This is a genomic window from Marmoricola endophyticus (assembly GCF_014644415.1).
Taxonomy (GTDB): Bacteria; Actinomycetota; Actinomycetes; order Propionibacteriales; family Nocardioidaceae; genus Marmoricola; species Marmoricola endophyticus.
The window spans coordinates 2,617,217-2,674,522 of the sequence record NZ_BMKQ01000001.1 but is presented as its reverse complement, the minus strand read 5'-3'; the positions used below and the strand labels follow the sequence as shown (position 1 = coordinate 2,674,522).

The window sequence follows — 57,306 nt, the reverse complement described above, 5'->3', positions numbered from 1 at the left end:
CCCGCCCACCTCGCGCGCGGAGCCGCCCGACCTCGTCGTCGGGGACGGCGTCGGCGGGCAGGAGGAGGGTCGCCGAGGGCCGCTCCCAGCGCAGCTCGAGCACGGGGTGCGTCGAGGTCACCTCGGCCAGCCGGTCCAGCGGCCAGCTCGTCACGCTGAAGGCGGTGGCGACCACGAGGTGGTCCGCCTCGCGACCGATCCGGTACGACGTACCCGGCCCGGCCCCCGCCCGCGTGGGGAGCGCGCGGCGGACGCGACGGCGTACGAGCGTCTCGAGCACGGCGAGCAGGACGAGCAGGCCGGCGAGCCAGTAGAAGCCCTGCCGGCCGTCGCGCAGCAGCCGCAGCCCGACCCAGGCCAGACCCACGACGACCAGCGCCCAGAACGCGGGGCTGCGGTGCAGCCGGGAGACCACCATCCGTCGCCGCGCGGCGGTGCCGGCGACACCCAGCTCACCCGCCCACGGCAGCGCCAGCGAGCGGGCGAGCAGGCCGCCCCCGACCGGACGCTCGCGCGCACGCTCGAGCCGCTCGACGTCGGCGTCGGTGATCAGCGAGCGCGGGAAGGTCAGCAGCTCCTCCTCGCGCGTGCGCAGCTGGACGGTGGCGCTCGAGGTCTTCACCGAGCGGACGAAGCCGGGGTGCAGCAGCCGCTCGGTCCCGTCCCGCTCGGTGCGGACGACGTCGTCGGCGACGCCGATCCCGACCACGCTGCCGACCGGGAGCAGCAGACCGAGCTCGCCTCGGACGCCGGACCGGACGGTGCGGGGACCCAGCCAGAACACCAGCAGCGCGACGAGGACGACCGGCCCCAGCGAGAGCAGGTCGCGGGAGACGACGACGGCCACGGCCGCGAGCAGCACCACCGAGATCAGCAGCACCCGCCGCAGCCCGACCATCCGGCCGCGCGCGACGGCGGCCGAGATCGCCTCGAGCTCGGCCTCGTCGATGCGCGTGGTCCGCAGCGGCGGCAGGTCGGCGGCGATCCCCTCGGGGTCGGGGTACGCCCCGGACTCGGGGACGCCGTCGCGGTCGTCGGTCATCGCGGCCTCACGCCACGGCGTGGTGCAGCGCCACGATCCCGCCCGACAGGTTGCGCCAGCGGACGTCGCTCCACCCGGCCGCGTCGATGCGGGTCGCGAGGCCGGGCTGGTCGGGCCAGGCCCGGATCGACTCGGCCAGGTAGACGTAGGCGTCCGGGCTCGAGGACACCGCACGGGCGACCGGGGGCAGCGCGCGCATGAGGTACTCGGTGTAGACCGTCCGGAACGGTCCCCACACGGGTGCCGAGAACTCGCAGACCACCAGCCGGCCGCCGGGCCGCGTCACCCGGTGCATCTCCGCCAGCCCGGCGTCGGGGTCGACGAAGTTGCGCAGGCCGAAGGAGATCGTCACGGCATCGAACGTGTCGTCGGGAAACGGCAGCCGGGTGCCGTCCACGGCGGCGTACGGCAGGTGCGGGCGCACCCGCTTGCCCTCGGTCAGCATCCCGATCGAGAAGTCGCCCGGGACGACCGTGGCACCGGCGTCGGCGAACGGCTGGCTGGAGGTGCCCGTACCGGCGGCGAGGTCGAGCACCCGGTCCCCGGGTCGCGGCGCCACCGCCTCGACCACCAGACGTCGCCAACGCCGGTCCTGGCCGAGCGACAGCACGTCGTTGGTCAGGTCGTAGCGCCGCGCCACGTCGTCGAACATCGCCTGCACCTCGGCAGGCTTCTTCTCCAGGTCGGCGCGAGTCACCCGGAGAGCCTAGGCGGGTCGTACGACGGCTCGCCGGGCACTCCAGCCGGCGGCACGACGGCGAGTCACACTGGCCACAGGAGACTCTTTTGGCACCATGGCGCCGTGGCCAGACCCTCCGGTTCCCGCACCCTCCGCGGGCTGACGCTCCTCCTCGTCGTGCTGCTCGGGACGGCGGCCCTCGCCGTCGGCGTGCAGCAGGCGTCGGCGGGGCTGGTGTCCTCAGGTACGCGCGACACCGAGTCGCCGGCCGCCGAGGCGACGACGCCGAGCACGACCAGCGCGGCACCGAGCCCGGCCGCCGCACCGACGCCGAAGCCGTCGAAGGCCCCGACGACCCCCGAGACGCCGGCCGCCCCGAAGACCTCGGCACCGACGTCGGCCGACCCGACGCCGACGGCCACCCCCGCACCGGAGAAGGCGGCACCGCCGGCTCCGCTGCGCCGCGTGCTGGGGCCGGGCGACAAGGGCGACGAGGTCCGTGACGTCCAGGCCCGGCTGAAGTCGCTGCAGTGGTTCTCCGGCGACGTCACCGGCAGCTACGGCGACACCACGGCCGCGGCGGTGCGCGGCTTCCAGGACAAGCGCGGGTTCACCGTCGACGGAGTCGTCGACACCCGCACGCTGCGCCGGATCGAGCAGATGAGCCACACGCCGACGTACGGCGAGATGCACAACGTCGTCGGCTTCTCAGGCTCCACCGACCGGCCGCTGGACAAGCGCTGCACCACCGGCCGGGCGCTGTGCATCGACAAGACCGGCCGCACCGTCCGCTGGGTCGTCGACGGGAAGGTCCGCTCGGTGATGGACGTCCGCTTCGGCGCGTCGTACTCCCCCACCCGCGAGGGCCTGTTCTCCGTGCAGTCGAAGTCGCGCGACCACGTGTCGCGGCTCTACGGGTCCGCGATGCCGTTCGCGATGTTCTTCTCCGGCGGCCAGGCGGTGCACTACTCCTCCGACTTCGCCGCTCGCGGCTACGCCGGCGCCTCGCACGGCTGCGTCAACGTCCGCGACCGGGCCGGCATCGAGAAGCTCTTCGACCAGGTACGCGTCGGTGACAAGGTGATCGTGTACCGCTCGTGAGACTCAGTGGGAGCGCTCCCGTCACCTGGCCCGACCGCGCCGCGGTCGAGCGCTGGTGGACGCAGCAGCTGGCCGACCTGGACGCGCTCGAGGTCGGCGGCGACGGTGTGGTCCACATCCCCGATGCGTGGGGCCTGGGCGCCGAGGTGCGTCTCGTGTCCGGCACCCACCTGTCGCCCGGTGCGTCGTACGTCCTCCAGGGGCCGGCGCTCGCCGACACCCCACGGGTCACCGCCGACGTCGAGGGGTCGACCGGGTTCCGCACCGCACGCCTGGCGATGGCCGACGACTCCGGGCAGACGATGCAGGCGACCGTGGACGGGCTCGACCGGTCCGTCTCGGTGTCCGCCACCAGCACCCACCCCTTCCTGAGGGGCACCCTGGAGGTCCGCCCGGAGCCCGCCGCGCCGCTCGACCTCGACCTGCGGCTGCGCTGGCTCGGCGTACGTCTGCACGCAGAGGCCGTCGACGGCGTCCTCAGCCTGCAGCTCCGGCTGACCGCCCGCGGCCTGTGGTGGCCCCTGGTCGCACCGGCGATCGCGGTTCTCGGCCGGACCGACGGCGGCTCGATCCAGAACCTCGTCGAGGCGTGGGCCGGCGAGCTGACCGCCGTCGCCGAGGGCCGTGAACCGACCGTCTCGGACGGAAAGACCACGACCGCTCCCCGCGCCTCCCGCCCCCTCACCCGCGACGACCTCCGGCTCCGCTGGCTGCGCTCGCCGAGAACCCTCTGGAAGCACCTGCGCTCGGCACCGTGACCGAGGCCACGGCCGTCGCGCCGTCCGCGGAGTCGCGTGCGCACCCTGCCGGCCCGTAGGCTGAGAGCACAGCTCGTCACCGTTTCTCACCGCGAGCTGTCCGCACGTCGTAGCGAGCCTGCTCCGTGCGCGGCCCTCCGGTGACTTCCGGGTCGGGGTCCTGCGTGAGACCGACGAACGGATCCTCTCTTGTCCTCGCCCGACTTCGCCTCCCTCGGCGTGCCCTCCTCCCTGGTCGACGTGCTCTCGCAGCACGCGATCACCACCCCCACCCCCATCCAGGCAGCGACGCTGCCGGACTCCCTCGCCGGGCGCGACGTGCTCGGCCGCGGGCGGACCGGGTCGGGGAAGACGTACGCCTTCCTCCTCCCGCTCGTCGCCCGGCTGACCGCCTCGGCGAGGAAGACCCGCCCCGGCGCGCCCCGCGCCCTGGTCCTCGCGCCGACCCGTGAGCTGGTCGGGCAGATCGAGGCCAGCCTCGCCCCGCTCGCCGCGGCGGCCGGGCTGACCTCGCGGACCGTCTTCGGCGGCGTCGGTCAGCAGCCGCAGGTCAACGCGCTGCGCCGCGGCGTCGACGTCGTCCTCGCCTGTCCCGGCCGGCTCGAGGACCTGATCGGGCAGGGGCACTGCGACCTCGGCTCGATCGAGGTCACCGTGCTCGACGAGGCGGACCACATGGCCGACCTCGGGTTCCTGCCGGCGGTGAAGCGGCTGCTGGACAAGACGCCGCGGGACGGCCAGAAGATGCTGTTCTCGGCCACGCTGGACAAGCAGGTCGACGTCGTGGTCAAGCGGTACCTCGACCAGCCGCGGATCCACCAGGCCGACTCCGCGCAGTCCCCGGTCTCCACGATGAGCCACCACGTGCTCCAGGTCGACCGCGAGCAGCGGCTCCCGGTGCTGGTCGACCTGACCAGCGCGCCGGGCCGCACCGTGGTGTTCACCCGGACCAAGCACGGCGCGAAGGCGCTGGCCCGCCAGCTCAACTCCCGCGGCGTGCCGTCGGTCGACCTGCACGGCAACCTCAGCCAGGGCGCTCGTACCCGCAACCTCGACGCCTTCCACTCCGGGCGCGCCACGACGCTGGTCGCCACAGACATCGCCGCCCGCGGCATCCACGTCGACGACGTGGCCCTCGTGGTGCACGCGGACCCGCCGGTCGAGCACAAGGCGTACCTGCACCGCTCGGGACGGACGGCACGCGCCGGCAGCGAGGGCACCGTGGTCACGATGGCCACCGGCGAGCAGATGAAGGACGTCCGCTCGCTGACCAAGGCGGCCGGGATCAGCCCGACCACCACCCGGGTCCGCGACGACAACCACCCGCTGCTGGCCGAGCTCGCCCCGGGCGCGCGCGAGCTGGTGCCCGGCGGGCTGGCCGACGAGAAGCCGGCGGCGCCGCAGGGCCAGCGCGGTGGATCCGCCGGCGGCTCGGGCAACGGCGGTGGCGGCGGCCGCAAGCGCGGTCGCGGCAACCGGTCGCGCGGTGGTTCCGGCGGGTCCGGTCGTGGATCCGCGCAGGGCGGTGGCTCGCCGGGTTCCTCGCGCCCCGACGGCTCCGGCGGCGGACGTCCCCGGCGCAAGGGCAACGGCGGCGGCTCGAACGGCGGCGGCGGCAACGGCGCTGCCGGAGGAGGCAAGGGCCGACGCAGCGGCGGCGGCCGTCGTGGCGGCGGTTCGCAGACGGTGTACTCCACCAGCTCCGGTGGCCACTCCGCCGCCGGCTTCAGCTCGGGCCGACGCTGAGTCACCGCGTTGTGTGCTGGAGCGGTCGTCAGAGCGACCACTCCAGCACACGACTCGACCCGCTGCCTCTTGCCGAGGCCGTACCCGTCGGGGTGCGGGCGTACTCTCGCTCCTCGTGACTCCTGCGCCGCCCCGACTGGTCTCGCGCACCGTCGAGATCCCCGACCCGGGGGCGCTGCTCGACCGGCTGCCGGACACGGACTCGTTCGTGTGGCTGCGCGACGGCGAGGGCCTGGTCGGGTGGGGCCGGGCGGCGCAGTGCGACGCGGCCGGTGAGGACCGCTTCCTCGACGCCTCGGACTGGTGGCGCGGTGTCGTCGCCGCTGCCGACGTGGCCGACGAGGTCCGGGTGCCCGGCAGCGGGCTCGTCTGCTTCGGCGGGTTCGGGTTCTCCGGCGACCCGGGCGACTCGGTGCTCGCCGTGCCCCGCGTGGTCGTGGGCCGCCGCCACGGTGTCGCCTGGTTGACGACGACCGCACCCGAGGGCGAGTCCGCCGCGCTCCCCGACCTCGTGACCGCGTACGACCTGCCCGCGGCGCCGGTCGGCCTGACCACCGCACAGGGAGCGCTCTCCGACGAGGAGTGGACCGCCGCCGTCGCCGACGCGGTGGCCCGGATCGGCGCCGGCGACCTCGAGAAGGTCGTCCTCGCCCGTGACGTCGTCGCCACCGCGGCGGCGCCGGTCGACGTCCGCTGGCCGCTGCGGAGACTCGCACGGGACTACCGGCGCTGCTGGACCTTCCACGTCGACGGCTGGTTCGGTGCCACGCCCGAGATGCTGGTGCGTCGCGAGCGCGGGCTGGTCACCTCGCGCGTGCTGGCCGGCACCATCCGTCGTACGGGCGACGACGAGCACGACCTCGCGCTCGCCGCCACGCTGGCGCGGTCCTCGAAGGACCTCGAGGAGCACGAGTACGCCGTCCGCTCGGTGGCCGACGCCCTGGCGCCGTACTGCGACTCGATGAACCTGCCTGACGCGCCGTTCGTCCTCCACCTGCCCAACGTGATGCACCTGGCGACCGACGTCGCGGCCGTCGTGCACGACACCGGGGCAGGGGCCAACGCCCTGGAGCTGGCTGCGGCCCTCCACCCCTCGGCCGCGGTGGGCGGCACCCCGACCAAGGCGGCGGTGCGGCTGATCAGCGAGGTCGAGGGCATGGACCGGGGCCGGTACGCCGCGCCCGTCGGCTGGATGGACGGGTCCGGCGACGGTGAGTACGGCATCGCGCTGCGCTCGGCCCACCTCGACGGCGCCACCGTCCGGCTGTTCGCCGGCTGCGGCATCGTCGCCGACTCCGACCCGTCCGCCGAGCTGGCCGAGTCCGAGGCGAAGCTCGTCCCGGTGCGCGACGCGCTCCGAGGCGAGTAGCGCGCACACTGGGTGGCATGAGCAGCATCTCGCCGTTCGTGACCTTCCAGCCGGGCAGGGGCCAGAGCGCCGAAGCGGCCATGGACTTCTACCTCGCGCTGCTCCCGGGCAGCCGGGTGATCTCCGATCAGCGGTACGGCGCCGACGACCCGGGACCGGAGGGGTCCGTGCAGGTCGCCGAGCTCGAGCTGGCCGGGCAGCGGGTCCGGTTCAGTGACAGCTTCGTCGACCACGCGTGGGACCTCACCCCGGCGGTCTCGCTGTGGCTCGAGCTCGACAGCGGGGAGGAGCAGCGCCGCGTGCTCGACGCGCTCGCCGAGGGCGGCACGGTGCACATGCCGCTGGACGACTACGGGTTCGGCCCGTTCGGCTGGGTCGACGACCGGTACGGGCTGTCCTGGCAGGTCGCCGTCGTGGGCTGACCCGCCCGGCTCAGAGCTCGGCGCCGTCGGGCAGGCGGACGTAGTCGCCGATCCCCTCCAGGTACGCCGCCACGCGGTCATCGGTGAGCGCGAGCCCCACCTCGGAGAGGATCCGGTCGTGGACCGCGAGCGTGCGCGGCGCGCCGACCGCCTTGGCGTGCTCCATCACCTCCGCCAGCTTGGTCCACGGTGCGCTGACCGGCAGGCAGAACAGGTCGACGTCCTCACCGGGCAGCTCGAAGGAGTCGCCGGGGTGGAAGAGCGTGGTGCCGCCGGCGGAGACGACGTACCCGCTGTTGCTCGGCACCGGGATCGACTCGTGGATCACGGCGTGCCGCTCGCCGACCGCCCGGGCGGGGAGGCCGACGTCGAAGCTCTCGCCGGGCGCGACCACCGTCGTACGCTCCGCCACCGCCGGGGCGCCGACGCGGATCTGCGCGGCCACCCCCTCGACGGTGAACACCGGCGCGTCGGTGGCGGCGAGGTGGCCCAGGTCGAGGTGGTCGCCGTGCTCGTGGGTGATCAGGACGGCCGTGGCACCGTCGACCGCCTCGCGCTCGGTGAAGCCACCCGGGTCGATGACGATCACGTGGCCGTCGTGCTCGAGGCGGATGCAGGCGTGACCGAGCTTGGTGACTCTCATGCCTGCGACGATAGGCCGCCAGCGGCGCGCCCGCTCAGCCGGTGACCTGGTCGACGAAGCAGAACCGCCAGTCCTCGCCAGGCTCGGCCGAGCGCATCACCGGGTGCCCTGTGGAGTGGTAATGGCGGGTCGCGTGCCGGCCCGGGGAGGAGTCGCAGCACGCGACGTGGCCACAGGTGCAGCACATCCTCAGGTGCACCCAGGCGAGCCCTTCGTCGAGGCACTCGGCGCACTCTCCGGGGGTGTCGGGCGCGACGTGGCCGGTGTCGTCACGCAGGTGCTCGCAGCCGCCCTCGCCGACCACGCTGATCTCGGCGGCACGCACCCGGTCGCGCTCCCGCTCGCCGTACTCGAGCATCGACTCCTCGACGTCGAGCATGGACAGCACCGAGGTGACCACCTCGTGGGGCACCGTGCCGGAGCTGCGGACCTCGAGCACCTTCTCGCGCTCGGCGTCGATCATCTCCTGCCGCACCCGGGCGTAGATCTCGGTCGGGGTGTCCTCGTCCTTCGCACCGACGGACTCCCAGGCCGCGAAGTTCCGCCGCTCGAGCCGCTCCTTGATCTGAGCCTTGACGCCGTACTGGTCGCCACTCTCGTGCAGGTCCTTCAGGGACGACATCCCCGCCTGCGACGCCTGCTGGAGCAGGTTGGCCTTGGCCAGCGCGTCGGCGGCCGCCGACGGTCCCTCGACCTTCAGCCAGCGGGCGAGCGGTGGCAGGGTCAGACCCTGGAGCAACAAGGTGCCGGCCGTGACGAAGAACGCGATCAGCTGCAGGAGGTCTCGCGACGGCGTGTCCGGGGGGATGACGAACGCTGCCGCGAGGGTGACCACACCCCGCATACCGGCCCAGCCGAGGAGCGTCGTCGCCCCGTAGGTCAGTCGCTTGCCCTCGGGATCGGGTGAGCGCTGCAGCGCGAGCCGGGCGATGAACACCCAGGCCATCCGGACGACCACGACGGTGACCAGCGCCGCGACGCACACGATCCCGATTCGCCCCAGCCCGAGGTCGCCGTTGAGGGCTCCGTCGACGATGCGGTAGGCCTGCAGCCCGATCAGCAGGAACACCGCGCTCTCCAGCAGGAAGGAGATGCTCTGCCAGTTGGTGCGCTCCTGGATCCGTGAGCGCGCGGTCTGCAGCACCGGTGCACGGTGACCCAGCAGCAGGCCGGCGACGACGACGGCCACGACGCCCGAGCCGTGCAGCTCCTCGGAGATCAGGTACGACGCGAACGGCACCACGAACGACAGACCCGAGTCGAGCACCGGGTCGGTGATGTGGCGGCGCACCCTGCCGACCAGGGCGTAGATCGCGAGCCCGACGACGACGCCGACACCGGCGGCGACCGCGAAGTCCAGCCCGATCCCCAGCAGGGAGACGCTCGCGGTCGCGGCACCGATGGCGGTGTTCAGCGCGACCAGCGCGGTGGCGTCGTTGAACAGCGACTCGCCCTCGAGCATCGTCGTCACCCGGCGCGGCAGCCCGATCCGCCGGCCGATCGACGTCGCCGCCACGGCGTCCGGCGGGCCGACGACGGCCCCGATCGCGAAGGCCGCCCACCACGGCAGCGCCGGCACCAGCCAGTGCACGACCACGGCGACGACGCCCGTGGTGATCCCGACCAGCACCACTGCCAGCAGCAGGATCGGGATCCGGTTCGCGTTGAAGTCGATCAGCGAGGTCTGCTGGGAGGCGGAGTAGAGCAGCGGCGGCAGCAGGCCCAGCAGCACGACCTCGGAGGTCAGCTCGACGTCGGGGATGAAGGGGACGTAGGAGGCGGCGATCCCGACCACGATGAGCACCAGGGGTGAGGACAGCCCCAACCGTCGGCAGCCACCGGCGACCACCAGCACGGTGACCGCCAGCGCAACGATGCCGATCGCGATGTCCACGCCACGATTGTCCCAGCCCACGGGAGGCGAGCGCGACGAGTCTCGCCTACTGCTCGTCGACCAGCCCGAGCGCGCGCATCTGCGACTCCAGCGGCCCCGCGACGAGCACCTCGACGGCGCCCTCCTCGGCGGGGCGGGTGACCTGCTGGACGGCGCCGTCGCACCAGAACCACACGTCCGGGCTGACGGCGCCCGGCGCGGCGTGCTCGCGCCGCGCCACCTGCAGCAGCGTGGGGATGGCGGCGAACATCCCCTCCCCAGCGACGGGGTGGACCGCGACGACGTGCCGGTTCGGGACGACGAAGAGCACGCCGTTGGCCGGGGCCTCGACCAGGAAGTCCTCGCGGAGCAGGTGCTCCATCGTGAACACCCGGCTGGCGTTGAAGAAGCCGCCGGTGCTCAGCTTCACCTCCGAGGCCAGGTCGTCACCCACGGAGATCACGTGCTCGCCGCGCAGGCGGGAGAGGTTCGTCAGCGCCGCGGCCCGGACCCCGTCCCATCCCCCGAGCCGCTCGATGTCACGGGCGCCGGTGAGGGTCTCGACGTACTCCGGGTGGTCGATGCAGGCCAGCCCCATCAGCCCGTCACCGAGCGTGACGGCGGCGCCCGGCGCGGGCCGGGCGTCACCGGCGGCCCACAGCCGCAGGTGGAGCCGGTCGGCCACGCTGGCCAGCTCGCGCTGCTTGGGGACGGCGTGGGCGGTCACGATCCCCTGCACGTGCTGGTCGAGCAGGCCCCGCCACGCGCGCCGGTCACCGGCGGCGGCGAGGAGAGCGACGTTGGTCAGGCCGTAGCTGTGCCCGTCGCTGCCCCGCAGCTGCCCGTCGGCGTACGTGCACTCGAGCCCGTGCTCGGCGAACACCTCGCGCGCCAGCCGCGCGAACCGGTGGGCCACCACGGGGTCGGGGAACATCGGCAGGGCCGGGTCGGCCGGTACGTCACCGGCGCCGCGCGCCCGTCGACGGCGGCGCCTGCCGGCCCACGGTCGACGGGAGAGGAACCCCATTCCTCGACCGTATCCCCACCGAGGTGACGGTCAACCCCGCCCCGAGCCCGAGCCGCCGTCGGAGGGAGAGGCGCCGGTGAAGTCGAGGACCCCCGCGCGGCGGACGACGCGCAGCGGCCCCGGGAGGTCGACGCCCACCTGCCCGTGCCAGTCGGTCACCAGCCGGTCCAGCGCCAGCACGTGCACCCGGAAGAGGTCGGCCGTGGGCGAGCCGGCGGTGACCGCCGCGAGCCGCAGGACGCGGCGGCGTACGGCAGGGTGCAGCGACGCCAGCGCGTCCACGGCCAGGCCGCCCGGTACGGCCGCGCGGCCCAGCGCGTCGTCGGCGACGGCGTCGAGGTACGACGCGTCCTCGCGCAGCTGGTCGGCGGTACGCGCCAGAGCGGCGCCGACCCCCGGGCCGAGCTCGTCCTCGAGCAGCGGCAGCACGGTGCGGCGTACGCGGACCCGCGTGAAGCGGTCGTCGGTGTTGTGCGGGTCCTCCCACCACTCGAGACCCTCGGCGAGGCACGCCGTCTCGGTGTCGGCGCGGGTGACGTCGAGGAGCGGCCGTCGGAAGACCTCGAACGCGCGACGCATCCCCGACAGCGCCCGGCCGCCGGACCCCCGAGTCAAGCCCATCAGGACGGTCTCGGCCTGGTCGTCGCGGGTGTGCCCGAGGAGGACCGCCGAGGCCCCGAAGCGGGTCGCCAGCTCGCGGAGGACGTCGTACCTCGCCTCGCGGGCGGCCGCCTCCGGCCCCAGCCCGGCGGCGCTCACCGTGACGGCCACGACCACGGCCTCGTCGGCGCCGAGCGCGCGCAGCTGGTCGGCCGTCCGGTCGGCCTGGGCGGCGGAGCCCTCCTGCAGCTGGTGGTCGACGCAGACGCCGACGACCCGGCACGACGAGCCACGCCCCTCTACGACGGTCGCGGCCGCCAGCGCGAGGGAGTCGGCGCCTCCCGAGCAGGCGACGAGCACGGTAGCGCCCTCGGGGAGGTCGGCGAGGTCGGTACGGACCGCGAGCCGGACCGCCGCGACCGAGGGGTGCGGCCCGGTCATCCGTGCACGCGGGCCAGCCACGTCTCGGGGGCGTGGATCTCGGCCTTGGAGGGCAGCGTGGCGGGTTCGGTCCAGATCGCGTTGAAGCCGTCCATGCCGACCTTGTCGACGACCGAGCGGACGAAGACGGCGCCGTCGCGGTACTGCGCCATCTTCTGGTCCATCCCCATCAGCCGGCGCACGAGCCGGTCGAGGACGCCCACGCCCTTGCGGCGCTGGGTGAACTTCCGGCGGATCGCTCCCACGCTCGGGATGACCTCGGGGCCGACGCCGTCCATCACGACGTCGGCGTGGCCCTCCAGCAGGCTCATCACGCCAGTCACCCGGTCGATGACCTCGCGCTGCTCGGGGCTGGCGAAGATCTCGGCCAGGCTCATGTCCTTCGTCCCGCCGCCGATGATCTCGCGCGCCCGCCGGACCACCTGCCCGACCATCTCGGCCGGGTCGGTGCCGATGCCGTCGGCGAGCGCGCGCACCTGGTCGTAGAGGTGGTCGCGCAGCCACGGCACCGCGGTGAACTGCACCCGGTGGGTCTCCTCGTGCAGGCAGACCCAGAGCCGGAAGTCGGTGGCGTCGACGTCGAGGTCGCGCTCGACCTGGACGACGTTGGGTGCGACGAGGAGCAGCCGCCCCACGACGCTGCCGGGGTCGTCGACCGCCCCCGCACCGTGGAACGGGTCGAACTGGCCCAGCACCCTGCCGGACAGGAAGCCGAGCATCGCCCCGACCTCGGTGCCGGAGACGCGGGACCCCACGGCCCGCGCGACCCGGCCGGGGTCGCCGCGCTTCTCTGTGAGCCGGTCGACCAGCGGCGTGACCAGCTGGGCGAACCCCTCCAGGTTGGCCTCGATCCAGCCGGCGCGGTCCACGACGCGTACGGGTGCCGTGCCGGCCTCGGTGACCAGGCCGGTGTACGCGCGCACCAGCGGACTGGCGGTGGCCGCTCCCTGCCGCAGCTCCGCGACGGCCTCGGCGGCCTCGCTCGAGGAGACCTCGGGTCCCGGACCGGCCAGACGCGTGCCCACCCGCGCGGCCAGCTCCCAGTCGACCATCGACGGCTTGTCACTCATGGCACGACCCTACGGACCCGCACCGACCGCCCCGGTCCGCCGTGGGCATGTCCGCCTGGTACCTCACCGGGTCTCGACGTCGCTCGTCGCTGGCGCTCCTCACGGCTCGACCACCTACAGCTCGAGGTGGTCGAGCCCGAACCGAGCCCTGCGAGGGAGGACGTCGAGACCACCGCCAGCCGAACGGCGACCTCAGCCAGAGGCCGACGGGGAAGGCGAGGCCGAGGGCGTGGCAGACGTACCGCACCGGCAGGCACCGATCGCGGCGGCGACCTGGTCGATCCGCTGCCGGGCGAAGAGCTGGTCGGCCTCGGGGACCCGGTCGGCGATGGCGACGAAGGCCAGCACGTCGCCGGAGAGGTCGGTCGCGATGCCGGCCAGCCCGTGGACGCCGGTCAGCGTGCCGGTCTTGGCGTGCACCCGCCCGCGTCCCGCGGCCGGGCCGGTGTCGAAGCGGTCGGTCAGCGAGCCCGTGAACCCGGCCACCGGCAGCCCGGTCACCACCTCGCGCAGCGTCGGGTGGTCGTCCGAGGCGGCCGTACGGAGCACCCCGACCATCGTCTCCGGCGAGATCAGGTTGCCGCGCGACAGGCCGGAGCCGTCGAGGAGCCTCAGCCCGGCGGTCGGCACACCCAGCCTGCCGAGCACCTGGATCACGGCCTTCGCGCCGCCGCTGAAGGAGCCGCCCGTCCCCTCCGCCAGCCCCACCTGGTGGGAGACCACCTCGGCGGCGTTGTTGTCGCTGACCAGCAGCAGTCGCGACACGATCTGGCCCAGCGGCGGGGACTCGACGCGGGCCACCTCGGTCGCCCCCTGGCTCGCCGGCTGGCGTCGTACGTCCCCGGACACCGTGATGCCCGCGGCACCCAGGGCCTGACGGAACACCGTGGCGGCACGTGCGCTCGGGTCGTCGACGTACCCGCCGGCAGGGCTGCGCCCCTCGTCGACCCACAGCGCCGAGATCGGGGGGACGACGCCCTCCGGGACGTACGAGGACTCCCACGACGGGTCGACCCGCGGCCCGGTGAAGAGGCTGTCGTCGTAGCCGAGCGTGACGCGGGTGGTCCCGCCCTGCTTCAGCGCGGCGGCCGTACGGCGCGCCAGCGTCCCGACGTCCGCGTAGTGGGGGTACGTCCCCGCCTCGGGCGTGCCGGAGGCGAGGAACGGGTCGCCTCCGCCGACCAGCGTCAGCCGCGCAGGGGTGCCGGACGCCGCGGGCTCCTGCTCGACCCGGGTCGCGAACCGCTTGCCCGGACCGATCGCCTGCAGCGCGGCCGTCGAGGTGAGGAGCTTGGTGGTCGAGGCGGGCGTGAACGGCTGGTCACCGCGCTGGTAGACCACGCGCCCCGACGACAGGTCCGCCACTCGTACCGTCACCCGCCCCAGGCGCCGGTCGCCGAGCAGCGGGTCCAGCGCCTGCTTCAGGCGGGCGGCGGACGCGTCCCCGTCGTCCTGCCCCGCCGCGACGGCACGCGCCGGGGCGGTGCGCGGCAGGTCGAGGCCCGCGGGCGGGCGTACGGCCGCCGGCTCGGTCAGGGGGTCCGGGCTGCTGATCCCCAGCTTGTCGCCGAGCCGGAAGTGCCACGCCAGCCCGGCACCGACGACGAGCAGCAGGACCAGCGCCTCCGGCAGCAGCCACCACCGGCTGCGCCGCGTGGGCGTACGAGCCGCTCGCGCCTGGTGCTTGGCCTCGCGGCGCTCCGCGCGACGGGCCCGCCGCTTGCCCTTGGCCGGGAACGGCCGGTCGGTCGCGTCGTCGGGCGCCTGCGGCGCCTGGGACCCCTGGGACCCCGCGGGCTCGTCCGAGCGAGCGTGGTCTGCACCACTGTCGGCCACGAGATACCCCCTCCACTGGACGCGCCCGTGCCATTGTGCGCGAGACTGACCAGCGCGCGGCCACCGGCACCGTCCGGCCCGGCGCGCGCGGAACGTGATCGTCGCAGGCCCCGAGCGGGGCCTGGAGGAGAGGTGGAGACAGCCGTGGAGCTGGAGTTCGACGTCCTGGTGGAGATCCCCAAGGGGCAGCGCAACAAGTACGAGGTCGACCACCACAGCGGTCGGCTGCGTCTGGACCGGACGCTGTTCACCTCCACGCAGTACCCCGCCGACTACGGCTACATCGAGGACACCCTCGGCCAGGACGGCGACCCGCTGGACGCGCTCGTCCTGCTGCCCGAGCCGACCTTCCCCGGCTGCCTGATCCGCGCCCGCGCGATCGGGATGTTCCGGATGACCGACGAGAAGGGCGGTGACGACAAGGTCCTCTGCGTGCCGGTCAGCGACCCGCGCCAGGAGCACCTGCGCGACATCAGCCACGTCTCGAAGTTCGACCGGCTCGAGATCCAGCACTTCTTCGAGGTCTACAAGGACCTGGAGCCCGGCAAGTCCGTCGAGGGTGCGGAGTGGGTGGGTCGACCGCAGGCCGAGGCCGAGGTCCGCGCCTCGTTCGAGCGCGACGGTCACCAGCCGCCCCCGCCGCTCGACGACTGATCGCCTCCCGATCGGGTACGCCGTCGTCATGAGGACCCTCGACATCGACGGCGTCGGCCCGGTCAGCAGGATCGGCCTCGGCACCTGGCAGTTCGGCTCCCGAGAGTGGGGCTACGGCGACGACTACGCCGACCGGACGGCGCGTGACATCGTCGCGCGCGCGCTCGAGCTGGGCGTGACGCTCTTCGACACCGCCGAGGCGTACGGCTTCGGCAAGAGCGAGCGGATCCTCGGTGCGGCCCTCGGCGAGCGGCGCGACGAGGTGGCGCTGGCCTCCAAGATCATGCCGGTGGCGCCGTTCCCCAAGGTCGTCGTCAACCGTGCCCGAGCGAGCGCCAAGCGGCTCGGAGTCAGGCGGATCCCGCTCTACCAGGTGCACCAGCCCAACCCGGTCGTCCCGGACTCGGTGATCATGCCGGGGATGAAGACCCTGCTCGACGACGGCACCATCGGCGCGGCGGGCGTCTCCAACTACTCCCTCGAACGCTGGCAGAAGGCCGACTCGGCGCTGGGGCGCCCCGTGGTCTCCAACCAGGTCAGCTTCTCGCTGGCGAACGCCGGGCCGCTGGAGGACATGGTCCCGTTCGCGCAGGCCGAGAACCGGCTGGTGATCGCGTACAGCCCGCTGGCCCAGGGCCTGCTGGGCGGGAAGTACGGCCCCGAGAACCGTCCTCGCGACGTACGCCGGACCAACCCGCTGTTCGGCACGGCGAACCTCGCCCGCGCCCAGCCGCTGCTCGACGTCCTCCGCGACGTCGCCGGCACGATCGGCACGACGCCGTCGCAGGTGGCCCTCGCCTGGCTGGTGAACCTCCCCCAGGTCGTCGCGATCCCCGGCGCGTCGAGCATCGAGCAGCTGGAGTCCAACGTGGCCGCCGCCGAGCTGGACCTCGACGAGTCGGCGATGACGGCGCTGAGCGACGCCGCCCGCGACTTCACCCCGGTCGGCGCCGGCCGTACCGTCCTCGACGCGGTCAAGGAGCGGCTCGGCCGGTAGCCCGCCCACCGGGCAGTTCGAGCACGCTTCAGGACGCCGACCGGGTGCACGAAGTGCCCGCTCGGCGGCCGAGAGCGTGCGTGAGGTGCCCGGTCAGCCGTCGTGCTCGGGCATCCCCGACAGCGGTACGAGCATCTCGGCCTGCAGCAGCTCCTCGGGGATGCCGAACGCGTTCACGAGGTCCAGCGCGATCGGGCGGATCCGACGGCACAGCCGGCCGATCTCGCGGGTGACCGCCTTGGAGCGCTCGGCGGTCAACCGGCCGTGCTCCATGAACCAGCCCTTGTCGTCCTCGATCACCGAGAGCGCGTACAGGTCGCACAGCAACGTCATCGCCACACGGTGGGCGCTGTCCCCGGGCAGCTCCTCGAGCTTCGCCACGAAGGTCTCCAGCACCTCACGCTCCACGCTGGCCCGCGCGCAGGCGATGACGTGGTCCTGCACGCGGCTGAACACCACGACCGGTGGCATCTTGCGGTCCATGCCGCGCTTGAGGCGTCGGGCGGCGCCGGAGATCAGGTGCTCCTCACGCCAGCGCAGCATGGCCAGGTGGTACGACGGGTCGCGCAGCCCCGACTCGTCGTCGGCGGGGTCGTCGGAGCCCGGCAGCCAGTCCTTCACCCGCTCGAGCAGCGTGTGGGCCGACGTCCGCTCGACGACCGTCTCGACCGCCAGCTCGCTGACGAACCGCACCATCCCGAGCTGGTCGAGCTCCTCGAAGTTGGACTGGTAGTCGGTCAGCAGCCCCTTGGCCACCAGCTGCAGCAGGACGTGGTTGTCGCCCTCGAAGGTGGTGAAGACGTCGGTGTCGGCCTTGAGGGCGGCGAACCGGTTCGCCGCGAGGTAGCCGTTGCCACCGCACGCCTCGCGGCACTCCTGGATCACGTCGGTCGCCAGCCAGGTGCCCATCGCCTTGGTGCCCGCCGCCCGCGACTCGAGCGCGCGGCGCCGGTGCTCGGCCGCCTCGTCCCCGACCGGTGCCTGGGTCGAGAACACCTCGTGCAGCTCGGCGACCAGCGTCTCCTGGGCGAAGTGCATGGCGTACGTCCGCGCCAGCCGCGGGAACAGCCGCCGCTGGTGCATGCCGTAGTCGAGCAGCAGCTCCTCCTCGTCGGCCGACGGGTCACCGAACTGGCGTCGCATCAGCGAGTAGCGCACGGCCAGCACCAGCGCCACCTTGGCGGCGTTGATCCCGGCCCCGCCGACGGACACCCGGCCCTGGACCAGGGTGCCGAGCATGGTGAAGAAGCGGCGGGAGCGGTTCTCGATGTCGGAGGAGTACTCGCCGCCGTCACTGACGTCGGCGTAGCGGTTGAGCAGGTTCGCCCGCGGCACCCGCACGCCGTCGAACCAGATCCGTCCGTTGTCGACACCGCTCAGCCCCATCTTGGCGCCGTCGTCCTCGATCCGCACTCCGGGGAGGACCTTGCCCGCCTCGTCACGGATCGGGACCACGAACGCGTGCACGCCCTCGGACTCGCCCTTGATCACCAGCTGCGCGAAGACGACGGCGGCGTGGGCGTGGCAGGCGGCGTTGCCGATGTAGTCCTTGCGGGCGAGGTCGTACGGCGTGGACAGCACGAACTCCCCCGCCTCCGGGTCGTACGTCGCGGTCGTCCCCAGCTGCTGGACGTCCGACCCGTGCCCGGACTCGGTCATCGCGAAGCAGCCGAGCAGCTTCCCCGAGACCAGGTCGGGGAGGTACGCCTCGTGGTGCGCACGGCTGCCCAGGTGCAGGATCGCGCCGCCGAAGAGCCCGAACTGCACACCCACCTTCACCAGCACCGAGAGGTCCCCGAGCGCGAGGGTCTCGAACCCGGCGATCGAGGCGCCGATGTCGCCACCACCGCCGTACTCCTCCGGGAAGCCGACGCCGAGCATCCCGGTGGCGGCGAACTCTTGGACCACCTCGAGCACGCGCTCGCGGAAGTCGTCCGGGTCCATCTCGATCTGGTCGCGCAGCACCTCCGGGTGCTCGGCGAGGTGCTTGCGGGTCAGCTGCCGGATGTCGGCGTAGTGCCCGTCGAGGAAGGCGGTCAGCTCGGGGACGTCGATGCGAGGCGCGCTCGCCGGGTCGGCCATGGCTCCATCGTGCCGCACGCAGTCGTACGACGCCCCCACCCGCAGGTGACCTGCGAGTGGGGGCGTCCGCCCTGAGGGGGTGCTGCGGCTCAGCTCACCCGGCCGAAGTAGTTCGGCGGGATCCAGTAGTCGATCGAGTCGATCTCGACGTCCCGACCGGTGCGCGGTGCGTGCAGGATCTCGTTGTCGCCGATGTAGATGGCGACGTGGTGGATGCCGCCGGGGCTGCTGCCCCAGAACACCAGGTCCCCGGGCTCGAGCTCGCTGCGGGAGATGTGCTCGATGGCGGCGTACTGCGCTGCGGAGTTGCGCGGGATCGACTTCCCGCCCGCGGCCCACGCCTTCATCGTCAGCCCGCTGCAGTCCCAGGACGACGGCCCGGTGGCCGCCCACCGGTACGGGTCACCGATCTGGGCCTTGGCGAACGCGATCATCGCGTTCACGCTGCGCCCCGACGACGGCTTCGGAGCCGGCTTGGGCTTCGGAGTCGGCTTCGGAGTCGGCTTCGGAGTCGGCTTCGGAGTCGGCGTCGGGGTCGGCGTCGGAGTGGGTGTCGGCGTCGGGGACGTCTCGCCCTGTCCCGCGTCGTCACCACTGCTGGTGCCCTCGTCGGACCCGTCGCCGTCGGACCCGTCGCTGCGACCGGCTTCCCCACCGGTCGAGCCCTGAGTCTTCTCGCGATCGGCCTTCTCCTGGGCCGCCTTCTCCTGGGCCGCCTTCTCTGCCGCCGCCTTCTCCTGAGCGGCCTGCTCGTCGGCCTGACGCTGCAGCTCGGCCTCGTGAGCCGCCTGCGCCTTGGCCTCGAGCGCCGCCTGCCGCTGCTCGGCGAGCTGCCGGGAGACCCCCTGGGCCTGGGCCAGCTCGTCCATCAGCTGCGACTGCCGCGCGGCGATGGCGTCGTTGCGCGCCTGGGCCTTCGCCACGACCTGCTGCGCCGCGTCGCGGGTGCTGCGGGCCATCTCGGTGAGCTGCTCGGCCTCCCGCTTGGCGTCCGCCGCCGTGACCCGCGCCTTCGCCGCGGCCTGCCGGGTCGCGACGTACTGGTCGTAGGTGTGGTCCATGCTGGCGCCCGCGCCGGAGACCGCGCCGTAGCGGTCCATCAGCTTCTCGGCACCGTCGCCGGAGGTCAGCGCCTGCATCCGGTCCAGCGTGGCGCTGCTGCGGTAGCTCTGCGTGAGCATCCGAGCCATGTCGTCGCGCTGGTCGGTGGCCTTCTTCGTCGCCGACCGCTCCGCGGCGCGGGCCGCGGCGAGGTCGGACTTGGCCTGGCCGAGCTTCCAGCTCGCCGCGTTGTAGCGCTCCGCCGCGATCTCGGCCGCGACGCCCGTACGGTTCAGGTCGTCGTTGGCCTGAGCGAGGTCCGCCTGGATGGCCGCCACGTCGCGCTGCTTCCCCACAACGCGCTGCTGGGCCTGGGAGACGTCCTGCTGGGACGGCGGTGGATCGTTCGAGTCGGCCAACGCCGGCGGGGCTGCGGGGAGCAGCACCGCCAGAGCGGCCGCGGCGGCGAGGGCCGCCCTAGATGGTCGTTTCACCGAGGAACTCCTGTCTCGTGGCACATCAAGCGCCACAATGCGAACATCTTTCACAGAAATGTTCAACAGCAACGGCGTGTCGCCTTGACGTACCACAACGATGTAATTCACGCACATCGCAAAAAAGACATTTCCACCGAACTCGGATGAGGTCGGTGGGACAGCGGCAACGGGCCGCCGGCGAGGCTCAGGCCTCGGCGCGCTCCTCGACCGGTACGGCACTCGTGGTCGTCGTGGGATGGGAGCTGCGCCCCCGTCTGTCGAACTTCTGCCCCGTGGCCAGGGCACCGAGGTAGACCGAGACGATCGCGATCGCGGCGCCGGCGATGTCGTCGGCGATGTAGTGCCAGCCGAAGTACGTCGTCGAGAGCACGACGAGCACGAAGTAGACCCAGAGCACGGTCTTGATCAGCCGGCTGCGGACGGTGTACTGCGCCACCAAGGCGACGGTCAGCGTGATCCCGACGTGCAGCGAGGCGAAGCCGGCGACCGACTGCACGCCCTCGAACAGCGGGTTGAAGCGCGACGCGGCCCGGCCGTCGAACAACGAGTTCGCGAGGTCCCTGGTGCCCGTGTCCGGCAGGTCGTTGTAGAGGAACGGGAAGGCGAAGTTCGGCCCGAGAGTGGGGACGAGGTAGTAGCTCAGCGTGCCCAGCGTCCACGCCAGGCAGTCCGCGGTGACGAACCAGTAGCCGAAGCTGACGTTGCGCGACCAGACCACCCAGGCGATGACGACGACCGGCACCATCGGCAAGAACGCGAGGTAGACCCAGGACAGGACGTACGCCGAGGGCCCGGTGCCCAGCACGTCGTGCAGGATCACCGACGGGTCGTGGCCGAACAGCAGCCACTGGTCCAGCGAGTGCAGCGTGTTGTCGTACGTGACCGGCTTGCCGTTCTCGCTGCGGATGAACGGCAGCATGTTCTTGAGGTTCCGGTAGCAGACGTAGACCGCGTAGAAGCTGACCAGCCCGATGGCGACCAGCTTGATCCGGTCCCAGGTCCAGTGCTCGCGGACGATCAGCTGTGCCTGACGCTTGAACTCCACGGGTCTGAACCGCGAGCGCCACAGCGTCCGGGGGATCACGTCCACCAGGAACGCGCCCCCGACCAGGAGCGGCAGCCGCAGCCAGCTCGGCCCGAGGAAGCCGTCCGGGTCGCGCAGCGGGATGCCCAGCGAGATCGAGCAGATCACCGCCAGCGCGACCATCACGACGGCGTTGAAGACCAGGAGTCCCCACGCGCGCCGCTTCACCCGAGGGATTGTAGGCAGTCGCGGTTGAGAGGGCACTGAGAGCCCTCGAACGTGCCGGCCACACCGAAGGAGGGGCGTGAGCGTACGCAGTCGGGGTATCGCCCGTCTCCCACCCTGCTCCCGACGAAGGGCACTTCATGGACCTGAACATCTCCGGACGTACAGCACTGGTCACCGGCGGCGACTCCGGCATCGGCTGGCACACCGCCCGGCTGCTCCTCGACGAGGGGGTCACCGTCGTGCTCAGCGACGTCGACCAGGACAGCCTCGACTCGGCGGCGGCCGACCTCGGTGCGCCGAAGGGGAAGCTCTTCGCCTTCGCCGCCGATCTCGACGACCTCGAGGCGATCCAGAAGCTGCAGCAGAGAGTCGCCGAGGAGGTCGGCGACATCGACGTCCTGGTGCAGTCCGCCGGTGTCACCGGAGCGCAGGGACTGTTCCACGAGATCGACGACGCCGGCTGGGTGGACACCCTCACCACCGACCTGCTCGCACCGGTCCGCCTCACCCGGGCCTTCCTCCCCGCACTACGCCGCGGGGGGTGGGGACGGATCGTCTACCTGACGTCGGAGGACGCCCTCCAGCCGTACGACGACGAGCTGCCCTACTGCGCGGCCAAGGCCGGGGTGCTCGCCTTCGCCAAGGGCCTCTCGCGCACCTATGCGGCCGAGGGGCTGCTCGTCAACTGCGTCTCCCCTGCCTTCATCCACACGCCGATGACCGACGCGATGATGGACAAGCGCTCGGACGAGCTCGGCACGAGCTTCGACGAGGCGGTGGAGAGCTTCCTCGACGAGGAGCGGCCCTACATGGAGCTCAAGCGCCGTGGCGAGCCGGAGGAGGCCGCCGCAGTCGTCGCCTTCTTGTGCTCGGACCTCGCGAGCTTCGTCAACGGCTCGAACTACCGGGTCGACTCGGGGTCCGTGGCGACCATCTGATGCTGAACCACGTCGACCACGGGGGCGCCGGGCCCGACCTGGTCCTGCTGCACGCCTTCCCGCTGAGCTCGCGGATGTGGCGGCGACTGGTCCCGCTGGCGACCGACCGCTGGCGGGTCGTCACCGTGGACCTGCCGGGGCTGGGCGCAAGCCCCGTCCCGGCCTCGGTGCCGTCCATGACCGCGGTCGCCGACGGGGTCCGGGACGTGCTGGACCACCTGGGGATCGAGACCGCCACGGTTTTCGGCGTCTCGACCGGCGGGTACGCCGCGCTCGCGCTGGCCGGTCTCTTCCCCAAGCGGGTGGCCGCGCTGGCACTCGGCAGCACGACCACCCGCGTCATCGCGCCCGACGACCCCGACGAGCGCCGTCGTACGGCCGTGGAGGTGGAGCGCAGCGGGTCGACCGACGCCGTGGCGGGCAGCGCCGACGAGGGGCTCGGCGCCACGGCCCACCGCGATCAACCCGGTCTGCGCGACGAGCTGATCTCCGTCCTCGCGCGTGCCGATCCGGCAGGCGTGGCCTGGATGGCCCGCGCTATCGCCGCTCGCGAGGACACCGCATCGACGCTGCGCGCCTTCACCGGTCGGGTGCTGCTGGTCTTCGGCGCCGAGGACGAGGCCACGCCCCCGGAGCGGGGCGAGGAGATGCTGCGGCTGCGCGCAGACGAGGACACGACGTACATAGTGCTGCCGGCGGTCGGTCACCTCACCGCGCTCGAGGCGCCCGGTGCCGTCGCCGAGTGCCTCGAGCGGCTGAGGGTCTAGATCAGGCCGTCGAACGACGTGGGACGCGAGTGCCGCGCCAAGACCTCGCGCGCGGCGTCGGTGGAGTCCCAGACGCCCCACAGCAGCACGCCGACGACCTCTTCGTCGTCGACGTAGTACACGACCGCGTTGCCCTCGCCCTTGTCCACGACCACCGTCTCCAGCGACGCGTCGAGCGTGCCGACTGCCTCGTAGCCGTAGTCGAAGAGGTCGGAGTAGAACATCGGCGTGTGGTCGTACGTCTCGTCCGACCCGGCCAGGATCCGGCCCACGACGGCGCCCATCTGGTCGGCGTTGTCCACGTGCTCGACGCGGCGCCGGCCGAGGATCCGGTCCGGGTACTGCGCGACGTCGCCGGCGGCGAGGACGGCGGGGTCGGAGGTGTGCAGGCGCTCGTCGACCACGACGCCGCCACCCTCGGCGACCTCGAGACCGCCCGCGCGCGCGAGAGCGTCGGAGGCCTCGATGCCCAGTCCGACCACCGCGACGTCGGCCTCGACCGAGGAGCCGTCGTCGAGCCGCAGCGTGACCGAGCCGTCACCGCTCTCCCCGCCCTCGACCTTGACGCCGGCCCGCAAGGTCACGCCGGCGTCGGTAAAGGCCTTCTCCAGGTCGGCGGTGATGCTGTCCGGCAGCATGTGGTCCAGCAGCCGCTCGCCAGGGTGGTAGACGGTCACAGTGGCGCCGTTCTGGACCAGCGCAGCCGCGACCTCGCTGCCGATGTAGCCGCCGCCCACGACAGCGACGTCGGGGCCGCCGGCGGCCAGCTCGCGCAGCCGGTCGTAGTCGGTCAGGGTGCGGTAGTACAGCACCCTGTCGCTGGCTTCCAGCCCGTCGAGGCGGCGGGGGTGCCCGCCGGTGGCCAGCAACAGCTGCCCATAGCCGAACTCGTCACCGCCAACCGTGCCGACCACTTTGGCCTCGCGGTCCAGCGAGGTGGCCCGGGTCTCGAGGTGCAGCGTCGCCCCGGTCTCGTCCGCGGTCGCCAGGGCCGCGGACTCCTTGTCGAAGTCCGGGTCGGTCCACAGCTTCTTCGACAGGGCCGGCCGCGGGAACGGTGCGGTCGGCTCCTCGCCGACGATCCCGATGGTGCCGCTCTCGTCACGCTCGCGGATCCCCTTGGCGGCCGCGTCGGCCACCATCCCGCCGCCGATGATCAGGTAGTCGTAGTCGTACCGCATGGGTACGTCGTACCCGCTCGCGGTCACCTCACGCGGGGGTCACCCGAGCCGGGTCTCGACAAGCTCGACCTCCGGTGGTCGAGCTCGGCCTGTCCTGAGCTTGTCGAAGGGTCGAGACCCATCGACCCACGCTCAGTGCTTGGTGATCGTGGTGATCAGCGCGGTCTGCTCGACGAAGACGCTGCCGTCGTCGTGGGAGAGGAAGTCGCTCATCTGCTGCTGCACCTCGCCCCAGCGCTCGTCGCCGAGGCGGTCGCGGGCGGCGACGCCGACGGGGTGGTCGGCGAAGAAGTCCGCAGCAGCGGTGTCCGACTCGGCGACCCGGCCGATGCGGTACGGCATCGTCTCGGTGCGCACGTCGACGGGCAGGTCGGCGAAGAGTCGGCGCACGCGGTCCTCGCCGAACCAGCCGGGGTCCTCGTCCATCGCGTCGGCCATCGGGTTGTCGGCGAGCACCTCGCGCATCACGTCCATCACCTCGGGCGGGAAGAGCGGCTTCTCGCCCCAGTCCCAGCCCCCGATGACGGCCCGCCCGCCGGGCTTGAGCACGCGCAACAGCTCAGCCGCGCTGCGCGGCGCGTCGGGGACGAGCACCAGCGCGGAGACCGACACCGCGACGTCGACATCCTCGTCGAGCAGCGGCATCGCCTGGGCGTCGGCGTGCAACCAGGTCGGCGCCACGCCGCGCTCGGCGGCGCGGTCGCGGGCGACGCCGAGGAGGCGCGAGGCCAGGTCCAGCCCGGTCGTCCGCGCTCCGGCCTCGGCGCACAGCAGGGCGAGGTTGCCGGTGCCCGTCCCCACGTCGAGGGCGTGCTCGCCGGGGCGGGGCGCCGCGCGACGCACCACCTCCTCGCCGTACGGCAGCAGGTCCTCGCCGGTCGGTTCGTACCGTCCGGTGTCCCACAGCCAGGTCTGGTCAGTCGCGCTGTCCCGAGTGGTCGTCATGCCTCCCAGGCGTACTCCGGGCGGGCATCGACGACCAGGAACGGTCTGCTTTCTCACACGGGGGCGAAGACCGCGACCCCGTCCTCCTCGCCGCGCGCCAGCTGGCCTCGCAGCACCAGCAGCTCCAGGTGCGAGAGCGTCTCGAAGGCCGCCAGCACCTGGTCGAACGGCGTCAGGTCGACCGCTCGCCTCCGGCGCCTGGTCCACGGGAGCTCCTGCGCGACCTCCCAGCCGGTACGAGCCCCGCCTCGCGCCGCGGCCAGCGTGTCGGCCAGGCGCTCGTCGTGGAAGGCCAGGAGCTCGTCGACCCGGGCGTACGAGGAGTCCGTCACCGGCCCGTGGGCCGGGAGCAGACGCAGGTCAGGGAGCTCGCGCACCCTGCGCAGCGAGTCGAGGAAGTCTCGCAGCGGCTGCTGCACCCAGGCCGGCTCGAACCCGATCGAGGGCGTGATCTGCGGCAGGACGTGGTCGCCGGCGAAGAGCAGCCCGCCGCCGGTGTCGGCGAAGACGACGTGGCCCTGCGTGTGCCCCGGGGTGGGGACGACGTCGAGCTCGCGGCCGCCCAGGTCGACCCGGCTCGACGCTTCCAGCCAGGCGTCCGGGTAGTCGTAGTACTCCACCGGGGGGCGCTCCCCGCGCGTGTCGGTCCACGGCAAGTCCAGCTCGTGCGCGCCGGCGCGGCGCAGACGTCGTACGTCGTTGTCGCCCACCGACTCGGCGGCGTTGAGCAGGTCCAGCGACGGCTTCTCGCCGATCCCGAGCGAGACGTGGGCGCCGACCTCCTGGCGCAGCGCGACCGCCTGCGTGTAGTGGTCGCGGTGCACGTGGGTGACGAGGAAGCGGCGGATGTCGCTCAGCGCGTGGCCGGCCTGGCGCAGCGAGTCGACCAGCTGCTCGCGCGCCTCGGGGATCGCCCAGCCGCCGTCGATCAGGACGAGACCCTCCTCGGTCTCGAGGACGTAGACGTTGACGGCCCGCAGCCCGTCCATCGGCAGCGGGAGCGGGATCCTCCAGACACCGTCGCTGACGGGGTAGGCGCCCGGTTCGGTCCAGCTGAGGTCGGCCACGAGCGGACCGTACCGCCCGGCGCGCCCCCGGCCGTGCGGGCTACGGGTCGCCGAGCACCCGCCGGATCTCCGGCAGCGCCGCGTCCAGGTCCGCCCGGCTGCGGACCACCAGCACCGCGGCCCGCTGCTCAGCGGGGCGGACCGCGATGGCGTCGACGACGTCGTCGAGCGCCCGCTCGAGAACCGGCGACGGGTCGTCCAGGTCGTGCCGCAGCCAGCGACGGAGCACGTGGTTGTGGGTGGTGACGATCGCCGCGGCTGCCACCTCCGCGCGCAGCTGTCGGGCGTCGGCGTCCGGCGCGGCGCCGACCAGGTCGGCGCCCGGTCCGTTGAGGAAGTCGCCGAAGAGTCGCTGGTAGCGGTGCAGCCCGGCGATCTCGCGCTGTCGCAGCGCGGGGATCGTGCGGGTCAGCCGGTAGCGCGTCCGCGCCACCTCCCCGTCGGCCAGGTAGTGCGACAGCACCAGCATCGCCGCCTCGACCACCGCGGCCCGGGAGCCGCCCGGCCCGGCGGCACGCAGGCGGGCCGCCACGTCCTCGAGCACCAGCTCGTGGTCGGGGAAGACCGCGGCCTCCTTGGAGTCGAAGGTGCGGAAGAACGTCGTACGCCCGACACCGGCCCGCGCGGCGATCGCCTCGACGGTGGTGGCGTCGTACCCCTGCTCCGCGAACAGCTCCAGCGCGGCGGTCCGCAGGCGCTGCTCGACGCTGGCATCGGTGGAGGGCACGAGGTGGATCCTGTCAGTGGAACTGAGTACCATCAGAAACGTACTCAGTACCACCAACGGGAAAGAGCGGCATCATGGGCTCCGGCAAGCACTTCGACCTCTTCCGCACCAGCGAGGACCACGAGGAGCTGCGCTCCGCCGTCCGCCAGCTCGCCGAGGACAAGATCGCGCCGTACGCCGCCGAGGTCGACGCCGAGGCGCGCTACCCCCAGGAGGCCGACGACGCGCTGACCGCGTCCGACTTCCACGCGCCCCACGTCCCCGAGGAGTACGACGGCGTCGGCGCGGACGCGCTGGCCACCTGCATCGTGATCGAGGAGGTCGCCCGGGTCTGCGCGACCTCGTCGCTCATCCCCGCGGTGAACAAGCTGGGCTCGATGCCGCTGATCCTCGGCGGGTCCGAGGAGCTCAAGGCGACGTACCTCACCCCGCTGGCCCGGGGCAAGGGCGGATTCTCCTACGGCCTGTCCGAGCGCGAGGCGGGCTCGGACACCGCCTCGATGAAGACCCGCGCGAAGCAGGACGGCGACGAGTGGGTCCTCAACGGCCAGAAGGCGTGGATCACCAACGCGGGCGTCTCGGAGTTCTACACCGTCCTCGCGGTCACCGACCCCGACGCCAAGCGCGGCCACCACGTCAGCGCGTTCATCGTCGAGAAGTCCGACGCGGGCTTCAGCTTCGGTGAGAAGGAGCGCAAGCTCGGCATCAAGGGCTCCCCCACCCGCGAGCTCATCTTCAACGACGTCCGGATCCCCGCCGACCGGATGATCGGCGAGCCCGGCACCGGCCTGCCGCTGGCGCTGCGCACCCTGGACCACACCCGCGTGACCATCGGCGCCCAGGCCGTCGGCATCGCCCAGGGCGCACTGGACCAGGCGACGTCGTACGTGCTGGAGCGCCAGCAGTTCGGGAGGGCCGTCTCCGACTTCCAGGGCGTCCAGTTCATGCTCGCCGACATGGCGATGAAGGTGGAGGCCGCACGCGGCCTGGTGTACGCCGCCGCCGCCAAGTCCGAGCGCGACGACGCCGACCTCGGCTTCCACGGTGCCGCCGCGAAGTGCTTCGCCTCCGACGTCGCCATGGAGGTCACCACCGACGCCGTCCAGCTGCTCGGCGGCGCCGGCTACACCCAGGACTTCCCGCTGGAGCGGATGATGCGCGACGCCAAGATCACCCAGATCTACGAGGGCACCAACCAGATCCAGCGCATGGTGATGGCGCGCAAGCTGCTGACCGCCGCCCGCTGACCCGCGAGGCGTCGCGTACTCGCGCCGCCTCGCGAGAGCGAGCTGGTGAGGCGTCGCGTACACGCGACGCCTCACCGTGAGTTCGTGGCGCTAGCGTGAAGGCATGCTGACCGGGCGGCTCGACCTGCGGCCGCCGACCTCGTACGACGACGAGCTCGCCGAGCTGCACGGGATCTACTCCGACCCGGCGACATGGACGCACTACCCGAGCGCGCGCTTCGCCGACCCTGAGAGGACCCGCAAGCTGCTCGACGCCTGGCGTCGGGACTGGTCCGAGCAAGGGCTGGGGCCGTGGCTGGTCCGGCTGCGCGGCTCCGAGCGAGTGATCGGCAACGCCGGGGTGTCCCTGCGCCACAACGCCTTCTGGAACCTCGGCTACCGGTTCGCACCGGAGCTCCACGGTCGGGGCTACGCCACGGAGGCGTGCCTCCCGGCACTGGGAGAGGCAGCGCGGGTACGCCCGGACCTCCCGGTCGTCGCCTACCTCCTCGAGCACAACCACGCCTCCGCCCGGCTGGCCGAGCGCCTCGGTCTGGACCTCGTCCACCGCGGGCCGGACGCGGGCAACCCCGACGCCGACGCCGTCCGTCTCGTCTACGCCGACCGTGATCTCGACGCGCAGACCCTGGCCGCGACCATGCGCTGAGGCTCAGCCGCCCGTCGCCTTGAACAGCACCGGACGCGGCGCCGGCCAGTTGGCCGAGGAGTCCCACCACGGCAGCGTCTGGTCGCGCTCGCCGGTCGTCACCCAGACGCGCACGGCCTGCTCGGCCCAGGCCAGCGTGGTCAGGCGGTACCGGTGGACGGTCATCGACTGCCTGCCGTAGACCACCGACGTCCGCGTGCCGGTCCGGGCGGCCTTGTCCTCGACCGGGTCCGGCTGGGTGGGGTCGCACACGGTCCCCCAGACCACCCGGTTGCGGGTGTGCTGGACCACCAGGTCGGTCCGCGCGTCCCCGCCGACGTCGAGCCGTCCTCGTCCGCGGAAGACGGAGACGTACGTCCGCTCGCGCCCGTCGAGGGCGCGTACGGCGTCGAGCACGGTCTCGAGGTCGGGGTCGGCCATCTCGTAGTCGTAGTCGGCGTCGTCCCAGGTCGCCATGAAGCCGGCGTCGCTCGAGCCCGGGTCACGACCGGAGGGCGGAGCCCCCTCGGCCGAGGCCAGCCGCTGCAGACGCCGGCGACGCTGAACCAGGCCGCTGAGCACGATCAACCCCGAGAAGACGCAGATGATCCAGAAGAACACCGCGGTGGCGCCGAGCAGATGCACCGAGGAGTCGATGGCGAGAGCGACGACCAGTGCCGCGACGCACACGACGATGCGGACCAGCCAGTGCAGTGCCCACGTCAGCGGCGGCAGCACCAGGCCGACTCCCAGGGCGAGGAGCACCGTGCGCACGGGGACCGAGTCGGCCAGCGCCAGCACCAGCCCGCCGACGACCACGACCGCCACCAGGGCGGGGTCGAACACCGGGTGGAACGGGCGACCGACGCGACCCGCTGATCGCGGGTAGCGGGTCACGCCGGGCGGCAGGCTCGTCACGGCGACCAACGATATCGCCGCGTCGTGGCAGCCGTGGTGCTCACGGGACGTGCTTGGCTGCCTCGTCCGTGACCATCTGGACGACGGCCCCGGACCCCGTCGCGCCGTGGTGGATGTCGAACACGTCGCCGCCCGCGCTCGGGTCGTGGAACTCCGCGGGGAAGCGGTTCTCCAACCCCGCACCCACGCGGTTGGCGACCGTGGTGCTCCCGCCGGCCAGAGCGGCCTGCTGGGCGTCGACGTGGCCGGTGGAGACGTACTGGTCGGCCACGCTGCCCGTCGAACCGGCGGTGAAGTCGACCGCCGCTGCGGTGCCCTGGCGGATGGCCGTGGCGCCGGCGCCCTCCGCGGTATCGCCCAGCAGGTGGGTCGCGACCGCGCTGCCCGCGCCGTCGCCGGCTGCGCCGAGGCTTCCGGCGATGCCGCCACCGGCGACGGAGCCCCAGAACCCGCGGTCGCCGAACTCGCCGCCACCGGCCATGTAGTGCGCCCCGCCGCCGGCCGCACCGAGCGTGCCCTGGGTGACCATCTGCGTGGCCGTGGTCCTCGCCACCGACCACCCCGCCTCGCGCGCGCCGAGGGTGACCAAGGATCCCGCGCCTCCGGTGAGGGCCCCGACAGTTCCCGAGACGAGCACCTGCCCGTAGTTGACCGTGCCCGTGGTCGCCTTCTGGATCAAGGTGTCGGCCCCCGCCGAGACCATCGCGAGCCCGAGCGGGCCACCGAAGCCTGTCGCCATGGCGATGCCGCCGCCGACGACGAGCAGCCCACCGATGACCCAGGCACCCCATCCGTTGGTGGCCCACCCGCTGAGCCCGTTGCTGGCGTTGTACTCCTCGAGCTCCGCGTCGGTCACCGGGTGCAGGCCGAGCGGGTCCAGCGCGTGCAGCGGGTCGTTGCCGGCGAAGGCGTACGGGTTGCCCGCCCAGCCCGCGCCCGCCGTGGGCGCCAGCGGGTCGGGGGAGAGGAAGCTGCGGGTCGAGGGCTCGTAGAGCCGCGCGCCCATCCACTCCGCGCCGCCGAGCAGCAGCTCGCCGGTCGCGGCGATCGCCGCGCCGAGCGCGGGTGCCTGGGTGAGGAGCGACCACGGGTCGGCCCCGGTGGTGCGGGCGTCGCGCCACCCGTGCGCCTGCCAGCCGCCGGCCGCTCCCGTACCGAGGTGCCCGGTGAACCCGGGCGCGCCGAGCACCTGCTCACCGGCGAGCGCCAGCAGCGGGGCCCACCGGCTCGCGGAGTCGGCGTACGCCTCTCCCGAGAGACCGTCGGCGGCGCTCACGCGCGCGAGCTCCCCCGAGGTGTCGACGACGACGTCGACCTGGCTGCGCACGCCGGACGGGTCGGTCATGCCCACCGCGGCCAGCCAGCCGTCGGCGCGCCAGGAGTAGTCGGTGGACGACCCGTCGGCCCGCTGCTCGCGGACCCGACGACCGTTGGCGTCGTAGGTGTACGACGCGACCTCCTCGCCACGGACGCGGGTGGAGAGCAGCTGCCCGGCCAGGTCGTGGACCAGCTCGCGCGAGGCCTGCCCCTGCGCACCGGTCACGGTCTCGCTCACGAGCCGGCCGGCGGCGTCGTAGCGCCAGCGGACGACCTCCTCGCCCTCGTCGGTGCGGGTCGAGGCGGCGACCAGCTGGCAGGCCTCGTCGAAGGAGTACGTCGTCGCGGCGTCGGCCGTGCTGACCGACACGATGCGGCCCTGGTCGTCGCGCTCGACAGTGGTCCGACGCCCGTCGCTCTCGCAGCCGCTGGGGAACCCGTCGGTCCAGGTCCACCGCTGGACCTGGTCGCCGGCGCTCGCCGTGACCACGCGGCCCGCGGCATCGCGCTCGACCGAGACGGCGCCCAGCAGCGGGTGCGCGACGCGCAGCACCCGGCCGGCGGCGTCGTTGACGTACTCGACCCGGGCGCCGCCCGGCATCGTCATCGCGACCCGGTTGCCGTCGGCGTCGTACTCCCACGCAGGCCCGCGGTCGTCGCGCGTGCGGGAGACCAGGCGGCCCGCCGCGTCGTAGGTGAGCACGTGGGTCGAGGTCGTGCCACCTGGTCCGGAGCGGTCGGTCACGCGGATCTCGCGGCGGGCACCGTCGCGCTCGATGCGCGAGCGCTCCACCCCGTCGACCCACGTCGACTCCAGCTCGCCGCGCTCGTCGTAGCGCCACTCCATCCGCGCGCCGGACGGGTCGCTCTGCGCGGTCTGGCGACCGGCGGCGTCGTACTCCGCGGTGGTGCGCCGCCCGAGCGGGTCGGTCTCGGCGACCAGGTTGCCGACGCGGTCGTACTCGCGCCGCGTCAACCCGCCGACGGCCGAGGTGATCTGCGTGCGCCGGCCCACCTCGTCGAAGCTGTACGTCGTCTCGGCGCCGTTGCCGTCCACAGCCGCCACGAGCTGTCCCGCAGCGTCCCAGCGGAACCGGCGCCGCCCCGACCGCGGGTCGCGCGACTCGACCAGGCGGCCGGCGGCGTCGTAGGCGTACGTCGTGGTACCGACCCCGGGCACCCGGCGGGCGACCACGCGGCCGCAGGTGTCGTAGCGGATCTCCGTGGCCTCCCCCGTCGGCCCCACCTCGCGCACGACCCGGCCGTCGAGGTCGTAGGTGCGCCGGTAGCGCGCTCCCGTCTCGTCCGTCACGGCCTCCAGCCGGCCGGCGGCGTCGTAGGCGTAGGACACCTCCGCGCCCGAGGGCCGGACCACGGTGGTGAGCCGGCCGGAGCGGTCGCGGACCAGCCTGGTCACGCCGCCGAGCGGGTCGACGGTCTCGACCGGGCGGCCGCACAGGTCGTAACGCACCAGTTGGGTCGAGCCGTCGCGACCGGTCTGCGAGACCAGCCGCCCGAGGGTGTCGACGTCGAAGCGGACGCCGGGCACGTCGCCCTCGGCCCAGGGGTTCGAGGCTCCCGGCGCGGGACGGGTCAGCTCACGTCGAGCCCCGGTCGGGTCCTCGACGGCGACCACGCGGCCGACCACGTCGTACTCGGCGTGGGTCGTCGCGCCCGCCGGGTCGGCGACGTCGGTCAGGCGCCCCAGCGCGTCGTGCTCGAACGTCCACCGCGAGCCGTCGGGCAGGGTGACCGAACGCAGCCGGCCCAGGTCGTCGAAGCCCCGACGCACCGCACGACCCAGCGGGTCGACGGTCACCGCGCTCTCCCCCGCCTCGTCGTGCTCCACCTCGGTGCGCCCACCCAGCGGGTCGACGACCGCGTGCAGGCGGCCGGCCGCGGTGTGCTCGAGGGTCCACACCGAGCCGTCGGGGTCGGTACGCCGGACGGCCAGGCCGCTGGCGTCGTCGTACTCGAAGCTCACCCTGGCGCCGGTCGGGCTGACGGTCGCGACGATGTTGCCCGCGCCGTCCCGCTCCAGCCGCGCCGTCGCGCCCGTGCCGTCGGTCGTCGCGACCAGCTCGCCGTGCTCGTCGTACTCGAGCTGGAGGCTGACGCCCTCCGGGTCGACCATGCGGGACAGCAGGCCGCCCGACCACTCCAGCCGGGTCACCCCACCCTCCGGGTCGGTGATCGTCGACGGGTCGCGGTCCTCGCCTGCGTACGCCAGCGTGCTGACCGCGACCGGAGCACTGTCCGCCACGTCCGTGGCGCCACCGGTGACCTCGACGCGGACCAGGCGGTCGACCTCGTCGTAGGCGTAGGCGATGTCGGCCCCGTCGGGCACCACCTCGCGGGTCATCCGGCCCCGGTCGTCGAAGTCGCGGATGGTGACCCGGCCGTCGCGCTCGGTCACCATGACGACGTTGCCGTGCCTGTCGTACGCCGTGGACTGCCGCTCGTCGTGGGCGTCGATGACTCCGACCTGGCGGCCCTTCGCGTCCGCGATCCAGGTGTTGGCCCGGGTGCCGTCCTCGTCGGAGACGACCGTGATCCGGTCCGGCAGGTAGGCGAACCGCGTCACCCGCCCGTGCGGCGAGCGCTGCGAGACGACGCGCCCGTGCTCGTCGTAGACGTTCTCCACCTCGACCACACCGTCGGCGTCGCTGACGCTCGCGATCCGGCGCACGTCGTCGTCGTTCCACGCGTAGCGGCGGGTGCCCAGCGGGCCGGTGGCCGAGACGAGGAAACCGTCGGCGTCGTAGCCGTAGGCGATGCTGCGGCCGTCCGAGGCGTGCACCGCCACGATCCGCGCACCGTCTGCGACCCCGTCCCGGGACCACTCCAGGCTGATCGACCGCCCGCGCTCGTGGGAGAGCCCGACCAGCCGGTCCCCGTCCCAGCGCAAGGCCACCCGCGTGCCCTCGCCCCGGTCCACGAAGACCAGCCGGCCACCGGTGGTGTGGGCCCAGCGGCTTCCGGCGTTGTCGGTGACCACCAGGTGCTCGTCCACGCGGGACAGCCACAGCGACTCTCCCTCGGCCCGGTCCCACCCCTCCCCGAGCCGCGGGAAGGTCAGCTGTCGGCCGTCGGGCAAGGTGAAGTACGCCGCGTCGTCGGCGAACGACAACCCGGTCTCGCACCAGCTCGACCAGCCACGACCGAACGGCCCGTCGTGGTCGTGCACCGAATTGTAGGACCGCCGCCAGCACAGGTCGCCCGCCGCGACGGAGAACTCGAGGTCGGACTCGATCTCCACGAAGTTGCCCGTCGCGGTGTTCACCGGGTCGTTGGCGTAGCCGGTGGTGGGCGGCGACCCGATCGCCGACGGCATGGCGATGGTGATGTCGGAGCGGACCTCGTTGACCCCGGCTGCCCGCAGCGACTGGTCGATCGAGGAGTTCGGCAACGAGGAGACGTTGCCCTCCCCACCGGCGGCCGCGAACGCGTCGCCGACCGTCTTCGCCCACCGGGAGTCGTTCTGGTTGGCGGTGACCCAGGAGGTGAAGCCGGTGCTCACCCCGCTGGCGTCCAGCGAGCCCCACTGGCAGCCCTGCACGAAGGTCGTCAGTGCGGTGGTGAAGGTCCCCTTGCGCGTCGAGAGCGTGTCCTGGGCGCCGTTCATGTTCGTCGCGAAGGTGTGCAGGTCGCTGGGTCGCGCCGACGAGGTCCCGGTCCCGGCTCCCCCACCGGAGTACGAGCCCGGGCCGGGCGTCGTCCGCGGTGCCTGCGACGGCGTCGGCGCGGCCCAGCGCAGCTGCTCGGTCGCCTCGGGGATCGGGCAGTCGTCACCGCCCGAGAGCCAGTCGCCGAACTGCTCCCAGCCGGACCGGTTGTCGTGGTGGCGTTTCCACTCCCGGGCGTCGTTGCGCCGCCCCTGCTCGGCGCGGGCGTCGTCGACGAGCTTGCCGACGCCGGTGACCACGGAGCGCAGCGCCGAGGCGAGCTCGATCGCGTCCCGGTCGGCGGTCTCGCCGTTGGACTTGAACAGCTGCGAGAAGTGACCCTTGAAGTCGGTCATCGTGTTGTTGACCCACGACGCGTGCGAGATCCGGTGGGTGTCCACCGAGGTGGCCGCGTTCCGCGCCGCGCTGATCAACGAGGAGGCCGCCTCGAAGTCGAACGGAACATCCTCCTCGATGCCGTGCATCGGGTCACCCATGACGTCTCCTCATCGTGCTCGCGTGGTCTGCCGGCCTGCTCGGCCCGCACGTCCACCCCGCTCCCCCGCGCCACGTACTCGGGCGCGGGGAACCGGAGAAGTCGTACGGAACGACTCAGGAACCGCCGCCGGCGGACATGATGTTCTGCGAGATCTGGTCCAGCTGGGTACGCAGCTCCTCCAGCTCCTGCTTCGCCTTGTCCAGCGCCGAACGGGTCTCCGGCCACGTCGAGGACCGGAACTTCTCCGCCAGCGGCCCGTCCCACACGTTCGGGTCCGACAGCGTCTTGCCCTGCGCGTCCATCTGCGTGATCTGGTCGGTGAACCCACCGGTGATCAGCGTCCGCAGCTGCTGAATGGCCGTCTTGGCCTCCGGGGTCGACAGCACACGAGTCATGGGATGAAACCTCCTCCACGCCCCGCAGGGCGAATCCGGTCGAACGTCTGTGGAGGGCATCCTTCCCACTCGGTCGCCCGGTCAAACCTCCACCGAGGAGATCAATCTCACTCCTCGGTGACGAGCGGCACCGGCGCCGCAGCGCGTGGAGCCCTCAGTCCCGCATCCCCTTGAGCCGGCGGCTGACCGCCTGCTCGGCCTCGCGGTCGGCGTCGCGGGCGCGCAGCGTCTGGCGCTTGTCCCAGTCGCGCTTCCCGCGCGCGACCGCGATCTCGACCTTCGCGCGTCCGCCGGAGAAGTACAGGCTCAGCGGCACCACCGTCAGCCCCTTCTCCCCCACCTGCCGCTCGATGTCCTCGATCTCCTTGCGGTGCAGCAGCAGCTTGCGCTTGCGGCGTGACCACTCGCTGAGATCACCACGGCGCCCGGGCCGGCCGCCACCGGGCATCCGCGAGCTCTGGGAGTACGGGGGGATCTGCACCTGGTGCAGCCAGGCCTCACCGGCGTCGACGTCGACGAACCCGTCGACCAGCGACGCCCGCCCCATGCGCAGCGACTTCACCTCGTCGCCGACCAGCACGAGCCCGGCCTCGTACGTGTCGAGCACCTGGTAGTCGTGGCGCGCCTTCTTGTTGCGCGCCACCACCAGCTCCCGCTGCTCGCTCTTCACGCACCCGATCGTCTCAGGCGCGCGGCGCACCCGGCACCCGGATTCCGTCGGACGCAGCCTCGACGGGTGCACGAGCCGGCCGGCGGCGCTACCGTCAAGTGGACCAGGGGGTGAGGGGAATGATCGTCACCATCTCGGCGTCGTACGCCGCCGGCGGGAGCGAGCTGGGCCCGCAGGTGGCCCAGCGGCTCGACCTGCCGTTCGTGGACCGCGCCATCCCGGTCGCCGTGGCCGACGAGCTCGGCGTCTCCGTCGAGGAGGCGACCGCCGTCGCCGAGGACACCGGCAGCCGACTGTGGGACGCCTTCGCCTGGATGTCGCCGCTCGGCGGGCTGCCACCGACGCTGGCCGACGGTCACGGCACCGGCGAGCGCGAGCTGATCGCGGCGACCGAGGCGCAGCTGCGGCGTACGGCCGACGAGACCGGTGCGGTGATCCTCGGCCACGCCGGCGCCGTCGTCCTCGCCGACCGGCCGGATGCGCTGCACGTCCGCCTCGACGGCGCCCCCGAGGGCCGGATCGCGGCGGCGGTGCGTCAGCACGGGATCAGCGCCGAGGACGCCGCCGCCCAGCTGCGCACGAACGACAAGCTGCGCTCGGGCTACGTCAAGCACTTCTACCGCGCCGACTCCGCCGATCCCGCGTTCTACGACCTCGTGATCGACACGGTCAGGGTCGACTGGGCGCGCGCGGTGGACCTGATGGTGCTCGCCGCGACGAAGTGACGGCTGCGCGGTCGGTGCGCGCAGCGCGCCGCGCACTGCCGGGTCGGCGTACGCACCGGTAGCACGTACTCTGGGTGGAGATTTAGTAGGACGTCCAACCAAATCTTCCCGGAGGACCCGATGGCCGAGCTGCACACCCCTTCCCACCCGGTGCGGTTCGTGACCGCGGCGAGCCTGTTCGACGGGCACGACGCCTCGATCAACATCATGCGGCGGATCCTGCAGAGCCAGGGCGCAGAGGTGATCCACCTCGGGCACAACCGGTCGGTGGCCGAGATCGTCGACGCGGCCGTCGAGGAGGACGTGCAGGGCGTCGCGATCTCGTCGTACCAGGGCGGGCACGTGGAGTACTTCGAGTACCTCGGCCGGCTCCTCGCCGAGCGCGGTGCCGGCGACGTCCAGGTGTACGGCGGCGGGGGCGGCGTCATCGTCGCCGACGAGATCGCCCGACTCAAGGACGCCGGCGTCACCATCTTCTCGCCCGAGGACGGGCAGAAACTCGGGCTGCCGGGGATGATCAACACGATGATCGAGGCCTGCGACCTCGACCTGTGGGAGCAGGAGGGCACCACCGCCGAGGCGGTGCTCTCCGGAGACCGCCGCGCGCTGGCGCGAGCGATCACCGGCGCCGAGACCGGGCACCTCGACGAGGAGTTCCTGAGCGCGATCACGGCGGCAGCCGACGCCTCGTCCGCGCCGGTGCTGGGGCTGACCGGCACCGGCGGGTCCGGGAAGTCCAGCCTCACCGACGAGCTCGTCCGCCGCTTCCGCCTCGACCAGCAGGACAAGCTCCGGATCGCGGTCCTCGCCGTGGACCCGACCCGCCGCAGGGGCGGCGGCGCCCTGCTCGGCGACCGGATCCGGATGAACGCCCTGCGCGAGAACGACGGCGAGTCGCCGGTCTACTTTCGCTCGCTGGCCACCCGTGGCGCGAAGGAGACGCCGGAGCAGCTGGAGACCGTGATCGCGCTGCTCAAGGCGGCCGGCCACGACCTGGTGATCGTCGAGACACCCGGTATCGGCCAGGGCGACGCCGGGATCGTGCCCTTCGTCGACGTCCCCGTCTACGTCATGACGCCCGAGTTCGGGGCGGCCTCGCAGCTGGAGAAGATCGACATGCTCGACTTCGCCGAGGCCGTCGCCATCAACAAGTTCGAGCGGCGCGGCGCCAAGGACGCGCTGCGCGACGTCGGGCGGCAGATGGTGCGCAACCAGGAGGCGTTCGGGAAGAAGCCCGAGGAGATGCCGGTCTTCGGCACCTCGGCGGCGACGTTCAACGACGACGGCGTGACCGCGCTCTACCAGCACCTCGCCGGTCTGCTGTCCGCCAAGGGCCTCGACCTGGCCGACGGCGTGCTGCCGCGGGTCGACGTACGGTTCTCCAGCCACGACGCCCAGCCGGTGCCGGCCGAGCGCGTCCGCTACCTCTCCGAGATCAGTGAGACGGTCCGCGGCTACCACGCCGACACCGCCGACCTGGCCGCACGAGCCCGTCGTGCCCAGCGGGTCGCCGCCGTGGCCGAGGAGCTGCCCGACGATGAGGCGGTCGCCGGGCTCCTCGCGGACGCCCGGGAGGACCTGCCGCGCGAGACGCGCGAGCAGATCGAGCAGTGGCCCGACGTCGTGGCGTCGTACTCCGGCGACGAGCAGACGGTGACCGTCAGGGACAAGGAGATCGTCACCCGGCTGACCAGGGAGTCGCTGTCCGGCTCGCGCATCCCGAGGGTCGCGCTGCCGGCGTACGACGACCACGGCGAGCTGGTCTCGTTCTGGCGCCGGGAGAACCTCCCCGGCTTCTACCCCTTCACCGGCGGGGTCTTCAAGTTCAAGCGCGACAATGAGGACCCGGCCCGGATGTTCGCCGGCGAGGGCGACCCGTTCCGTACCAACCGCCGCTTCAAGCTGCTCAGTGAGGGCCAGCCGGCAACGCGCTTGTCGACGGCCTTCGACTCGGTGACGCTGTACGGGCGCGACCCCGGGCTGCGCCCCGACATCTACGGCAAGGTCGGCACCTCCGGGGTCTCGATCGCGACGCTCGACGACATGAAGGCGCTCTACGACGGCTTCGACCTCTGCGCGCCGACGACCAGCGTGTCGATGACCATCAACGGCCCGGCGCCGACGGTGCTGGCGTTCTTCCTCAACACCGCGATCGACCAGCAGATCGACGCGTTCCGCGAGCGGGAGGGCCGCGACCCGGGCGAGGAGGAGACCGCGATGCTCGCAGCCGAGGCGGTCTCGCAGGTCCGCGGCACGGTGCAGGCCGACATCCTCAAGGAGGACCAGGGGCAGAACACCTGCCTGTTCTCCACGGAGTTCAGCCTCTCGATGATGGCCGACATCCAGGAGTGGTTCATCGAGCACGGGGTGCGCAACTTCTACTCCGTGTCGATCTCCGGCTACCACATCGCCGAGGCCGGGGCGAACCCGATCAGCCAGCTCGCGTTCACGCTCGCCAACGGGTTCACCTACGTCGAGTCCTACCTCGCCCGCGGCATGCACGTCGACGACTTCGCCCCGAACCTGTCCTTCTTCTTCTCCAACGGGATGGACCCGGAGTACTCCGTCATCGGCCGCGTCGCCCGACGGATCTGGGCGGTGGCGATGAAGGAGAAGTACGGCGCCGGCGAGCGCGCGCAGAAGCTGAAGTACCACGTCCAGACCAGCGGGCGCTCCCTGCACGCGCAGGAGATGAGCTTCAACGACATCCGGACCACGCTGCAGGCCCTGATCGCGCTGTACGACAACGCGAACTCGCTGCACACCAACGCCTACGACGAGGCCGTGACCACCCCGTCGAACGAGTCGGTGCGCCGGGCCCTCGCGATCCAGATGATCATCACCAAGGAGTGGGGCCTGTCGATGAACGAGAACCCCCTCCAGGGCTCGTTCGTCATCGACCAGCTCACCGACCTCGTCGAGGAGGCGGTGCTCGCCGAGTTCGACGCGATCAACGAGCGCGGCGGCGTCCTCGGCGCGATGGAGACCGGCTACCAGCGCGGGCGGATCCAGGACGAGTCGATGCTCTACGAGCAGCGCAAGCACGACGGGTCGCTGCCGATCGTGGGGGTCAACACGTTCCGCAACCCCGCGGCCGACGACGGCACGCCCGACCACGTCGAGCTGGCCCGGGCCACCGAGGAGGAGAAGAGGTCCCAGCTGGACCGGGTCACCGCCTTCCAGGAGGCGCACCGCAGCGAGGCCGAGGAGGCTTTGGCGCGTCTCAAGGACGCCGCCGTCGCCGGGGAGAACGTCTTCGCCGTGCTGATGGATGCCGCCCGGGTGTGCTCGCTGCAGCAGGTCACCGAGGCGTTCTTCGAGGTGGGCGGCGAGTACCGTCGCAACGTCTGAGCGCCGGCCGGGCGGAGCTTGCGACGCCCGGCCGTAGCGCGAAGAGGTTGAGCCATGTCGGCTCCCGCCGAGCCCGCGAGGCGGGAACGACACGAGTCGAAATCCGAGGACCAGACGGAGCTCGTGAAGCCTGGCCGTGGCGAGGATCGCGGCGGTGACGAGCTCGACCTCCGGTGGTCACCGACGACCGGGACCACGGAGGTCGAGCCTGTCGAGACCTCTTCCGCCCCGCCCCCAACGTTCACCCGGGGTTCGCCGGGCCGTCAGTAGCGAGGAGTCCGATGGGCCCCATGCCCGATCCCGACATCCGCTACAACGTGAACCTTCCGCTGACGGTCGACGAGATGACCGAGTGGAACGCCGGCGAGCTCAAGCGTCACCGCGTCACGCGCCGTACGGCGCTGCGGACCGCGACGATCGGAGCCGGCAGCATCACCGCCGCACAGTTCGGCCTCGCCCAGAAGGCGTTCGCCGCGGGCGGCGGCAGGGCGGGACCGGTCGGGGTGGTCGTCTCCGGGCGCCACCTCTCCTTCGCCCCCGACACCTTCGGCCTGCGCGACTCCGCGATGGCGCTGACCGCGCAGCTGGTCAGCCGGACCGGCAAGCTGCCGAAGACGCTGCGGGCCTACGTCGAGGTCGGGCAGTCGCCGGGTCACTACGGGCAGCGCTACGAGGCCGAGATCGTGCACCTCGTCGGGCAGTACGTCGTCCCGAACGGCCCGGCGGGCAGCCAGTTCTACCTCAAGGGCCAGATGACGGGCCTGCGTCCGGACCGCGTCTACCACTACCGCGTCGTGCTCAACGACGGGACGGCGACGGGCGACGCGTACTTCACCACCGCCCCGACCTTCCGGATCGGCCGCCGCCACGTGGTCGACGTGCCGCGTCCGTTCACCTTCACCGCCTTCGCTGACGTCGGCACGAACAACGCCCCGACCGACCCGCGCTTCGCCTGGGGCAACGACCCGGCGTCGGTCACCGGCAACGGGGGCACCTGGGCACGCGGGGTCTTCGACGACAACTACTACTCCGCCACCGACCCGGTCGCCGGGCCGGGCGGCACCGACCCGACGCCCGCGGTCACGATGACCAACCTGATGGCCCGGCAGAAGCCGGCGTTCACGCTGCTGGCCGGCGACATCTGCTACGCCGACCCGGGCGGCAGCGGGCTGCCGGCGGACAACACGATGCCGACACCCAAGGGCAAGAACGCCTACAACCCGTACGTCTGGGACGTCTTCCTCGACCAGATCGAGCCGCAGGCGGCGTTCTCGCCGTGGATGTTCGCCACCGGCAACCACGACATGGAGCCGCTGTACGGAGCGACGAGCTACCTCGGCGACTCCGCCTCGCACGGGTACGCCGGGCTCCAGCACCGCCTGGACCTGCCGAAGAACGGCCCGAAGACCTGCCCGTCGGTCTACCGCTTCGTCTACGGCAACGTCGCGGTGATCTCGGTCGACGCCAACGACCTCTCGGCGGAGATCCAGACGAACACCGGCTACTCCGACGGCGCGCAGCTGTCGTGGCTCGAGTCGACGCTCAAGGAGTGGCGCACCGACCCGGAGGTCGCCCCCGGCATCGACTTCGTGGTGGCGTTCTTCCACCACTGCGCGTACTCGACGACCGACAACCACGCCTCCGACGGCGGCGTGCGCGACGCGCTCGACCCGCTGTTCAGCAAGTACCAGGTCGACCTCGTGGTCCAGGGCCACAACCACCTGATGGAGCGCACGGACCCGATCAAGAACGGGCAGCGCACCAAGGCGGCGCCGGACCGCTCCACGATCGAGCCGGCGCTCGACGGGGTGACGTACCTCTGCGTCGGCTCGGGCGGACGCCCGCGCTACCCGTTCCGCCCCGCCCCGAGCACGACCGCTCCGGCGCCGGCCGGGGTCGAGCCGAGCGGACCGCAGGCGCTGCCCGAGGGTCAGCGCTACCGCGGCTACCGGCCCGCGGGCGGCAAGAACTCGGCCGAGAACAACACCGAGAACGTCGCCAACTCCTACGTCTGGGCCAAGGGCGACAGTGCACTGAGCAGCAGCGGCTACCCGACCGGGGTCAAGGTCCCCGAGACGGTCGACTGGTCGCAGGTGAGGTACGACGACTACGCGTTCATCGCCGTCGACGTCGTCCCCGCACCCCACGGCCAGTCGACGACGTTCACGATCCGCACGATCGCCGACGCCCTGCCGGGCACCGGCCGCCCGCAGACCGAGATCGACCGCCTGACCCTCAAGCGCACCGCGGGACGAGGCGCGATCACGAGCTGACGGACGCCGAGGCCGCCGCCAGGGGCCCCCGACCGGCGGAGATACCGTCACTGCCGTGACCCACCCGTCGTACGCCGAAGCGTCCTCGCTGCCCCTGGTCCACGAGCAGACCGTGCCTGCGGAGTTCATCGACCAGAACGGCCACATGAACATCGTCCACTTCTTCTCCCTCGGCTCGCACGGGGCGTGGAGGCGGCTGCAGGACCTCGGGATGGGAGAGGACTACATCGAGCGCCGCGGGTCGTCGTTCTTCACCGTCGCCCACCACATCGACTACCTCTCCGAGCTGCGCGAGGGGCAGCGGCTGACCGTGCACTCCGGGGTGGTCGAGCGCAACGACAAGGCGGCCCGGTCGCTGGCCCTCGTCCTCGACCCCGAGCACGAGCGGCTCGCCTGCGCACTGGAGGTGAAGGTCGTCCACGTCTCGATGGAGACCCGGCGGGCCAGCACGATCCCCGACGACATCGCCGCCGCCCTCGACACCGACGTCGCGGACCACCCGTGGCTGGTGACACACGCCACGGGCCTCACCCTGGCTCGCTGATCGCCGTCCCGGGTGGGACCATGACCCACGTGACCAACCAGCCGACGTACGACGAGCTCCAGGCCCTCCCCGTCCACCTTCCCCAGAAGGTGCCCGCGGCGTTCGAGGACGTGAACGGCCACCTCAACATCCGGCACTACGTCGGCATCGCCAGCGAGGGGCTCGACGAGTCGCTGACCGAGGTCGGCATCCCGCAGCAGTGGCCGACGATCTCGGGCGAGGGCGTGTTCACCGCGGAGCACCACATGTCGTACCTCAAGGAGCTCCGGGTCGGCGACCGGCTCTCGGTACGCGTCAGGCTGATCGGTCGCTCGGAGCGCGCCGCGCACGTGCTGGTCTACCTCGTCGACGAGACCCGCCAGCAGCTGTCGTACGTCATGGAGGAGATCTTCCTCCACGTCGACATGGAGTCGCGCCGCACGGCGCCCTGGCCCGCGGACGTCGCCGAGGCGATGGACAAGCAGATCGCCGAGCACAAGGCCCTGGCCTGGGAGCCGGTCCTCAGCGGCGCGATGCAGCTGCGCTGAGCCTGTCGGGCGCACCGTGGGGTGAATCACCTTTTAGGTAAGGTAAGCCTTACCTAGACTGGTTGGGCATCTGACGAGAGGAACGCCCGTGCCCCGCCCGCCCCGTGTCGCCGTCATCGGCGCCGGCCCTGCCAGCATCTACGCCGCCGACATCCTCACCACCGCTCACCCCGGCGCGAGCGTCGACGTGATCGAGCGGCTGCCCGCTCCGTACGGGCTGGTCCGCTACGGCGTCGCCCCCGACCACCCGCGGATCAAGGAGATCGTCAAGGCGCTGCGCCGCACCCTGAGCAAGGACGGCGTGCGGTTCGTCGGCAACGTCGAGTACGGCCGCGACCTCAAGCGCGACGACCTGACGCGCTTCTACGACGCGGTCATCTTCGCCACCGGGGCGATCGAGGACCGCGAGCTCGACATCCCCGGGGTCGAGCTGCGCGGCAGCCACGGCGCGGCCGACTTCGTCTCCTGGTACGCCGGCCACCCCGACGCCCCGCGGGACTGGCCGCTCGAGGCGGAGTCGGTGGCGGTGATCGGCGCCGGCAACGTCGCGCTCGACGTGGCCCGGATGCTGGCGAAGCCCGCCGACGAGCAGCTCACCACCGAGATCGCCGACAACGTGCACGCCGGCCTGCGCGCCAACCGCGCGAAGGACGTCCACGTGTTCGCGCGCCGGGGTCCCGCGCAGATCAAGTTCAGCCCGATGGAGCTGCGCGAGCTCTCCCACTCCCCCAGCGTCGACGTCCTCGTCACCGAGGAGGGCTTCCAGATCGACGAGGCCGGACAGGCGGCGATCGCGGCGTCCAAGGCCACCCGGCTGGTGGTCGACACCCTGCTGAAGTACCTCGAGGCGACCCCCACCGACGCCCCGCACCGGATCCACCTCCACATGTGCCAGGCACCGGTGGCGATCCTCGGCGACGGCCGGGTCGAGGGCCTGCGCACCGAGCGCACCGAGCTCACCGGCGACGGGAGGGCCCGTGGGACCGGCGAGTACGTCGACTGGGACGTCCAGGCCGTCTACCGCGCGGTCGGCTACCGCTCGAGCCACCTCGCCGATGTGCCGTTCGACCACGTCGGCGGCGTGATCCCCCACGACGCCGGCCGCGTGCTCGACCTCGACGGCTGCGCCCTGCCGGGCCTCTACGCCACGGGCTGGGTCAAGCGGGGGCCGGTCGGGCTGATCGGGCACACCAAGTCGGACGCTTCCGAGACGATCGCCAGCCTGACCGCCGACCTCGACGGTCTCGTACCCGCCGCGGAGCCGGACCCGGACGCCGTGACCGAGCACCTGGCCGCGGTCGGCTGCGAGCCGGTCCTGTGGGAGGACTGGGAGCGCTTGGAGGCGCACGAGATCGCGCTCGGCGAGGTCGCGGGACGCGAGCGGATCAAGGTGGTCCCGCGCGAGGACATGCTGCGCGCCGCCCGGGGAGCCTCTGACTGAGGTCGTGTGCCCCACGACGGTCCCACGAGCGTCGTGAGGCACACGACCTATGCGTCCAGGGCAAGCGCGGCGGCCGCGGCGAACAGGTCGGCCACGTCGTGCCCGGCCGCAGCGGCCATGACGGCCACGACACTGGCCCGGGCGAAGGAGTTGTAGAGCCCCGCCTCGAGGAACCACGGCCGCCCCTCGGGGTCGACGCGGAAGTCGAACAGCCCGTAGTGGCGGCAGCCGAGCGCGCGGTAGGCCAGCCGGGCCGCCTCCCCCACGGCTGCGTTGACCGGGTCGTCGGCGGGCACGATCCACGCGTGCTCGTCGTCCTTGGCCACGAGACGCAGGTCGCCGGCGTCGTCACGGGCCAGCTTGTCGGCGGCGTCGCGGATCGGCTTGCTCGCGGACTCGACGGCGTACTCCTCCAGCGGGAGGACCTCCAGGTGGTCGCCGCGGTCGACCACACCGCAGCGCACCTCGCGGCCGAGCTCGACGTACCGCTCGACGAGAACGTCGGGGCCCACCTCCCGGGCCGCGGCGAGTGCGGCGTCGTACTCGCCGGGGTCGCGGACGAGGGCCACCCCGGCGGAGTTGTCGGCGGCGGCCGGCTTGACCACGACCGGCGGCGCCAGCGTGGGCTCCTCCCCCGGTCGGAGCACCTCCCCCGCGGGCACGTCGCCGCCGGCGGCGGCGACCACTGCTCGCGCAAGGGGCTTGCTGGTCCCCAGCGTCATCGTCTCGGGCCGGTTGCCGACGAAGGGGACGCCGAGCAGGTCCAGCAGCGCGCGGTACGTCGTCATCCCCGCCGGGCAGAACATCTGCGGCAGGGCGAGGTCGACCTGCAGGCCCCCGATGCGCGCGAGCGCGTCGGGCAGCGCGAGCACCGGCGCGGCTCCCAGCGCTGCCGGGCTCAGGTCGTCGGGGAAGGACCAGCCACCGCCCGGGGCCACGTGCGCGACCAGGTGCACGAAGCGGGCGTCGGCCAGCGCCTGCAGCGCGTCCCGGGCGTAGAGCCGCGAGAGGTCGGCGTGGAAGTCGTCGGTCGGCGAGCCGACGAGGTGCAGCACGCGCAGCGCGTCAGTCACCGCCGGCCTCCACGAGCTTGCCGATGTTGACGTCGACCCGCACGAAGTCGCCACCGCGGACCAGGCAGCGCACCAGGAGCCACGGGATCTGCAGGTGGTGGACGGCCAGGAACGGCAGCGGGTCGTCGACGTCGAAGATCGCGTCCCGCCCCTCGCGGACCACCCGCCAACGCTGCGGCAGCGTGCCCGGGTGACGCAGCAGTCGCCAGGCCTCCTGGTAGGTCCAGTACGTCGGCCGCGCCCCGGCGAGCGGCTCGATCGCCGCCTCCCGCTCCTCGAGGTACGCCGGCGCCAGCCGCGCGTCCCCGGCGAACAGCGTGATCGCCGAGTGCGTGCGGGGGTTGCACTCGATCCCCTTGACGGTGCCGTCGGCCTGCTCGATCAGGTCGAACGAGAGCTGTCCGGTGGTCCCGGTGCCCTCGCAGAACCGCTCGACCCAGGCCCGGACGGCGGGCTTGTCGACGGTCTCGTAGTTGAGCTGGAAGGCCGAGGAGGCGCAGCAGGTGTAGACCTGAAGCCGTCCGTCGCGAACGGTGCCGTGGGTGCAGTACTCCCGCCCCTCGACCAGCTCCTGCAGGATCCACGGGTGGTCGGCGCTGATCGGCTTGGAGCGGGCCAAGGCCGCGGTCTCGGGCGCGGTCGGCCGAGGCAGGGGGGTCAGGTCCAGCCGGTTGACCGGGTCGTAGTCGAGGTTCTTCAGCACGTAGCGGCGACCGGGGTGGGCGGCGAAGTCGAAGGCGACGACCTCTTCGGGGTCGCTCACCCGGTGCGTCTCGGGCACGGCGAGGCCGAGCGAGTGCGCCAGCTCGGCGAAGCGGGCCTTGTCGTCGACGGCCTCCAGCGTCTCCGGGTCGGGGTGCAGCACCTCGCAGCCGAGCACAGCCTTGGCGCGGGCGTCGTACCGGCTGGACACGGGACTGCACACCGGGATCACGACGTCGACGCCCTCCTCGCGGACCAGCTCGCGCAGCGCGAGGGCGTAGGAGGGGTCCGTGGCGTCGGGGATCGTCCGGAAGGCGTCGACGGCGCGCGAGAAGCGGTGCCCGCTCAACCGGTACGTCGGCGACTCGGCCAGCACGACACGGTGCCCGGCGGCGTGGAAGGCCCGCGCCAGGGTCAGCGACTTGGTCATCTTGCCGCCGGTCAGCAGGACCGTGCGGCGCCGGGCGGGCGTCGCGGGCGTGGGCCGACCCCGTACCGCTCCGCGGGCCAGGGCCGCGCCGGTCAGGACGAGGTTGGCCGGGAGCGCGGTGGTGAGCAGCGCGAGCGCGCCGAGCGTGCGTGCACGGGCGCGCAGCCTCATGCGTACCCCGTGGCCATACCGCGGTGCATCACCCGGTCCCCGACGACGCCGGAGTGGTCGGCCTGGTGCAGCACGCAGCCGTTGTCCCACATGACCACGTCGCCGGGTGCCCACGCGTGGCGGTACACGTTGTCGGGCAGCGTGGAGTGCGCGTGCAACATCGCCACCAGGTCTCCGGCCGCCTCCTCGGAGAGGCCGGACACGGCGGTGCAGCGGGCCGGCGTGGAGAGGTAGAGCGTCTCCCGGCCCGAGACCGGGTGCCGCCGCACGGCGGGGTGCCACGCCTCGACCTCGGCCCCCTCGGCAGGCTGGACGCCGGTGACCCGGTGCCTGATCGTGCGTCCGGCCAGGTCCGCACGCACCTCCTCGGGCAGGGTCTCCAGGGCGCGGTACTGGTTGCTGAACAGTGTCTGCCCACCTTGCGCAGGCACCTGCACGGTGCGCAGCGCGGTGTACGCCGGCGGCGCGGCAACGTAGCTGGTGTCGACGTGGAAGGTGCTGCGCGGCGGCGTGGTGCGCCCGACGTTGCTGATCACGTTGAGATCCGGGTGGCCGTCGACGGGGGTCTCGCCCTCGGTGAAGACCGGATCTCCGAAGAGCCGGAGGAAGGCCTCGAAGGCCTCGTCGTCGACGTGCTGGTCGGACAGCACGACGACCCCGTGCTCGGCCAGCAGGTCGACCAGCGCGGCGACGGTGCTCGCGTCGAGGTCACCACCGACACGGACGTCGCTCACCCGCACTCCGATCGGAGCGAGCGGCTCGGCCCTCACGAGGCGGCCACCGAGCCCGGCTCCGTCCGCATCAGCAGCGTCACCCCGTCACGTACGGGCAGCACCACCTGCTCCACGCGTGGGTCGTCGGCGACCGCGGCGTTGAAGGCGGCCACCGCCTCGCCGTTAGGCGTGCTCGACCCGAGCCACGGCTCGCCCTGCATCAGCGTGTTGTCGACGACGACCAGCGCGCGCTCGCTGAGCAGGTCGAGGTCGAGCAGCTGGTGCAGGTAGCCGAGGTAGCCGGCCTTGTCGGCGTCGAGGAAGACCAGGTCGAAGCGCTCTCCCGCGAGGCCGTCCAGCGTCCGGTCCGCCGGCCCGACCCGGACGTCGATGCTCACGCCGGCCGCGTCGAACGCCTCGGTCGCCAGCGCGGCCGCCAGCGGGTCGACCTCGCAGGCCACCAGCCGCCCGCCGGCCGGCAGCGCCTGCGCCATCGCCAGGGCCGAGTAGCCGGTGAACATCCCGATCTCGAGCACGGATCCGGCGCCGGTCGCCCGCACCAGGGTGCGCAGCAGCTGGCCCTCGACGTGGCCCGAGAGCATCTCGGCCTCGAGGGGTCCGGCCCACTCCGTCTCGATCGTCCGCTGCTCCAGCGCCTCGAGCGCCACCGAGGCCGGCGTGGTGACCGAGGCGACGTAGGCGTCCAGGCCGGAGGCCAGGTCGTGCGCCCTGGCCAGCCGCTCCCGCCACCGGTCGTCGGCCGGCGGCGCCGTGCGGACCAGCTCCTCCAGCTCTGCGGCAAGCAGCGACACGGGAGTGACCGGGCGCAGGTCCACCCGGCTCCCGGAGTCGCTCACGTGGGGTCGGCGTCGCCGACGAACGCCGAGACGCCGTCGCCGCCCCGCGGGTACGTCGACACCAGCTCGCGGTGGGCGGCCAGCGCGTCGCCCAGCTCGGTGACGTCGACGTCGTTGAGGAACAGGCAGGTGCCGATCGGCCCGGGCACCGCCGCCCGCAGCAGGCCGTCGCGGGTCTGCAGGATCGAGGCCGTCGCCCGCTCGAGGACGTCGTGGGTCAGGTGCGGGCTGTCCAGAGCGAGGCCGAGGGAGCTCATCAGCCCGAGCACCCGGTCGCGCTCGGCGGCGCTGACGTGGCCGCGTCGCTCGGCCAGCGTCGTCGAGAGCGCCATGTCGATGCTGATCGCGTGACCGTGGAAGAACGGCACGTCCGGCTCGAGCTCCAGCGTCGGGCTCCAGGTGTGCCCGAACGCGATCACCCGGTCCAGGTCGAGCTCGTGCAGGTTGGGCACCTCGAGCTCGAGCATCCGCTGGATGGAGCGATAGGTGAGGGTGTGTGCCGCCTCACGGAGCTCCGCGGTCCCACCCTCGGCCTCCAGGTGGCCGAAGTGCGTGGCCAGCAGGTCTTCGCCGTACTTCTCGAGCAGGTCGAAGCTGGCCGCGTCACCGACCGTGGTGATCTTGACCAGCTCGGCCATGCCGTTGCGGACCTGATCGGTGGGCAGGGTGGCCAGGAAACCGAAGTCCAGCAGCACCGTCGAGGAGGCGTGGTACGCGCCGAGCCGGTTCTTGTACTTCTTGTGGTTGACCGCGACCTTGATCGAGACGCTGGCGTCGATCAGCCCGATCAGCGTCGTCGGGATCCGCACGTAGGGAGTCGACCGACGGAAGGCCGCGCACGCGAGGCCGGCGATGTCGGTGGTCAGCCCGCCGCCGACGACCAGCGCCGGCTCCTTGCGGACCAAACCTGTCTCGGCGAAGAAGTCCACGATCCGCTCGACCGTCGACCAGGTCTTGCGGGTCTCGTCGAGCTCCAGGGAGAGGACCGTCAGCGGGATCCGGTGGTGCTCGAAGTAGGCGCGGGCGGCGTCGCCGTACAGCTCCTCGACGGCGCTGTCGACCACCATCACGCACCGACCCCAGGGCCGGTAGAGGTCGGCCAGCTCGGTCGACGAGGGGTCGAAGACTCCGTCGACGTACTGCAGCGTGTAGTCGATCTTCTCGTACGCCTCGACTCGGAACGAGCGCTCGTGCGCCTGCAAAGAGGCGCTCGGCGAGGCGGCAGCGGGTGCGGGTGGGGTCACGGTCTGGCTCATCGCGGTGGCTCCTGCCTCAGGCGACCAGGTCGGCGGTCAGGTGGTCGACGGTCCGCTCGGCCCCGGGGAACTCCAGTGCCGCGGTGTTCGCGTTGGGGAAGGCGATGCAGCGGACACCGGCGACCGTGGCGGCGGTGAGCCCACCGGGGTTGTCCTCGACCGCGACGCAGTCCTCGGGCAGCTCCCCCAGCCTCTTCATGGCGTAGGCGTACACCGCAGGGTCTGGCTTGGGCACCTCGACGTGGGTCGCGTCGACCACCAGGTCGAGGTCATCGGCGGACAGCTCGGGCAGCGCGTCCAGCAGCGCCGCGACGTTCTCGGGCGAGGTGGTGGTCACGAGGGCGACCTTCACGCCCTTCTCACGCGCCGCGGCGACGGTCTCCATCACCCCGGCCCGCGGCTCGACACCGTCGGCGAGCGACTCGCGGAACAGCCGCGACTTGGTCGCGTGCACCGCCTCGGCGTCCACGTCCTCGCCCCGCTCGGCGGCGTACGCCGCGACGCGGTCCCGACCTCCGTTGGTGCCCAGCAGCGACCGGTACTCCTCCCGGTCCCACCGCCAGTCCAGGCCGTGCTCGGTGAAGGCCCGGTTGAAGGCCTGGCGCTGGAGCTCGGAGGTGTCGGCTACGGCGCTGATGGAGCCGAGAAGCAGTGCGGTCATCGAAGTGGGCCTCCGTGGGTGTCGAGACGTGGGACGGCCCGCCGCGAGGCGGGCCGCTCGACCGACACTGTCGGATCCGGGGCCGGCGGCCACCACCCCTGGGGAGAGGCGGGGCGAGGTTCACCCTCAGCGGTGGCCGCCGGGCCCGGTGGGGTGGTGCGGGGCGGCCGAGCGCGCCGGGCGGTCCGGCCCGGCGCACCCGGCGTCGCCCTACTTCTTGAACGCGTCCTTGACGTTCTCGCCCGCGTCCTTCAGCGAGGAGGAGGCCTGGTCCTTCTTGCCCTCGGCCTTCAGGTCCTTGTCGTCGGTGGCGTCACCCACGACCTCCTTGGCCTTGCCGAGGGCGTCCTCGGCGGCGTTCTTGGCCTTGTCGGCGAGTCCCATCGTGCATCTCCTTCGTGTCGGTTGACGACCGGCAGTCGACACCCGGCGTGCGGTGCCGCCGGTCGACTTACAGTGTAAGCACGTGATTGACTTACAACGTAAGCACCCCGAGAAGAGGACACACCATGACGTCGAGCCCGGAGCACCACCAGCCCAGCACGAAGGAGACCAGGCAGAGGGGCGAGCGCGAGTTCGGCGGCATGAAGCCGTTCTGTGCCTTCTTCGGGTGGCTGACCGCGAGCGGGATGCTCGTCCTGCTGACGGCCCTGCTGGCCGCGGCCGGCCTCGCCCTGGACCTGACCGACACGCTGGACGCAGGCTCGCGCGATGCCGAGACGATCGGATGGGGTGGTGTGGTCGTCGTCCTGGTCGTCGTGTTCGTGGCGTACTACTGCGGCGGGTACGTCGCCGGCCGGATGGCCCGCTTCGACGGGCTTCGCCAAGGGGTCGCCGTGTTCGGCTGGGCCGTGCTCGCCGCGATCGTCGTCGCGGTGCTGAGCGCCATCGGCGGAGCGAAGTTCGACGTCCTGCAGAAGATCGACTCCTTCCCGCGGCTCCCCACGGACCTCGGCGAGACCACGGCACTGGCTGCCGTCCTGCTGGTCGGTGTCGTCGTCGTCAGTCTCGTGGCGGCGATGCTCGGCGGGCTGGCGGGCATGCACTTCCACCGGACCGTGGACACCTCGGTCGTCGGTCGCTGACCGGCACGGTGCGTACGGTGGGTCAGCCGACGGCCGCCACCGCGCGGCGCCGGGCGTCCGCCGTACGCACAGCGAACCTGCGGAGATGACGTGAGCAGCGACCCGGCCGACGGCCCGCCCGAGGATGCCGACGCAGCCGCCGTCCGCGGCGAGGAGGCGCCCTCCGAGCGCGTGCCGCTGGAGCGCTCGCGCATCGTCGCCACGGCGCTGAAGCTGGTCGAGGAGATCGGACCCGGCGCCCTCACGATGCGACGGCTGGGCCACGCGCTCGGCGTCGAGGCCATGAGCCTGTACCGCTACGTGCCCGGCAAAGAGGATCTCTTGGACAGCCTTGTCGACGCCCTGATCGAGACGATGTACGCCGACGCGGACGTCATCTCGGCCCCGCAAGACGGGTGGCAGGACTTCCTGCAGCGGATGGCCCACGGCGTGCGTCGCGTGGCGCTGGCTCACCCGCAGGCCTTCCCGCTGGTCGCCTCGCGCCCACCCGAGGCGCCGTGGCTGCGGCCGCCGCTGCGCAGCGTCGACTGGGTCGAGAGCTTCGTGGTCGGCCTGCGGTCCGAGGGCTTCAGCCGCGAGGCCACGGCCGCGGCCTACCGAGCGTTCACCAGCTTCCTGCTGGGCAGCCTGCTGCTCGAGGTCGCCTCGCTGGGCGCCGACGTCGGCCCGCTCGACGTGGTGGAGGACACGACCGAGAACCCTCGACTGGCTGACTACCCGCAGGTGCGAGACATGCGCGACCTGCTGGCCGAGGACCATGCAGCCGAGGAGTTCGAGCTCGCGCTCGAGGACCTGCTGGACCGCATCCGCCGGATCAAGGTCGACCTCGCCGACACCGACGACTGACTCGAGGGCACCGACCGCGAGTGCGCCGTCCGGCGATCGCGGGCGATGATCAGGTGATGCACGACGACCTGGGAGCCGACGTCCCGCTCGAGCGACCCCCGCGCCGCGTGGTGAGCCTCGTCCCGTCCCTGACCGAGACCCTGGCCCCGCTCGGGGTCGTGGTCGGTGCGACCGACTGGTGCACCCACCCGGCCGACCTCGACGTACCCCGCGTGCGCGGGACGAAGAACCCCGACCGCGCAGCGATCCTCGACCTCGCGCCCGACCTGGTCGTGGCCAACAAGGAGGAGAACCGCGAGCTGGACGTGCGCCGGCTCCGCGAGGCCGGCGTACCCGTCTGGGTCACCGACATCTCCACGGTGCCCGAGGCCCTCGCCTCGATCCGGCGTCTCGTCGGCGACGCGCTCGGCCTGCCCGTCCCCGGCTGGGTCGACGAGGCCGAGCCGCTGTGGGCGCGTCCGCCGGGCGGAGCGCTGGCCGGGCAGCGGGTCGTCGTACCGATCTGGAGGGACCCGTGGATGGCCGTCGGCGGTGACTCCTTCACCTCCGACGTGCTGCGCCGGCTGGGCGCGGAGAACGTGCTCGACGACGCGGCCCGCTACCCGACGGTCGAGCTCGTGGACATCGACCGCGTCGGGGTGCTGGCACTGCTCCCCGACGAGCCGTACGCCTTCGCCGCCGACGACGGCCCCGAGGCGTTCCTGCACGCCGAAACCCGGCTCGTCAGCGGGCGGCTGCTGACCTGGTACGGCCCGTCGCTGGTCGAGGCACACCTGACACTGACCGGAGAGGACCCCCGATGAGGCTCAAGCTCTACGCCGACCGTCCCGTCCGTCGTACCTGGCAGGTGCTGCTCGACCTGGCCCTGGTGGCCTGGGTCTGGTTCGCAGTGGCGCTGGCCCGCAAGGTCCACGACGTGACCCTCGGCCTGGCCACCCCGGGCCGCGAGGTCGCGTCGTCCGCGGGCGGGCTGGAGGAGAACCTGCGCTCGGCCGGTCGCCGGGTCGCCGGGGTGCCGCTGGTCGGGGACGACGTCCGCAAGCCCTTCGACGGCGCCGGCGCGGCCGCCGCCCAGCTCGCCGACGCGGGCCGCAGCCAGGTGCACGCGGTGGAGAGCCTGGCCTTCTGGCTCGGCGTCGCTGTCGCCGTGATCCCGGTCGTGATCGCCCTGAGCTACTACCTGCCGCCACGCGTACGGTTCGTCCGCCGGGCCACCGCCGGGCAGCGCTTCCTCGACTCCGGCGCCGACATCGACCTGTTCGCGCTGCGCGCAATGACCCAGCAGCCGCTGCACGTCCTGGCCCGGGTGGACCCGGACCCGGCCGGGGCCTGGCGGCGCGGTGACCGTGCGGTCATCGAGCGGCTCGCCGACGTCGAGCTGAAGGACAGCGGCCTGCGACTGCCCGCACGCCTGACGGGACCGCCACGTCGCTGATCAGCCGTCGCCGGGCTCGCGGGAGTGGTGGTAGGCGTCGAGAAAGACGTGCGCGACGTGCGCGTCGGTCAGCCGGTACACCGCCCGACGCCCCTCGCGCTCCACGCTCACCAGCCCGGCGAGACGCAAGGTGCGCAGGTGCTGGGAGACCAGGGGCTGGGAGACCCCGAGCGTCTCGACCAGCTCGCCCACCGAGCGCTCGTGCTCGGTGAGCCGGTGCACGATCGCGGCGCGAACGGGCACCGCGAGCGCCGCGAAGAGCTCGGCGACAGGGCCGAAGTCCTCCTCGAGGTCTCTACGGTGCGCGTCCGTCGCCACGACGTGGGACGAGCTCAGTGCTCGTCGTAGTGGCCGTCGTGCTCGGCGTGCTTGTGACCGTCGTGGACGTAGTCGACGTGGTCGCCGTGCTGAACGGTCTCGTGACCGCAGTCGGGGCCGTGGGTGTGGTCGTCGTGGGCCTCGTGGACCGCGTGCTGCTCGCTCATGGTGCTCCTCGGGATCGGGTGCGGCGGAGTTGCCGTCGGCACATATAAACATATGCGCATGCGTCATCGCTACTCGCGGTGCATGAAGTCGCGGCGAGGGGGTCACCGGGTGAAGGTGACGAGCAGACCCCGAGCCCTGGTCGTCGGCGCGAGCATCGCGGGACCGGCGGCGGCGTACTGGCTGACACGGGCCGGGTACGACGTCGTCGTGCAGGAGCGCGCACCGGGCCCTCGGCCGGGCGGACAGAACGTCGACGTCCGCGGCGCGGCCCGGGAGGTCCTGCGCCGGATGGGTCTCGAGGAGGCGGTCCGCGCCCGCAACACCGGCGAGGTCGGGACGCGCTTCGTCGACGAGACCGGCGCCGCGGTCGCCGAGCTGCCGGTGGTCGAGGGCGACGCCGGCGGGCCGACCGCCGAGCTGGAGATCCTCCGCGGGGCGCTGGCCGAGGTGCTGGCCGGCGGCTGCCCCGACGCGGTCACCTGGCGCTACGACGACCACGTGGTCGCGCTGGATCAGGACGGCGACGGGGTCGACGTACGCCTCGCGTCGGGCGCCGCCGAGCGCTACGACCTCGTCGTGGTCGCCGACGGGGTCCGCTCGCACACCCGGGGGCTGCTGCTCGACGAGGAGGAGGTCGAGCTGGACCACCTCGGCATGTCGATCGCGTTCGGCACGATCGCGCGTACCGATGCCGACGACGACTGGTGGCGCTGGCTCAACACCCCGGGCTCGCGGCAGGTGCAGCTGCGTCCCGACGACGAGGGCACGATCCGCGCGAGCCTGGCCTTCCTCTCCGACGAGTCGGCGCTGGCCGGGCGCACCACCGACGAGGTCCGCGCCGACCTGCGGCGCCGGTTCGCCGACGTCGGGTGGGAGACCGGCCGGGTGCTGGACGGCTTCGACGCCGACGACGCGCTCTACGCCGACGATCTCGCCATGGCCCGCTGCACCACGTGGTGGCGCGGCCGGGTCTGCCTGCTCGGCGACGCCGCGTGGTGCGTGACCCCGATCGGCGGGGGCGGCACCTCACTGGCGCTCGTCGGCGCGTACGTGCTCGGCGCGATGCTCGACCGGCACGACGAGGTGGAGGTGGCGCTCGCGGCGTACGAGGAGTGGATGCGGCCGATGGTCGAGCGGGCGCAGCACCTGCCGCCCGGCGTACCCCGCCTCGCGGCACCGCACTCGCGACTGGGCGTCTCGGTGCTGCGCCAGGCGATGAAGCTCGCCGCGAGCGGCCCGGTGCAGACCGTGGCCGGGGCGATCCCTATCGCGGAGCCGCACCGCGACCTGCCCGAGCCCGCTGGCGGCACCGGCCGCGAGGCGTGACCTGCCGGTTCACCACGGTATGCCGGGAGTATCGGGCGAATCGGGCACTCGTTCGACCTCACCCACGACGAACTGACGCTTCCCACGGCGTACCCGTCGTGGGGAGTGACAGTTCACCGAGGGCGGCGCGGGTCAGGACTGCTGGACCTCGTCGGCCTCCAGCAGCCTCCTGAGCCGCTCGAGGTCCGCGGCGACCGAGGCGGCGTCGCGGTCCAGCTCGGCCTCGCTCATCGCCAGCTGCCGCACGGTGAACAGCACCTCCGAGCCGTCCGGGTGCGCGAGGACGCGGAGCGGGTTGAGCACCCTCTCCCCGCTGGGCAGGCGTACCACGTGGTCGAGGACTCCCAGGTCGTTCGTCGGCGCGAAGCGCACCTCCACCCGACCCATCGGGGAGTCGACGATCACCCCGTCGGCGCTCGTGTCCACCTCTCCCTGCGTGAGGCCCGCCGCCCAGCGCGGCAGGTTCTCGGGGTCACGGGCGTACGCGTAGACCTCGCCCGGGCCCCGCCGGACGACCACCGAGACGTGACGACTCTGCACGAGACCAGCGTAGGCGCCGAACCACCCCCAGGCATGTTTGGCGTGACGTCGGTTACCGCCAGCGTCTAGGCCCCGACGGGGCCGCTGGGAGGAAACCCATGAGTACTACCACCATCGTCATCATCGTGGTCGTGGTCGTCGTGGCACTGATCGTGATCGGCCTGCTGGCCAGTGCTGCCGTCAAGAAGAAGCGCCAGGTCCAGCACGAGCAGGCCGAGAAGCTGCGCGCGGACGCCGCGGCGCAGGAACGGACCGTGCGCAAGCACGAGGCCGGTGCCGCGGAGGTCGAGGCGCAGGCCCGAAAGACGCGGGCTGCGGCCGACGAGGAGGCCGCCCGAGCCCAGCGCGCCGAGGCGGAGGCCGCGGAGCGCGAGCAGGCGGCGCGGGCGAGCCGGGCGGATCAGCAGGAGAAGCTCCGCAAGGCCGACGAGCTCGACCCACACACCGACGAGAGCCGCACGGAGCGTGGCCGCGGTGACGTCGCCGCGCCCGGCACCACCGCCCGGGACCACCGCACGACCGACGACGGACTGCGCGGCGATCCCACCGACCCCGCCCACCGCACCACCGGCGAGAAGGTCAAGGACACCCTCGACCCCCGCCGCGACGGCGACACTGGCGCCTACGACCCGCCCGGCCACCAGGCCGGCGCGACCCGAGAGGGCCGCACACCCGACGACGGCCTCCGCGGAGACCCCACCGACCCCGCCCACCGCACCACCGGCGAGAAGGTCAAGGACACCCTCGACCCCCGCCGCGACGGCGACACCGGC

The 57,306-nt window shown here is 72.6% G+C and carries 52 protein-coding genes (1 of these 52 running past the window's edge); 23 read left to right on the top strand and 29 right to left on the bottom strand.

Translation table 11 applies throughout. The annotated features are described in order from the left end of the window. Both IEX42_RS13105 and IEX42_RS13100 read right to left on the bottom strand, forming a co-directional pair. Window positions 1–1,042, bottom strand: partial view of a hypothetical protein gene (locus tag IEX42_RS13105; RefSeq protein WP_188780165.1) — the 5' portion only. 8 nt of this gene lie to the left of the window's left edge; only the first 1,042 of its 1,050 coding nucleotides appear in the window; its start codon is at window positions 1,040–1,042; its stop codon lies beyond the left edge, outside the window. A gap of 7 nt (window positions 1,043–1,049) precedes the next feature. Continuing rightward, on the bottom strand, window positions 1,050–1,739 hold the full coding sequence (locus tag IEX42_RS13100; RefSeq protein ID WP_188780164.1) for a demethylmenaquinone methyltransferase: 690 nt from the start codon (window positions 1,737–1,739) through the stop codon (window positions 1,050–1,052). Window positions 1,740–1,844: 105 nt separating this feature from the next. Here IEX42_RS13100 and IEX42_RS13095 point away from each other — a divergent pair, with 105 nt between their 5' ends. From IEX42_RS13095 to IEX42_RS13075, 5 genes are all read left to right on the top strand, one after another. Further along, on the top strand, window positions 1,845–2,822 hold the full coding sequence (locus tag IEX42_RS13095) for a L,D-transpeptidase family protein (RefSeq protein ID WP_229660850.1): 978 nt from the start codon (window positions 1,845–1,847) through the stop codon (window positions 2,820–2,822). Beyond that, window positions 2,819–3,580 carry a hypothetical protein gene (locus IEX42_RS13090; protein WP_188780163.1) on the top strand — a complete coding sequence of 254 codons (762 nt, stop codon included), beginning with the start codon at window positions 2,819–2,821 and terminating at the stop codon, window positions 3,578–3,580. Before IEX42_RS13095 ends, IEX42_RS13090 begins: the two co-directional genes overlap by 4 nt. Window positions 3,581–3,769: 189 nt before the next feature. Next, complete coding sequence (locus IEX42_RS13085) at window positions 3,770–5,326, top strand: DEAD/DEAH box helicase (protein ID WP_188780162.1); 1,557 nt, start codon at window positions 3,770–3,772, stop codon at window positions 5,324–5,326. Window positions 5,327–5,441: 115 nt separating this feature from the next. After that, on the top strand, window positions 5,442–6,695 hold the full coding sequence (locus IEX42_RS13080; protein WP_188780161.1) for an isochorismate synthase: 1,254 nt from the start codon (window positions 5,442–5,444) through the stop codon (window positions 6,693–6,695). A gap of 17 nt (window positions 6,696–6,712) precedes the next feature. Further along, a complete protein-coding gene (locus tag IEX42_RS13075; protein WP_188780160.1) occupies window positions 6,713–7,117 on the top strand; it encodes a VOC family protein in 405 nt (134 codons plus the stop codon). Between the two features lie 10 nt (window positions 7,118–7,127). On the opposite strand, the gene IEX42_RS13070 is transcribed toward IEX42_RS13075, so the two are convergent. The 6 genes from IEX42_RS13070 to dacB all read right to left on the bottom strand — a co-directional run bounded on the left by IEX42_RS13070 (window position 7,128) and on the right by dacB (window position 14,607). Beyond that, on the bottom strand, window positions 7,128–7,760 hold the full coding sequence (locus IEX42_RS13070; protein ID WP_188780159.1) for an MBL fold metallo-hydrolase: 633 nt from the start codon (window positions 7,758–7,760) through the stop codon (window positions 7,128–7,130). Window positions 7,761–7,794: 34 nt separating this feature from the next. Continuing rightward, on the bottom strand, window positions 7,795–9,654 hold the full coding sequence (locus tag IEX42_RS13065; RefSeq protein ID WP_188780158.1) for a Na+/H+ antiporter: 1,860 nt from the start codon (window positions 9,652–9,654) through the stop codon (window positions 7,795–7,797). 46 nt (window positions 9,655–9,700) lie between these two features. Next, window positions 9,701–10,660 (bottom strand): hypothetical protein, encoded by a 960-nt coding sequence (locus IEX42_RS13060; RefSeq protein ID WP_188780157.1) that lies wholly within the window; start codon window positions 10,658–10,660, stop codon window positions 9,701–9,703. A gap of 30 nt (window positions 10,661–10,690) precedes the next feature. Continuing rightward, window positions 10,691–11,701: a tRNA lysidine(34) synthetase TilS gene (gene tilS / locus IEX42_RS13055; protein WP_188780156.1), complete on the bottom strand. Its 1,011-nt coding sequence runs from the start codon at window positions 11,699–11,701 to the stop codon at window positions 10,691–10,693. Continuing rightward, complete coding sequence (locus IEX42_RS13050) at window positions 11,698–12,771, bottom strand: Rv3626c family coenzyme F420 biosynthesis-associated protein (protein WP_229660849.1); 1,074 nt, start codon at window positions 12,769–12,771, stop codon at window positions 11,698–11,700. Before IEX42_RS13050 ends, tilS begins: the two co-directional genes overlap by 4 nt. Before the next feature lie 192 nt (window positions 12,772–12,963). Then, complete coding sequence (dacB, locus tag IEX42_RS13045) at window positions 12,964–14,607, bottom strand: D-alanyl-D-alanine carboxypeptidase/D-alanyl-D-alanine endopeptidase (protein WP_188780155.1); 1,644 nt, start codon at window positions 14,605–14,607, stop codon at window positions 12,964–12,966. A 132-nt stretch (window positions 14,608–14,739) separates the two neighbouring features. Here dacB and IEX42_RS13040 point away from each other — a divergent pair, with 132 nt between their 5' ends. Together IEX42_RS13040 and IEX42_RS13035 are read left to right on the top strand one after the other, a co-directional pair. After that, window positions 14,740–15,261, top strand: a complete 522-nt coding sequence (locus IEX42_RS13040; protein WP_444543241.1) for an inorganic diphosphatase — start codon at window positions 14,740–14,742, stop codon at window positions 15,259–15,261. Window positions 15,262–15,289: 28 nt separating this feature from the next. Further along, on the top strand, window positions 15,290–16,258 hold the full coding sequence (locus IEX42_RS13035; RefSeq protein ID WP_188780154.1) for an aldo/keto reductase: 969 nt from the start codon (window positions 15,290–15,292) through the stop codon (window positions 16,256–16,258). Between the two features lie 93 nt (window positions 16,259–16,351). Here the strand turns inward: IEX42_RS13035 and IEX42_RS13030 are convergent, their stop codons facing one another. From IEX42_RS13030 to IEX42_RS13020, 3 genes are all read right to left on the bottom strand, one after another. Further along, on the bottom strand, window positions 16,352–18,340 hold the full coding sequence (locus tag IEX42_RS13030; protein WP_188780153.1) for an acyl-CoA dehydrogenase family protein: 1,989 nt from the start codon (window positions 18,338–18,340) through the stop codon (window positions 16,352–16,354). A gap of 89 nt (window positions 18,341–18,429) precedes the next feature. After that, entirely contained in the window at window positions 18,430–19,875 is a 1,446-nt protein-coding gene (locus tag IEX42_RS13025; protein WP_188780152.1) for a C40 family peptidase, read from the bottom strand. 187 nt (window positions 19,876–20,062) lie between these two features. Next, window positions 20,063–21,130, bottom strand: a complete 1,068-nt coding sequence (locus IEX42_RS13020) for a phosphatase PAP2 family protein (RefSeq protein WP_229660848.1) — start codon at window positions 21,128–21,130, stop codon at window positions 20,063–20,065. Between the two features lie 137 nt (window positions 21,131–21,267). Here IEX42_RS13020 and IEX42_RS13015 point away from each other — a divergent pair, with 137 nt between their 5' ends. Together IEX42_RS13015 and IEX42_RS13010 are read left to right on the top strand one after the other, a co-directional pair. Continuing rightward, complete coding sequence (locus tag IEX42_RS13015; protein ID WP_188780151.1) at window positions 21,268–22,068, top strand: SDR family NAD(P)-dependent oxidoreductase; 801 nt, start codon at window positions 21,268–21,270, stop codon at window positions 22,066–22,068. Further along, window positions 22,068–22,835: an alpha/beta fold hydrolase gene (locus IEX42_RS13010; protein WP_188780150.1), complete on the top strand. Its 768-nt coding sequence runs from the start codon at window positions 22,068–22,070 to the stop codon at window positions 22,833–22,835. The genes IEX42_RS13015 and IEX42_RS13010 overlap by 1 nt, the downstream gene beginning before the upstream one ends. Here IEX42_RS13010 and IEX42_RS13005 read toward each other — a convergent pair. The 4 genes from IEX42_RS13005 to IEX42_RS12990 form a co-directional block, all read right to left on the bottom strand. Continuing rightward, window positions 22,832–24,016 (bottom strand): NAD(P)/FAD-dependent oxidoreductase, encoded by a 1,185-nt coding sequence (locus tag IEX42_RS13005; RefSeq protein WP_188780149.1) that lies wholly within the window; start codon window positions 24,014–24,016, stop codon window positions 22,832–22,834. The two genes, IEX42_RS13010 and IEX42_RS13005, sit on opposite strands and share 4 nt — an antisense overlap. A 132-nt stretch (window positions 24,017–24,148) precedes the next feature. Continuing rightward, a complete protein-coding gene (locus IEX42_RS13000; protein ID WP_188780148.1) occupies window positions 24,149–24,961 on the bottom strand; it encodes a class I SAM-dependent methyltransferase in 813 nt (270 codons plus the stop codon). A 53-nt stretch (window positions 24,962–25,014) separates the two neighbouring features. After that, entirely contained in the window at window positions 25,015–26,028 is a 1,014-nt protein-coding gene (locus IEX42_RS12995; RefSeq protein ID WP_229660847.1) for an MBL fold metallo-hydrolase, read from the bottom strand. Between the two features lie 40 nt (window positions 26,029–26,068). Then, window positions 26,069–26,755 carry a TetR/AcrR family transcriptional regulator gene (locus tag IEX42_RS12990; RefSeq protein WP_229660846.1) on the bottom strand — a complete coding sequence of 229 codons (687 nt, stop codon included), beginning with the start codon at window positions 26,753–26,755 and terminating at the stop codon, window positions 26,069–26,071. A 74-nt stretch (window positions 26,756–26,829) separates the two neighbouring features. Between IEX42_RS12990 and IEX42_RS12985 the strand changes: the two genes are divergently transcribed. Together IEX42_RS12985 and IEX42_RS12980 are read left to right on the top strand one after the other, a co-directional pair. After that, window positions 26,830–28,002 carry an acyl-CoA dehydrogenase family protein gene (locus IEX42_RS12985; RefSeq protein ID WP_188780146.1) on the top strand — a complete coding sequence of 391 codons (1,173 nt, stop codon included), beginning with the start codon at window positions 26,830–26,832 and terminating at the stop codon, window positions 28,000–28,002. Between the two features lie 103 nt (window positions 28,003–28,105). Further along, the gene (locus IEX42_RS12980) at window positions 28,106–28,648 is read left to right on the top strand and encodes a GNAT family N-acetyltransferase (RefSeq protein ID WP_188780145.1); all 543 of its coding nucleotides are present in this window, start codon (window positions 28,106–28,108) and stop codon (window positions 28,646–28,648) included. Window positions 28,649–28,651: 3 nt separating this feature from the next. Here IEX42_RS12980 and IEX42_RS12975 read toward each other — a convergent pair whose 3' ends face one another. From IEX42_RS12975 to smpB, 4 genes are all read right to left on the bottom strand, one after another. After that, entirely contained in the window at window positions 28,652–29,545 is an 894-nt protein-coding gene (locus IEX42_RS12975) for a hypothetical protein (RefSeq protein ID WP_188780144.1), read from the bottom strand. Between the two features lie 40 nt (window positions 29,546–29,585). Next, window positions 29,586–35,024, bottom strand: a complete 5,439-nt coding sequence (locus IEX42_RS12970) for a DUF6531 domain-containing protein (protein WP_188780143.1) — start codon at window positions 35,022–35,024, stop codon at window positions 29,586–29,588. A 115-nt stretch (window positions 35,025–35,139) separates the two neighbouring features. Continuing rightward, a complete protein-coding gene (locus IEX42_RS12965) occupies window positions 35,140–35,421 on the bottom strand; it encodes a pyrophosphorylase (RefSeq protein ID WP_188779502.1) in 282 nt (93 codons plus the stop codon). A gap of 154 nt (window positions 35,422–35,575) precedes the next feature. Further along, the gene (smpB, locus tag IEX42_RS12960; protein WP_188780142.1) at window positions 35,576–36,091 is read right to left on the bottom strand and encodes an SsrA-binding protein SmpB; all 516 of its coding nucleotides are present in this window, start codon (window positions 36,089–36,091) and stop codon (window positions 35,576–35,578) included. Window positions 36,092–36,210: 119 nt separating this feature from the next. Here smpB and IEX42_RS12955 point away from each other — a divergent pair, with 119 nt between their 5' ends. From IEX42_RS12955 to IEX42_RS12930, 6 genes are all read left to right on the top strand, one after another. Beyond that, window positions 36,211–36,816 carry a cytidylate kinase-like family protein gene (locus IEX42_RS12955; protein WP_188780141.1) on the top strand — a complete coding sequence of 202 codons (606 nt, stop codon included), beginning with the start codon at window positions 36,211–36,213 and terminating at the stop codon, window positions 36,814–36,816. Between the two features lie 120 nt (window positions 36,817–36,936). Continuing rightward, window positions 36,937–40,167, top strand: coding sequence for a fused isobutyryl-CoA mutase/GTPase IcmF (gene icmF, locus IEX42_RS12950; protein ID WP_188780140.1), 3,231 nt, complete (start codon window positions 36,937–36,939; stop codon window positions 40,165–40,167). Window positions 40,168–40,457: 290 nt separating this feature from the next. Continuing rightward, the gene (locus IEX42_RS12945) at window positions 40,458–42,440 is read left to right on the top strand and encodes a purple acid phosphatase family protein (protein WP_188780139.1); all 1,983 of its coding nucleotides are present in this window, start codon (window positions 40,458–40,460) and stop codon (window positions 42,438–42,440) included. A 55-nt stretch (window positions 42,441–42,495) separates the two neighbouring features. Continuing rightward, complete coding sequence (locus IEX42_RS12940) at window positions 42,496–42,984, top strand: acyl-CoA thioesterase (protein ID WP_188780138.1); 489 nt, start codon at window positions 42,496–42,498, stop codon at window positions 42,982–42,984. A gap of 29 nt (window positions 42,985–43,013) precedes the next feature. Then, a complete protein-coding gene (locus IEX42_RS12935) occupies window positions 43,014–43,511 on the top strand; it encodes a thioesterase family protein (RefSeq protein WP_188780137.1) in 498 nt (165 codons plus the stop codon). Between the two features lie 88 nt (window positions 43,512–43,599). Then, window positions 43,600–44,952 carry an FAD-dependent oxidoreductase gene (locus IEX42_RS12930; protein WP_188780136.1) on the top strand — a complete coding sequence of 451 codons (1,353 nt, stop codon included), beginning with the start codon at window positions 43,600–43,602 and terminating at the stop codon, window positions 44,950–44,952. A gap of 47 nt (window positions 44,953–44,999) precedes the next feature. On the opposite strand, the gene IEX42_RS12925 is transcribed toward IEX42_RS12930, so the two are convergent. The 7 genes from IEX42_RS12925 to IEX42_RS12895 form a co-directional block, all read right to left on the bottom strand. After that, a complete protein-coding gene (locus IEX42_RS12925; RefSeq protein ID WP_229660845.1) occupies window positions 45,000–46,025 on the bottom strand; it encodes a D-alanine--D-alanine ligase family protein in 1,026 nt (341 codons plus the stop codon). Next, a complete protein-coding gene (locus IEX42_RS12920) occupies window positions 46,018–47,328 on the bottom strand; it encodes an ATP-grasp domain-containing protein (protein WP_188780135.1) in 1,311 nt (436 codons plus the stop codon). The genes IEX42_RS12925 and IEX42_RS12920 overlap by 8 nt, the downstream gene beginning before the upstream one ends. Next, window positions 47,325–48,098 carry a TauD/TfdA dioxygenase family protein gene (locus IEX42_RS12915; RefSeq protein WP_188780134.1) on the bottom strand — a complete coding sequence of 258 codons (774 nt, stop codon included), beginning with the start codon at window positions 48,096–48,098 and terminating at the stop codon, window positions 47,325–47,327. Before IEX42_RS12915 ends, IEX42_RS12920 begins: the two co-directional genes overlap by 4 nt. Next, a complete protein-coding gene (locus tag IEX42_RS12910; RefSeq protein ID WP_229660843.1) occupies window positions 48,095–48,898 on the bottom strand; it encodes an O-methyltransferase in 804 nt (267 codons plus the stop codon). The genes IEX42_RS12915 and IEX42_RS12910 overlap by 4 nt, the downstream gene beginning before the upstream one ends. Next, window positions 48,895–50,154: a sedoheptulose 7-phosphate cyclase gene (locus tag IEX42_RS12905; RefSeq protein ID WP_188780133.1), complete on the bottom strand. Its 1,260-nt coding sequence runs from the start codon at window positions 50,152–50,154 to the stop codon at window positions 48,895–48,897. Before IEX42_RS12905 ends, IEX42_RS12910 begins: the two co-directional genes overlap by 4 nt. 16 nt (window positions 50,155–50,170) lie before the next feature. Next, complete coding sequence (locus IEX42_RS12900) at window positions 50,171–50,815, bottom strand: HAD family hydrolase (protein ID WP_188780132.1); 645 nt, start codon at window positions 50,813–50,815, stop codon at window positions 50,171–50,173. Between the two features lie 210 nt (window positions 50,816–51,025). Beyond that, window positions 51,026–51,199, bottom strand: a complete 174-nt coding sequence (locus tag IEX42_RS12895; RefSeq protein WP_188780131.1) for a CsbD family protein — start codon at window positions 51,197–51,199, stop codon at window positions 51,026–51,028. A 125-nt stretch (window positions 51,200–51,324) separates the two neighbouring features. Here IEX42_RS12895 and IEX42_RS12890 point away from each other — a divergent pair, with 125 nt between their 5' ends. The 4 genes from IEX42_RS12890 (at window position 51,325) to IEX42_RS12875 (ending at window position 54,181) form a co-directional block, all read left to right on the top strand. Next, window positions 51,325–51,900 carry a hypothetical protein gene (locus IEX42_RS12890; RefSeq protein ID WP_188780130.1) on the top strand — a complete coding sequence of 192 codons (576 nt, stop codon included), beginning with the start codon at window positions 51,325–51,327 and terminating at the stop codon, window positions 51,898–51,900. Window positions 51,901–51,990: 90 nt separating this feature from the next. Continuing rightward, window positions 51,991–52,746: a TetR/AcrR family transcriptional regulator C-terminal domain-containing protein gene (locus IEX42_RS12885; RefSeq protein ID WP_188780129.1), complete on the top strand. Its 756-nt coding sequence runs from the start codon at window positions 51,991–51,993 to the stop codon at window positions 52,744–52,746. A 56-nt stretch (window positions 52,747–52,802) separates the two neighbouring features. Continuing rightward, entirely contained in the window at window positions 52,803–53,549 is a 747-nt protein-coding gene (locus IEX42_RS12880) for a helical backbone metal receptor (protein ID WP_188780128.1), read from the top strand. Continuing rightward, entirely contained in the window at window positions 53,546–54,181 is a 636-nt protein-coding gene (locus IEX42_RS12875) for a hypothetical protein (RefSeq protein WP_188780127.1), read from the top strand. Before IEX42_RS12880 ends, IEX42_RS12875 begins: the two co-directional genes overlap by 4 nt. Here IEX42_RS12875 and IEX42_RS12870 read toward each other — a convergent pair whose 3' ends face one another. Together IEX42_RS12870 and IEX42_RS12865 are read right to left on the bottom strand one after the other, a co-directional pair. Then, window positions 54,182–54,499 (bottom strand): ArsR/SmtB family transcription factor, encoded by a 318-nt coding sequence (locus IEX42_RS12870; protein WP_188780126.1) that lies wholly within the window; start codon window positions 54,497–54,499, stop codon window positions 54,182–54,184. Between the two features lie 14 nt (window positions 54,500–54,513). Next, entirely contained in the window at window positions 54,514–54,666 is a 153-nt protein-coding gene (locus IEX42_RS12865) for a zinc transporter permease (RefSeq protein ID WP_188780125.1), read from the bottom strand. Window positions 54,667–54,781: 115 nt separating this feature from the next. On the opposite strand from IEX42_RS12865, the gene IEX42_RS12860 reads away from it, so the two are divergent. Beyond that, window positions 54,782–55,993 carry an FAD-dependent monooxygenase gene (locus tag IEX42_RS12860; RefSeq protein WP_229660842.1) on the top strand — a complete coding sequence of 404 codons (1,212 nt, stop codon included), beginning with the start codon at window positions 54,782–54,784 and terminating at the stop codon, window positions 55,991–55,993. A gap of 132 nt (window positions 55,994–56,125) precedes the next feature. Here the strand turns inward: IEX42_RS12860 and IEX42_RS12855 are convergent, their stop codons facing one another. Next, window positions 56,126–56,533: an SRPBCC family protein gene (locus IEX42_RS12855; RefSeq protein ID WP_188780123.1), complete on the bottom strand. Its 408-nt coding sequence runs from the start codon at window positions 56,531–56,533 to the stop codon at window positions 56,126–56,128. Window positions 56,534–56,631: 98 nt separating this feature from the next. Here IEX42_RS12855 and IEX42_RS12850 point away from each other — a divergent pair. Beyond that, the coding region (locus tag IEX42_RS12850) for a hypothetical protein (RefSeq protein ID WP_188780122.1) at window positions 56,632–57,306 on the top strand (675 nt) is incomplete at its 3' end.

Excerpts from the sequence above, each read along its gene's own strand:
- IEX42_RS13075 (WP_188780160.1), top strand. The coding sequence starts at position 6,713 with ATGAGCAGCATCTCGCCGTTCGTGACCTTCCAGCCGGGCAGGGGCCAG.
- IEX42_RS13070 (WP_188780159.1), bottom strand. The coding sequence starts at position 7,760 with ATGAGAGTCACCAAGCTCGGTCACGCCTGCATCCGCCTCGAGCACGAC.
- IEX42_RS13060 (WP_188780157.1), bottom strand. The coding sequence starts at position 10,660 with ATGGGGTTCCTCTCCCGTCGACCGTGGGCCGGCAGGCGCCGCCGTCGA.
- tilS (WP_188780156.1), bottom strand. The coding sequence starts at position 11,701 with ATGACCGGGCCGCACCCCTCGGTCGCGGCGGTCCGGCTCGCGGTCCGT.
- IEX42_RS13050 (WP_229660849.1), bottom strand. The coding sequence starts at position 12,771 with ATGAGTGACAAGCCGTCGATGGTCGACTGGGAGCTGGCCGCGCGGGTG.
- IEX42_RS13035 (WP_188780154.1), top strand. The coding sequence starts at position 15,290 with ATGAGGACCCTCGACATCGACGGCGTCGGCCCGGTCAGCAGGATCGGC.
- IEX42_RS13030 (WP_188780153.1), bottom strand. The coding sequence starts at position 18,340 with ATGGCCGACCCGGCGAGCGCGCCTCGCATCGACGTCCCCGAGCTGACC.
- IEX42_RS13015 (WP_188780151.1), top strand. The coding sequence starts at position 21,268 with ATGGACCTGAACATCTCCGGACGTACAGCACTGGTCACCGGCGGCGAC.
- IEX42_RS13010 (WP_188780150.1), top strand. The coding sequence starts at position 22,068 with ATGCTGAACCACGTCGACCACGGGGGCGCCGGGCCCGACCTGGTCCTG.
- IEX42_RS13005 (WP_188780149.1), bottom strand. The coding sequence starts at position 24,016 with ATGCGGTACGACTACGACTACCTGATCATCGGCGGCGGGATGGTGGCC.
- IEX42_RS13000 (WP_188780148.1), bottom strand. The coding sequence starts at position 24,961 with ATGACGACCACTCGGGACAGCGCGACTGACCAGACCTGGCTGTGGGAC.
- IEX42_RS12985 (WP_188780146.1), top strand. The coding sequence starts at position 26,830 with ATGGGCTCCGGCAAGCACTTCGACCTCTTCCGCACCAGCGAGGACCAC.
- IEX42_RS12980 (WP_188780145.1), top strand. The coding sequence starts at position 28,106 with ATGCTGACCGGGCGGCTCGACCTGCGGCCGCCGACCTCGTACGACGAC.
- IEX42_RS12970 (WP_188780143.1), bottom strand. The coding sequence starts at position 35,024 with ATGGGTGACCCGATGCACGGCATCGAGGAGGATGTTCCGTTCGACTTC.
- IEX42_RS12965 (WP_188779502.1), bottom strand. The coding sequence starts at position 35,421 with ATGACTCGTGTGCTGTCGACCCCGGAGGCCAAGACGGCCATTCAGCAG.
- IEX42_RS12955 (WP_188780141.1), top strand. The coding sequence starts at position 36,211 with ATGATCGTCACCATCTCGGCGTCGTACGCCGCCGGCGGGAGCGAGCTG.
- icmF (WP_188780140.1), top strand. The coding sequence starts at position 36,937 with ATGGCCGAGCTGCACACCCCTTCCCACCCGGTGCGGTTCGTGACCGCG.
- IEX42_RS12945 (WP_188780139.1), top strand. The coding sequence starts at position 40,458 with ATGCCCGATCCCGACATCCGCTACAACGTGAACCTTCCGCTGACGGTC.
- IEX42_RS12920 (WP_188780135.1), bottom strand. The coding sequence starts at position 47,328 with ATGAGGCTGCGCGCCCGTGCACGCACGCTCGGCGCGCTCGCGCTGCTC.
- IEX42_RS12905 (WP_188780133.1), bottom strand. The coding sequence starts at position 50,154 with ATGAGCCAGACCGTGACCCCACCCGCACCCGCTGCCGCCTCGCCGAGC.
- IEX42_RS12900 (WP_188780132.1), bottom strand. The coding sequence starts at position 50,815 with ATGACCGCACTGCTTCTCGGCTCCATCAGCGCCGTAGCCGACACCTCC.
- IEX42_RS12895 (WP_188780131.1), bottom strand. The coding sequence starts at position 51,199 with ATGGGACTCGCCGACAAGGCCAAGAACGCCGCCGAGGACGCCCTCGGC.
- IEX42_RS12890 (WP_188780130.1), top strand. The coding sequence starts at position 51,325 with ATGACGTCGAGCCCGGAGCACCACCAGCCCAGCACGAAGGAGACCAGG.
- IEX42_RS12880 (WP_188780128.1), top strand. The coding sequence starts at position 52,803 with ATGCACGACGACCTGGGAGCCGACGTCCCGCTCGAGCGACCCCCGCGC.
- IEX42_RS12875 (WP_188780127.1), top strand. The coding sequence starts at position 53,546 with ATGAGGCTCAAGCTCTACGCCGACCGTCCCGTCCGTCGTACCTGGCAG.
- IEX42_RS12865 (WP_188780125.1), bottom strand. The coding sequence starts at position 54,666 with ATGAGCGAGCAGCACGCGGTCCACGAGGCCCACGACGACCACACCCAC.